Genomic DNA, 57,671 nt, shown 5'->3' with positions numbered 1-57,671 from the left:
GTACGGCTTCTCACCGGCTTCGCCTGAACCGATCAGCGGCGGACGGTACGGCATTTCCAGCACATCCGGCATATGGCAGGTGGCCGAGGTGTCCACGATGGCGATCTCGATGCCGTTGCGATGGATATCCAGCACGGAAGTGACCATATAGCCCGCATTCAGCGCGATGGCTTCTCCGGGTTCGAGGTAGACTTCCAAGCCGTATTTGGATTGCATTCGAGTGATACAAGCCTCGAGTCTCGGAATATCGTAGTCGTCTCTCGTGATGTGGTGGCCGCCGCCGAAATTGATCCATTCCATTTGCGGCAGCCACGTCCCGAATTTCTCCTCAACCGCATTCAGCGTGGTTTCCAAATCGTCGGAGTTCTGCTGGCACAGGGTATGGAAGTGCAGTCCCGTAACGCCGTCCAGCAGTTCCGGCTGGAAATCCTCCTGCTTCACGCCGAATCTTGACCCCGGAGAACAGGGATCGTAGATTTCATGTCCCACTTGCGTCGAGCATTCCGGATTGATGCGAATGCCAACTTTTCTGCCGGCTGCAAGAGCTTTATCCTTATACTTTGTCAGCTGGGAGAAGGAGTTGAAAATGATATGGTCGCAAATGGAAACTATTTCGTCGATCTCATCTTCACGGTAAGCGGGGGCAAAGACATGATTCTCTTTGCCCATTTCCTCATGGCCCAGCCGTGCCTCGAATAATCCGCTGGCGGTCGTACCGCTTAAGTATTTTCCGATAAGCGGGTACATCTCGGTCATGGAAAAAGCCTTTTGCGCAAGCACGATCTTGGCTCCCGTACGCTGCATGACACCGTTCAAAGTGTTCAGGTTTTTCTCAATGAGCTCTTCACTGACTACAAAACAGGGTGTAGGTAACTCCTCGAACCGCATCTTAACGAACAAGCTCCGGCTCTCTTGCTTCTTCAGGCAAGGCGTCAACCAGCACCGGGTTAAAGTCTTCTACCCATGGCAGTCCCCATTTGTTCAGTTCTTCCATGAATGGATCCGGATCGAACTCTTCGACGTTGTATACGCCCGGTTTGTTCCATTTGCCGGTGAGGACCATCGCAGCGCCGATCATGGCAGGAACGCCAGTTGTATAAGAAATCGCTTGGGAGCCGACTTCTTTGTAGCACTCTTGGTGGTCGCAAACATTGTAGACATAGTAAGTTTTATCTTGGCCGTCTTTTTTTCCTTTGAAAATACAGCCGATGTTGGTTTTACCCACGGTACGAGGTCCGAGGGAAGCCGGGTCCGGAAGCACGGCCTTCAGGAATTGCAGCGGAATGATTTGTTTTCCTTCGAATTCGATCGGTTCGATGGAGGTCATTCCTACGTTTTCAAGCGCCTTGAGGTGCATCAGGTAGCTTTGGCCGAACGTCATGAAGAAGCGGATGCGCTTCAGTCCAGGGATGTTTTGCGCAAGGGATTCCAGCTCCTCATGGTACAGCAGGTACATATCCTTTTGGCCGACTTCAGCGAAGTTATACTCGCGTTTGATTTCCATCGGTTTCGTTTCGATCCATTCCCCGTTTTCCCAGTAGCGGCCGTTAGCGGACACTTCACGGATGTTGATCTCCGGGTTGAAGTTGGTGGCGAAAGGATAGCCGTGATCTCCGCCGTTGCAATCCAGAATGTCGATGTATTCAATTTCGTCAAAATAGTGCTTGAGCGCGTAAGCCGAGAATACGCCGGTAACACCTGGGTCGAATCCGCTGCCGAGCAGAGCTGTAATACCTGCTTGTTCGAAGCGCTCGCGGTATTCCCATTGCCATTTATATTCAAATTTCGCCGTATCTTCCGGCTCATAGTTAGCCGTATCCATGTAGTGTGTTTTGGTTGCCAGGCAAGCATCCATGATCGTCAGATCTTGGTAAGGAAGGGCCAGGTTCATTACGATATCCGGCTTCACTTCGTTAATCAGAGCGATCAGCTCATCCACGTTGTTGGCATCGACCTGTGCGGTCGTAATTTTGGTTTTTCCACCGTCAAGTTTTGCTTTCAGTTCATCGCATTTGGACTTGGTACGGCTGGCAATGCAGATTTCTTCGAAGACATCGCTGTTTTGAACGCATTTATGAACTGCTACAGATGCTACGCCACCGGCGCCGATGATTAGTGCTTTTCCCATTTTTCAATCAATCTCCTCATCCAATTCAATTTTTTCTGTAAAAACGGCAACAAAAAAGCAAGCGAAACACGCACCATGCGCATCACACTTGCTTGATATAGTCAAATAATAAGAAATTCCAATAAGCATGACCGGACAAACCCCTAGTGTGCTTATCAGTCAGCCATAAAACGCAACGTTTCATGGAAGGGCTCTTAATATTCAAATATACTTTGTTAGGATCAGAGTCTATATAGCAAATAATTACTTTTACCACTCTTATTGACCGTTTCACAAGTTGTGTGCGTCAGCACTGGTTATAAAGTTACCAACTTATAAAATTTGAGCTTTTAACTCAATCAATAAGGCAACGAAAGTTGCCAGTCGGCATTTGACCCGGCTGTCCGTATGGCCTTAACTTCCCGAGGGGAAGTGGTCAAAGTTTATCTGCTTGGAAAGATCCTAATATATCCGAATATTTCGCTTTCCAAAATTTACGCTTCTCCATAATAGCAGGATAGGCAATATTGAGCAAGAGGAAATTTAAAACAAATGAGATCGTTTTACACTGGACAAGCTCTGAACGATGTGTATGAGCGTTGAGAATGAGCAAATCAGAAGAAATTCTTACTCCTAATAAGTGTTAATATTGTGGTGACACAAACGTATCGAAGGGGATGAAAACATGGCGAAAAAACATGAGGAGGAGCGTAACCCTGACCAAGGATTTCTGTCACTGCTCGCTTCACCGGCAAGAAACGCACTGCAGCATCACGGGATCACTTCTCTGGAAGAACTCTCCAAATATACGGAAAAAGAGATTTTAAAAATTCACGGAATGGGGCCGAAATCTTTACCCATCCTTAGAAGCGCCTTAGAAGAAAATGGACTGTCATTCAAAAGATGAGAAAGTCCCTGGATCGGAGGCAGCGATGTGGAACCTGCTTATCTGCTGAAATATGAATATTTAAAACGCGTCCCGGTAACGGCAGGGAATTTTCAATCCCACGATCACTATGAAATCTTTTATTTCCATGAGGGCAAAGGGCAGTATTTGATCGGCGACAAAATTCATGTTCTCAAACCAGGTACACTCATCGTGATGCATGGTTTGACTCTGCATATGCCTAAGAGCTTTGAAGGACATCCCTATGTGCGGACGCTTCTGAATTTTGATCCCGGTTACTTTCGAGCTGCATCCGAGCATGTATTCTCGATCAATCCCCTGCAGCCTTTCGAAAGACTTCGAAACTACAAAGTTCAGCTCAGCATGGAGGAGCAGGGTGAATTCGAAGAAATGCTGCGTAAATTGAACCGCTTATATTCCGCACCGGATGCCGTCTCCCATGAGCGGTTTCGGGTCTTGTGTCTGGATGCGCTTTTTTTCATTTGCCAAGTGCTGATGAAGCCGGTGACAGAAGAAGCCGGTTTCCCGTCCGAAAAAGAGCAGCACGTTCAGAACGCGTTGTCCTATATCGAAAAACATTATATGACCGATATTCGTCTCGACCAATTGCAAGAGAACCTGCATATCAACAAGTATTATTTGGTGCGCATTTTTCAAGAAGTGACGGGGATGACGATATTTCATTACATTTACAAAAGACGGATCAATCAGGCCAAAATCCTGTTTCTGCTCGACCCGGAGAAATCGGTGACGGATATTTGTTATGAAACGGGCTTTAAAAATCATTCCCATTTCAGCAAGGTATTCAAGCAATGGGAGGGTAAAACACCGACGCAGTACAGACGCCTGGTAAAAAGTCAATTTTAGAACATTTAGGATATCAACCTGGTCAACCGGGAAGTACCTTCAGCTTCTCGCCGCCTGCTACACTAATCCATATCGACAGTTAAGCTTAGTCGCTGCGAATTTAAGGAGAGGTGATGCAAGAGTGCTGGTACTAACCGGTTTTGCCGATGAAATTTCCGATCGTTTGGAGGAACAGCTCGACGTGCTCGTGTCCGAAGGCATTTCCTATTTGGAGCTCCGGAGCGTGTATGGTAAAAATGTACTGGAATTGACCGATGAAGAATTGGTCCGATTGAAATCTGCATTAAGCAAAACAAGTATTCGCGTGTCCTCCATTGGCTCGCCAATCGGTAAATACCCGATTCAAGGCCCCTTTGCCCCCGAACTTGAGAAATTGAAGCGCGCATCGGATATCGCCAAACAATTGGATGCCCGCTATATCCGCGTATTTTCTTATTACATCCCCGACAATGAAGAGCCGGAGAACTACCGCGGCGAAGTGCTCTCCCGTATGAAGATGCTGACCAGAATAGCTGAGGAGGAACATATTACGCTGCTGATGGAAAATGATAGCGGCGTTTACGGAGATACCGATGAGCGCTGCTTGAGCATTCTGCAGCATTGTGACTCTCCTTGTCTGAGACTTGCCTTTGATCCCGGCAATTTTGTCATGAACCGGGTGATGCCGATGAGTGAGGCGTACCCGCAGCTGTCAACTTACCTCGAATATGTACATATCAAGGATGCGGACCAACAGTCGCGCATGTTTGTCCCGGCAGGCGAAGGAGACGGCGAGTTTTCAGCGTTTGTTAAAGCACTGAAAGAGAGAAGCTTTTCCGGATTTTTATCCATCGAGCCTCATCTGCACCGTGCATTCCCGGAACAAGAAGGACCCGAGCGATTTAGAATAGCGGCACAAGCCTTAAAAAGGCTGCTGTTACATGAAGGCTTGGCTTGGTCGTAATCGTATCGAATACTCAAAGGAGAGGGGCTATAAGCATGAGCGTGCAGAAAGTGAAGCTCGGATTGGTCGGTTTAGGAAACATCGGAAGAACGCATATCCATAATATAAATTCGATGGAGCAAATTGAGCTTGTAGGCGTGTGTGATACAGTTCAAGAGCGGGCGGACAGGTTTGCTGCCGAATGCAGCACAAAGGCCTATTACAGCCATCTGGAGCTGTTTGAGCAATCCGGGCTCGAGGCGGTCATTATAGCGGTGCCGCATTACAGCCACCCGGCCATTGCAAGTGATGCGTTTGAACGCGGAATCCATGTGCTCTGCGAGAAGCCATTGGCCGTTCATATCAATGACGCCAAGCTCACCATCGATGCTTATGCCGAGGCCAAGGAGAAGTTTCCGGATCTGGTGTTCGGCATGATGTTCCAGGAACGGACGCTTCCCTATTATAAAAAAATCAAGGAAGTGGTTGGCAGCGGTGAACTGGGGCAGCTGACGAGAGCCACTTGGATCAATACCGCTTGGTTCCGATCACAGTCCTATTACGACAGCGGTGATTGGCGTGCGACCTGGGCGGGGGAGGGAGGCGGCATCCTGACCAATCAATGCCCGCACAATCTCGATTTCTATCAATGGGTCTTCGGGATCCCGGCAAGAATCAGCGGACATGCCCATATCGGCAAGTATCACCATATTGAAGTGGAAGACGAAGTCACCGCTTATTTCGAGCATGATAACGGCATGATCGGGCATTTTATCGTGACGACTGCCGAGTCACCGGGCGTGAACCGTCTGGAGATCGTTGGGGAGAACGGAAGACTTCTGTACGAAAACAATAAGCTTCGGATCTACCGCAATCATATTTCCATGCTGAAGCATCTGCGCGAAACGCAGGACGGGTTCGGGAACGTGGAGTATGAAGAAGAGGAAATCGAAGTGGATACAAGCGTGGAAGCAGGGCATAAGGTGGTCACAGAAAAGTTCATTCGAAAAATAGGCACAGGGAAAGGCGAGCTGATTGCAGAAGGAACAGAGGGGATCCGGTCGGTCACCATCGCCAACGGAATCATGCTTTCATCGTTCACCAAGCAAATGGTAGCCGTGCCATTTGACGCGGATCAATACGAGGAGCTGCTTCGAGAGCTGATTTCGACTTCCAAGTTTCAAAAGTCCGTGTCCAAAGAGTTGGATACGGATATGACGCAGTCATTTTCCAAATAAGCGAACTTTTTGCAGGACGAGACTAGTGCGCGTTAAAACCAGCAGCAGTCGGCGCAGCGGCTTGATGGTACTTCCTCGACAACGATATGTTCATGTCCGGCAGCGCTGGGCATGAACATATATTGCTGTAAAGGACCGACAGCATAAAGTTATTGTACTGTTTTCTTCTTGAAAATTTCATGCAGTCCAAGCATCGCCGCCCCCAAGGCAGACCCGTACTCTTTCCAGTGGAATACGACGATCGGTGTGTCCCCATAGGGGGAGTGATCAGCTTCGTGAATCGCATGCACGAGACGGTTGAAAAATGCCGCATTGTCAGTAATCCAGCCGCCCAGAATCATTTTTTGCGGGTTGAGCATTTCCAGCATTTTTCCGCAATAATCGGCAATATCACGGATAATGAGCTCTCCTTGGTCACTGAAGGGCGGGACGCCGGCGAGAACCAGGTCCATAAAGGCATGAACCGTTGCTTCCGGCGACATGGATCCGAACTCCTCCGGATGGTTCGCGCGAAGTCTTTCCGCAAGGATGGGCGTGCAATACGGAGAGAGGTGAGTGGTTCGTCCTGCCGCTCCGCTGGAGCCGTGATAAATCTCCCCGTTCAGGACAAGTCCAGCTCCTGTGCCTTGGCCGATCAGCAGAAAAATAATGGTATGCTCATTTTTGGCGGCTCCGCTGAATCGTTCGGCAAAGCCGGCAGCGTCCAAATCGTTAGTCAGCAGTACTGGAATCGAGAGTTCTTGCTCCAACGCTTGACGCATAGGGAACTGTTCCAGCTGCAAATATTTAGAAGAGATGACGATGCTTTGCGTCTCATCGAGTCTCCCCGGCAGAGAAATGCCGATGCGTCTGATGAGCTCATGGGGAATCCGCTGCTTATGGATGAATTGCTGCAGCTGTTTCACCAGTGAAGTTCGAATTTGGTCCTGGCCGCGCACCGATTCCAGGCTTTGGCTTGCTACCAGCTGACCGTTTAAGTCGAGCAGCACGCAATGCGCCGGCGAGCTTGAAATATCCACGCCAATGACATATCCGCCGTCAGCGCGAATATTCAGCAGTGTCATTTTTCGACCGACGCCTTTACCGGCCATACCGGTCTCGTGCACAAGCTGTTCGCGGATGAGCTCCTCGATCAGCACGGAAACGGTCGTTGGGCTCAGCTTGGTTTTTCGCGATAATTCGACACGGGATATCGGTCCATGCTCAAAAATCATATGCAGCAGTGTCGATACGTTGATCTCCCGCAGCATCTGCTGATTTCCTACTTTATTCGTCATCGCATTCTCCTACTTTCGGAAGTTATGATTGGCCGAGTCCCCGTCAGGACAGGAGTGCTGACCCTGGCGGCTAGGCTGAAAGAGGGCATAGGAACGGGAGTGTAGCCTATTCTTGTGTCAATGCGATTATAGAAAAATGTCCATTATGCTGTCAACGAGTCCCAGTCAAGGCGGGGCGGTGGAAGGAATGGTAAATAAAATAAAAAAACACATTGACAGGGCTGTAAAGGCGTCCCTATAATGATCACAAACGTGCCCCAAGGAGGCGTATTTTTTTCGTTAATTAATTCGTCCGGTGGAAAAATTAATCGAAGTGGAGGAGGATGCCGAGTTCAATCTTTGAGAATCCCGCTAGGCGTGCAGCAGTCATTTATTCCGAGGAGGGGTATTACTATGACATCCCGGTTGGACCGCACAGTTCTCAAAAAGGCCAAAAAATACAAAATCCTGTACCTGATGATTCTCCCCGGTATTGTCTACTTGCTCATCAATAACTATATTCCCATGTTTGGCATCATCATCGCTTTTAAGGAAATCGACTTCTCCAAAGGGGTCTTCGGCGGGGATTGGATAGGTTTTCGAAACTTCGAGTATCTCTTCAAGACGTCCGAAGCCTACATCATCACCCGGAACACCATCCTCTACAACGTTGTATTCATCATACTCAATCTTGTCTTCGCCGTTGCGCTGGCCATATTGCTGGCCGAAGTGAAACAGCGGTTTTTAAAGCGATTTTACCAAAGTGCCATTTTGCTGCCCTATCTTATCTCAACGGTCATTGTCGGTTACCTGGTTTTTTCGTTATTAAGCATGGAAACAGGCTTCATGAACAAATCGGTCCTTCCTTTTCTCGGACTGGATCCCGTCATGTGGTATACGGAACCGAAATACTGGCCTGTCATCCTCACCATCGTCAAGCTGTGGCACAGCGTCGGCTATTTGTGCATCATTTACTTTGCCGCCATCGTCGGCATCGACCAAGAGTATTATGAGGCCGCCACCTTGGATGGGGCAGGGAAGTTCAAGCAAATTTTTCACATCACCCTGCCGTCCCTTACCCCCGTCATCACCATCATGACTTTAATGCAGATCGGGCGGATTTTCTATGCGGACTTCGGTCTGTTCTACCAAGTGACGCTTGACTCCGGGCCGCTGCTGCCAACAACCAATGTGCTGGATACATACGTATATCGGGCGCTGCTCAAGAGCGGGGACATCGGAATGGCTTCCGCCGCAGGCTTCTACCAATCCGTGATTGGCTTCGCGCTGATCCTCATTTCCAACTTTGTTGTGAAGAAGATAAACCCCGACAACTCATTGTTCTAATAAGGAGGCGAAGTCCTTGAGAAGAACACGGATTGAACAAGTCGTTATCCATTTTATTTTCTGGTTGATTGTTGCGTTTTGCCTGGTGCCGTTTCTGCTGCTGATTACGGCCTCGTTCACCGATGAGGATGCGATCATCCGGGAAGGCTACTCGTTTTTTCCCAGTGAATGGAGCCTGGATAGTTATGTATTCATTTTTCAAAAATCGGGGGAGATTTTGAATTCTTACGGCATCTCCGTCGTTGTGACTATTTTAGGTACACTGGCCAGTCTGGTCCTGATGACTTTGCTCGCTTATCCGCTGTCAAAGAAGGATTTACCGCTACGCAATTTCTTTTCATTTATCGTCTTCTTCACGATGCTCTTCAACGGAGGACTTGTACCGACTTATTTAATCTACTCGAATGTTTTTCATATTACCAATACCTTGCTTGCGCTGATCGTCCCGGGTCTTCTGGTCAGTGCCTTCTATGTTATTTTGCTGCGGACGTTTTTTACCGTATCGGTTCCGGAAGCGGTACTCGAGTCGGCGAACATGGATGGAGCAGGGGAATTTCGGATATTCGTGCAAATGGCGCTGCCGCTGTCTCTTCCCGTGCTGGCAACGGTCGGACTATTTCAGGTGATTAATTATTGGAACGACTGGTTTAACGGACTCATTTACATTTCAGACTCCAGGCTGTACAGCATTCAGGTGCTTCTGAATACCATTTTGCTGAACGTACAATATTTGCTGGATAATGTAGACTATTCTTCAAGGGTGGACGGCAGTTCCATCCCGACCCAGGGCGTCCGCCTGGCTATTGCCGTCATCGGCGCGCTGCCGATTGTGTTAACGTATCCGTTCTTTCAGAGATTTTTCGTTAAAGGGCTGACCGTCGGGGCGGTTAAAGGATGATTTCCCTGCAGCATGTTAAGGAGGTGATGAAGAGCTGCCAGAGGTTGCAGGACGTGGTTACAAAAAATAGAAACCAAATCAGGGAGGCTAATCCATGAAAATCAGCATTGGCGGTTTTTCTTTTTTCAATATGATCCGGGAAGGGAAGATGGATACGTTCGGGTACCTGGAATCTTCCAAGTACAGATACCATCTCGATACCATTGATTTGTGGAACGGGACCTTTGAAGGGGTTAAGGACGACATTTTTTCACTGCCTGATGAAGCTTATATTCAACGTCTGGCCGAAGCGATACGTGAAAAAGAAATGACGATTATCAACATCGCGGTGGACGGGGCGCATTTATGGGATGCAGATCCTGACAAGCGCAGCAGGCTTTATGAAAACGCTGTCGCCTACCTATCCATTGCTGAGAAGCTTGGAGCGCGAACCATCCGCATCGATGCGGGAGATCAAAGCTCGGCGCCCGGGACGGAAGAGCAGTTCGAATATGTTGTGAACAAGTTCGAAGCGTTGAGCCGGAGAGCGGCTGACCTTGGTCTCATCGTCGGGCCTGAAAATCATATGGGAACTTCCAAAGATCCAAAATACTTAAAAAAAGTGGCCGAAGCGGTCAATCACCCGAACTTTGGCATACTGCTCCATATGGGCCGGTGGGATACGGATGAAGACATTGGCGACACGTTGGTCGCGCCGTGGGTCTATCATACGCATTTTGACGGCAAGACGGTAGGATCACCAAAGGGCGAACACATGGTGAAGACACTGCTGGATGCCGGCTATGACGGATACTGGGGCATCGAGTACAACGCGCCGGACAATCAATACGCAGAGATGGAATGGGCAATCGCTTCCGTGAAGCGGATGTTGAGCCGTTTAAATTAAAAAAAGAAGGGATGATCGAAATGGGAAGAACCGTTCGCATTGGCATGATTGGGGCAGGGTTGATCGGCAAAGCTCACCTGAGAAATTACGCGAATATGGAGGATGTTCAGATCGTGTCCATCTGCGACATCAATGAACAGGAAGCCCTCAAGGTCGCGCATGAGTTTCATATTCCCCACGTCTATACCGATTTCAGAGAAATGCTGAAGCGCGATGACATTGAAGCCGTTGATGTCTGCCTGCATAACAATTTGCATGCCCCCGTGACGATTGCCGCTTTCGAGGCAGGCAAGGACGTATACTGCGAGAAACCGATCGCCGGGACTTACCGGGACGGGCTGACCATGCTTGAAGCGGCAGAAGATTACGGCAAGAAACTGCATATTCAGCTTGGCACCTTGTATCGAAAAGAGACCAAGGCGGCAAAAGCGCTGATCGACGGGGGCATGCTCGGCAAGCTGTATCATGCCAGGGCTACCGGCCATCGCCGGAGAGGACGCCCTTATATTGACGGATACGGCACCCCGGCTTTTCTAAACAAACAAATCGCCGCCGGCGGGGCGCTGATCGACATGGGGGTTTATCATATCGCGCAAATGCTGTACCTGCTTGGCACACCGAAGGTGGAGCGGATTTCGGGTAAAGGCTACCGGGAGATGGATGTGGATGCCGGACGTGCCGGGCAGGCGGTCTTTGACGTGGAAGAGCTGGGGCTGGGATTCATTAAATTTGAAGGCGGCGCGACGCTTGATATTATCGAAGCGTGGAGCATTCACCTTGGAAGCATCGAAGGCTGCTCAGTGGTTGGGGATAAAGGGGGCATCAAGCTGCCGGCCTATTCGGATCAGCAAATTATGGCCCCGTTCAGTTTTCATACGACGATTTGCGATATGGATATCAACGGCAGCGTCAACCTGGATGAGATGGACGGCCGCTGGAATCATTTGAAGCCGAATTATGACGCATACCAGTCCTCGCAGCATCACTGGGTCGCCGCGCTGCAGGGAAGAGTGGAGCTGCTTCCCACGGCCCACATCGCCTCGCAGACGATGCTGATCAGCGAAGGCATTTACTTATCCGACCGGCTTGGGCGGGAAGTAAGCAGCGACGAGATCATCGAACAATCCCTGTCGAAAGCGATCCAGCTCTAATGCTGCCTTTAAGGAAGAGGGAGGTCCAACCGGCGGCCGGCCATACCTCCGGATCGTTGTCTGCACTGAAACGTTTCAACTTTTTCTTGTATGGCACGATTGCGATTTTGACTTCATTCTTTCCTTTATATTTTCAAAACATCGGACTCAGTAAAGTGGAAATTGGCATGATTATGGCCGGTGGGCCCTTCATTTCCATCTTCGCCAATCCATTCTGGGGTTATTGGAGCGACCGGCTGCAGAATGTGAAACGTATTCTCATTTTTCTTCTGACCGGGAATTTGTTAGCGACGATCGTGGTGTTTCAGCTCCGTGAATATGCCGTCATTTTCGCTTTCATGCTGATCTTCTTTTTCTTTAACAGTCCCACGTTCTCGCAGAGCAACAGTCTGATTCTGAATGCCATCGAGAACACGAACTACAAGTTTGGCGCATTTCGCTTATGGGGCTCCCTGGGATGGGCGATTATCGCCGCGTTGGCCGGACCGGTTCTCAGCTGGATGGGACTGGTGAATCTTTGGATGTTGTACGGGATCATGATGCTGATCTCACTGGCATTTACCATTGGACTCCCTCAGGGCAGAGTGACTTCCAAGCCGAAGACCGAGAGACAAAGCTATTGGAAAGTGATGCTGTCGAGCAGGCTGTTCTTTGTGTTCGTTATCCTTGGCATCCTCATTTCGGTTCCCAACTCGATCAACCAAACGTTCGTCACACTGTACATTTCCAACCTGGGAGGCTCCAACGAATTGATTGGCTGGTCGGTGTTCCTGTCGGCGATCTTTGAAATTCCGGTGTTTCTGCTGTTTGACCGATTCCTGAAAAAGTCGGCAAGGATGATGCTGGGAGGGCTGGTCATCGTAAGTATCCTGTTCGTGATCCGCTGGTTATTGATGTCGGCTGCCGGCGGACCGCTCCAGGTCATCTTTATCCAAGTGCTGCATTGTATTACGTTCGGTGGCTACTATTATATCGGAACCAGTCTGACCGCATTATTAATACCAGCCGAGTACAGAGCGACCGGGCAGGCCATTTATGCCCTGACGTGGGGTGGAATTTCCGGCATCATCGCGGGTCTGTTCGGCGGTTGGATGTTCGATTATTTGGGTCCCCAAACGATGTATTCGATTTGCGCAATCATATCTGTAGCAGGGGTGGCAGGTTTTACGTTCATGTGGATGAAATACCGCAAGCAGTCCGAGTTGGCGGCATCATGAAGATCGGGATCGGACGAATGCCGCTGTGACGCGGCATTCGTCACCCTATCTGCTGCATTTCAGCTCCAAGCGTGGAGATTCCATATTGAAGATCCTGGGAGGTCAAAAGCCTATGTGGAAAAAGTCGGTTCATTCCTTGTTGTTCTTTGTGCTGGCTGTTACCGTCGTTCTGAGCGGATGTTCAAGCTCCTCTTCGAACGGTGAGAAGAAGCCGTCGTCATCAACGCATAAAGCATCTGGTGACGGTAAGCTTGCCCCTTATGAAATTACAATCGCTTTCTGGGGACCGGATCAGCGTGATCTTGGTCTTGTGGAGCAGGAAATCAGCAAGATTACGAAAGAAAAAATCAATGCAACCGTCAAACTGAAACGCATTGAAGCGGCTGCGTGGACACAGCAAAAAGTGCTGATGTTCTCCGGCAATGAGAAACTCGACCTGGTGTTCACAGGGGAAGACCAATATATTTCGGAAGTCGCGCAAAAAAAACTGCTGCCCATCGATGACCTGCTTCAGTCCCATGGCCAGGATATCCTAGCCGCCTTCGATCCGGACGTATTGGCTGCGGCAAAAATTGACGGCAAAATATACGGCGTTCCAACGATCCGGGACTTTGCCGCTTATCCGACTATTCTGATGCGAACGGATTGGTTGAAAGAAAGCAATATGGACGTCAGCCAGGTGAAAACAATCGAGGATTTAGAGCCGATTTTTGAAAGCGTTAAAAAGAAGCATCCGGAAGCCAACATGCTGGGTAAAGCGTCAGGGGGAGGTTCCATTGCCTATCCACTGCTGCAGACGACGATTGATCCGCTTGGCGACATGATCGGTGTACTTACCGATCCGAATCAGCTGAAGGTCGTTAATTTGTATGAGAGCGAGGAATATGCGAAGTTCATCGGGGTGATACGTCAATGGTTCCTGGCAGGATACATCCCCAAGGACATTGCAACGACCTCGCAAACCGGCCGGGATTATATCAAGGCAAACATCGGGTTCGCGACACCGAATAAAGGCAAGCCGGGGATCACGACGCAGACGGGAGCATGGGCCGGCAAGGAGCTGACGGAAGTCGCACTCGCGCCGCCCAAAATGAATACGCTGACGATTATGAACGCAATGCTTGCCATTGCGGCCAAGTCCAAAAATCCCGAGCGCGCGATGATGTTTCTGAATTTGCTCTACTCGGACAAACAAATCATCAATTTGCTGGATTGGGGGATTGAAGGAAAGCACTATCAAGTGAAGGAAGACGGGACGATTGACTTTCCTAGTGGTGTGGATGCGACGAACAGCGGCTACAACATGAGACAAGGTTGGATGTTCGGGAATCAGCTGCTGGCTTATCCGTGGTCGACGGACAGTCCGGATATATGGAAGCAAATGGAGGCGTTTAACCAAAGTGCGGAGAAGTCTGCAGCGCTCGGATTCACCTATAACTCGGAGCCGGTCAAAACCGAATTGGCCGCGATCCAGAATGTCGTTCAGCAATATTCAAAAGCGCTGGAGACAGGAACTCTGGATCCGGATGTTTACCTACCGAAATTTAACGCAGCATTAAAATCGGCCGGAATCGATAAAGTGATCGCCGAAAAACAAAGGCAGCTGGATGTGTGGGCTGCAAACAATAAGTGAAGGACCTCTCAGTACGAAGAAAAAATATTCATTACGATCTAACCTCGAAATCATCGTGCAATCTGCGCAGGCGGTAAGCGTTCATGGCGGATTCGCGCAGCTCCTCAAGAATGGTGTAATTCGCCCATGCCCCTGCGATCGCGCCGATCCCTGGCAGCATCTGCAGCATTTTCCGGAAATCGATCGCATCGCGATACTCGATCTGAAAAGTCTCCCAATCCATCGTCCTGGAATATTCGGTATCAGACAGCCATTGTTCCTTTTCTATATGCCAATTTTTGATGGAATCGAGCAGCCTGGCACGGTTATCCGGCCCCGAAAATGTCATTTGAAACACCTTGAGAATAAACACCCGCTCGGAGAAATGTTTCGTGTCATAACCGTAAACATGCGCCAGCTCGAACAAAAATTTCATCTTGATTGCGATGAGAGCCGGAAAGTCTACCATGCCAAGGATGATGCCGCCGGCTCCCGTTCCAGCACCTTCAGCAACCGCAATTTTTTGGTACAGGGCAAACAGGTCTTTGGCTTCTTGATCGGCAGCTTCCAGATCCATCGTACTTTGCACCGGGCGTCTAGGGGTGTATTCCGCGCCGAACAGTGCCGTGCGCACGATCGACCGGATGGTGGTCGTGATGACGTTTTGCACCTTTGGGGGAATCAAATGGTTGATCCGGCCGCCGACGGATTTCGATGCTTTTTCCATCCATCCCGGCGGCTTGAACATCTTTTGTTCCCATTCGGCAACTTCCCTCTGGACTTTATGTTCGTAATTCATGATCCATCGCTCCTCCAATGTGCTTGCTTTATTCTATTGTAACGAATAACGCCGTGATTTGAACCAGACTGCAGCAGGTTTCTGACCTCGACTAAAGTCCAGCACCGCAAAGAGGTTAGTCATGACCTGACCCTGACATTCACGATTCCGCAATTCTGAAGAAATCTTCCCGCGCATGGCGTTATAGGATGAAGGTATGAATGGCGTTAGCCAGAGGAGGAGATCACCATAAACATGATTGAAGATTGGATTCGTGAATTAAAAAGGGAAGCCGAATCGACACGCTTGCTTCTTGAAAGGCTGCCTGAGGACAAACTTTCTTGGCGGCCGCACCCGAGATCGATGTCTCTGGGACAGCTCGCCCTGCATGCTGCGGGAGTACCCGGGGGGCTGGCTCTATTGCTGGACGAAGCTGTCAGCGAGGCTCCGGTTGTTCCTCTGCCGGAGCCGACCACCCGGCAAGAATTGCTTGAGGCACTGGAATGGAGCGTGTCTCTTGCCGGGAGCAAACTTCGGGAATGGGGAGAATATGGGCTAAGGAATTCCTGGAAGCTCGTCAGCAAAGGAGAGACCATCTTGGAAGCACCCCGAATCGATATGGCCCGTACGCTGATGTTCAATCACGTGTACCATCATCGGGGACAGTTGACAGTTTATATGCGACTGCTCGGGATATCCGTTCCTGGGATGTACGGACCCAGCGCGGACGATCAATAACAAAAGTTTAGAGACGTCCTATGGCAGAGCAAGGCGATGGAACCCGATGGAACGGCTTGGATGACGATATCTACCCTCGGAGTGGGATGCTGTAAAACAAAAAAAGAACCTGGATAAAATCCCAGGTTCTTTCTTATTGCGCAAAAAAAGACGTGATGATATAATCAGATCACGACTGTTCATGTTATAAAGTCATAAATGTCTTATCTTACATTTTAAGTGTAACATGCCGGTTAAACTCTTGTCAAATGTTTTTTTCTCAATCAAATGGTTAGGGAGATGGTCGAATGAGTTCAATGGTTCTTGGGTTTCATGAAATCGAAAAATCGCAGCTTTATCTCGTTGGCGGAAAAGGGTTGAATTTAGGAGAATTATCTAAAATTGACGGAATCCAGGTCCCCGAAGGATTCTGTATTACAACCGCGGGGTATCAAAAAGCCATCGGACAAAACGAAACGTATCATGCATTACTCCAACAACTAACCATGCTAAACGCAGATGATCGGGACCAAATTGGTGAGATCAGCGGGAAGATCCGGCAGACCATTACTGAAGCAGAAATTCCTTCCGATGTTGTGGAGGCAGTGACTCACTATCTCTCCCGGTTCGGCGAGGAACATGCTTATGCTGTGCGTTCTAGTGCAACCGCCGAAGATTTGCCGCACGCTTCTTTTGCAGGGCAGCAGGATACTTATTTAAATATCATCGGTGTTGATGCCATTCTGCAGCATATCAGCAAATGCTGGGCCTCCTTATTTACGGATCGCGCGGTCATCTATCGTATACAAAATGGATTTGATCACCGTCACATTTATTTATCCGTGATCATTCAAAAGATGGTATTCCCGCAGGCTTCGGGAATATTGTTCACCGCTGATCCAATGAGCGGAAACCGGAAGCAGCTGTCCATCGATGCCAGTTTTGGACTTGGGGAAGCACTGGTCTCCGGCTTGGTATCCGCTGATAATTATAAAGTACAAGGAGGGGAAATCGTCGATAAGAGGATAGCAGCCAAAACATTGGCGATCTATGGACGAAAAGAAGGCGGAACCGAAACACGCCAAATCGGTCCGGCACAGCAAAAGGCTCAAACCCTTACTGACGAACACATTGTGCAGCTGGAACGGATCGGAAGACAGGTTGAAGCTTATTTCGGCCAGCCGCAGGACATCGAATGGTGTTTGGCTGATGATGCATTTTATATTGTTCAGAGCCGGCCGATTACAACGCTTTACCCGATCCCTGAAGCAAATGATCAGGATAATCACGTCTATCTGTCTGTTGGCCATCAACAAATGATGACAGATCCGATCAAACCGTTGGGACTGTCTTTTTATCTGTTAATTACTCCTGCACCTATGCGTACAGCGGGCGGAAGGCTGTTCATTGATATTGCGCCTAGGCTGACTACCACTGCCGGCCGGGAAGCTGTATTAAAAAACTTGGAATCCGATCCGCTTTTCATAGGCGCAATCGAGAACGTAATCGAGCGAGACTTTATCAAATTGGTACCGAATGATCAAACCGCACCCATTCCCGCTAAAAGTAATACAGATAAGCCGGCAGCCTTTGAGAACGATCCATCTATCGTTACTGACTTGATCCAGCGGAATCAAGCCTCGATAACAGCTTTAAAACAAAAGATCCAAATGAAATCCGGGGCAGAATTGTTCGATTTCATCCTCGAAGACATCCAGGAATTAAAGAGGATTTTATTTGATCCGCAAAGTACGGCAGTGTTTATGTCTGCTATAAATGCTACATTCTGGATCAATGAACATATGAACAAATGGTTGGGCGAAAAAAACGCAGCCGATACGCTTTCTCAATCCGTGCCCAACAATATTACTTCGGAAATGGGCTTGGCGCTGCTGGATGTCGCTGATGTGATTCGCCCTTATCCGGAAGTCATTGATTATTTGCAGCATACAACAGAAGATCACTTTCTGGACGAACTGGTGAAGTTTGATGGAGGAAGGGAAGCCCGGGAAGCGATCTATGATTATCTGAGCAAATACGGCATGCGGTGTACTGGAGAAATCGATATCAGCCGTACCCGTTGGAGCGAAAAACCGCTTACGCTGGTCCCGATGATCCTGAGCAACATCAAAAACTTTGAGCCTCATGAGAGCCGCCGGAAATTCGAGCAGGGTCGCCAGGAAGCTTTGGCCAAAGAACAAGAATTGTTAAATCGGCTGAGACAGCTGCCGGATGGCGATCAAAAAGCCGACGAAACGAAACGGATGATCGATCTCGTCCGAAATTTCATCGGGTATCGGGAATACCCTAAATATGGCTGGGTGAGCCGCTACTTTGTTTATAAGCAGGCTTTACTGAAAGAAGCCAAACGACTCGTGCAAGCCGGTGTCATTCATGATATCGAAGATATATACTACCTAACTTTTGAAGAGATTCACGAAGCCGTTCGCACCAATATGCTGGATGATCGGATCATCAGCAAACGCAAAGACGAGTATAAAGTATATGAAAAACTGACCCCACCGCGTGTCATCACGTCTGATGGCGAAATGTTTAGAGGTTCGTACAAACGGGGAGATCTCCCGGCCGATGCGATTTTAGGTCTGCCTGTTTCTTCTGGAGTGATAGAAGGAAGAGCTCGTGTCATTTTAAGCATGGAAGATGCTGCTTTGGAAGAAGGAGATATCTTGGTTACCGCATTTACGGATCCAAGCTGGACCCCATTGTTTGTATCCATCAAAGGTTTAATCACGGAAGTAGGCGGCCTGATGACCCATGGAGCCGTGATCGCGCGTGAATATGGCCTGCCGGCTGTAGTCGGAGTGGATCATGCGACCAAGCTCATCAAAGACGGGCAGCGAATTCGTGTGAATGGAACAGAAGGGTACATTGAAATATTGGAATAGCTGGCGTCGTCAAGTTATTCTGTTGTAGTTAACGGCTTGTTTTTTAAGGAACGAATCCAAGGCATTGCACGTAACATGACCCAGCTCATGAATGGGTTATGAATGGAGAAGCGCTTCAGCATCGCCTTGGCAGCTTCCACCTCACGAAATGCATACTGGCTCATCTCCGCTTGATAAGATGCAATGGCTTCCTCTAAAGGTTCGCCTTGGGATACTGCTGCTTTAAGTTTTTCAGCGAGAAGAGCTGCATCTCGTAGAGCTGTGTTGCCTCCATGAGATCCAGTGGGTGGCATAACATGTACTGCATCGCCCATTAAAGTGATTCGCGACACCGGCCAGGAAGACGGCTTCCTGGCCGCTTTTAATTTTACAAGCATGGTGTAATCGGCATCGGCTTGATTCACGAACCGCCGCAGCACGGGATGAAAGTCCAGGGCAGTCTCTAGTGCAAAGCGATGCAGTATTTCGGAATCAAGTTTCTCTTGAGATACCGGAAACAATTCTTTGGGCAAGAGAAGAGCCCACATGACATAATCGTCAGAAATGGGAGGTAATTGCTCTGCTCCAAATCGAGAAAAAGCCGCTTGCGGAGCTTCGCGAAAGTTCATCGTCGTAAAGAAAAAGCCTTTACCCGCTTTTCCAATGGCGTATACGCCGCTCGTTTTCAGTGGAGCAGGAACGATGGACTGCCCATTATGCAGAAGAGGCGTGCGACCATAAATTCCCCAGCTGTTCGCATCCTCCGGGTCACAGTCGGGCAACAGCTGCTTGCGTAATGCCGAGTTTACACCATCGGCACCGATGACGAGTGAAGCTTGTGTATAACTTCCGTCAGAAAAGTGAAGGGTGGCGCCATCCGCTGCTGTATCGGCCCGAACCGCCTTTTTTCCATAATGAATCCGATCCTGCAGCCCTTCGAGCATAATCGTACGCAGGGTTTGGCGATCGGTTTGACGCGGCGTTCGTAAATCGGTACCACTCCGATCCCCTTTGAATGTGAGCTTGAAGACCTCTCCAAGGTCTTGATTTGTAACTCGAAAGTAAGAATCTTCGTCAGTGGGCGATGTGGTCGCCAAAAACAACTCGAATAAACGCGGCGGAAGGCACTTTTGAAGTCCTGCCATCCCATACTCGTCTAACGTGACCCGATATCCTTGGCGGCGTGCAAACGGTTCCGGATCACTTTCGTACACTTGCACATCGAACCCGGCGCGAAGTAAAGAATGGGCCAAACATAATCCGCTTAACCCGGCTCCAGCAATGGCCACTGAAATTTGGGACATATTTATCAGCCTCTTTTCATTTGCTCATCGGCAATATTATTGATACAATGAAAGCAGCAAAACATTTTATCTCATGAGATAAGATAAATATAAAAGAGGATGATTTATATGTCAACAAGCAAAAACATCAATATTCTTACTGATGAATTACGAAATAACAGTACGGCCACGATCCTGTTTCACCAAGCCATTGCTGCAAAGTTAGGAATCAATTCCACGGATCACAAATGCTTGGATGTCATTATGAAGAACCAACCGCTAACAGCCGGTCAGCTTGCTGCATTGACTGGATTGACAACGGGAGCGGTCACGGGCGTGTTGGACAGGCTGGAAAAGGTAGGCTATATTTTTCGTGAACAAGATCCGGAAGACAAGAGAAGGGTCAACATTTACATGAACCAAGAAAATGCAGAAAAGAACATTGTCCCGCTCTTCAGTTTATTTGCAGCGGAAATGAATCAACTGCTATCTAATTATGATGATAAGGAACTTGAGTTCATCATTGATTTTATTAGACAGTGCAATCAGGTGTTAATGAAATTTACTGAAAAACACTAATTCGATGCCAGACTGAAAAGAGGGGGCTTTACCGACTCAGTTTCAGTTTATGGAAGGTACAAGCCCATTCTTTCCTGGATCACCTCCAAGACTTCTTTCGGCATCTCCCTGACCTTGATATCTCCACCCAGAAAAAGCAGCCAATTGGTTAGTTCGGTTATTTCTTCGGCTTTATCGACATGAATATATGTCCTTAAAATGGCTGTCGTTTGGTAAGGATTCGTATAGGAAAGGGATACTTTTATGGGATGGTATTTTCTGAACTGCGCAATCGCTTTTGGACCCAGTTCAATGACCAGGTTGATGATTTCATCCTGCTTACGCAGTTGTTCTTGGATCTTTTTCTTACTTATTCTTTTTTTCAAAGGGTACGGCTCTACATTGGTAAGGTCATCAACAGGAATAATCCTTCTCTTTTCTTCCTTCAAATCAAATCCCTCGATCAGCCAGACGCTTTTCTCACGATAGAGGTGCAGGAGATAAATGGGATAGGACTTGATTTCCATCTCTTCTTGGATGGTGATCCATAAATATTCGTCCTTGAGAAGGACTTGGATGAGCTTTTCCAGCATCGGATGGGGAAGGTCCGAGAGGTCGAGCAGGTCGGGATTATTGGGGTTGGTTCCTTCAAACAGCAAAATTTGATTCAACAGGACAAGGTCATCCTGCTGGTTTTTTGAAATCAGGCCAAGCAATTTCTCGGCCAGCGATTGGCGGCTCTTCAAATAGGGGAGCTGCTGATTTCTTGTGGCCATAAAGCCAATGAACAAGGCTTTAATTTCGTTATCGGTAAAGCGGACCGTGGGCAGGATCGAGTTGTTCATGACGAAATACCCGCCATCCCTGCCGACTTCTGCAACAAGCGGCATCCCCATCGCTTCGATTTCCCGAATATCCCGGATCGCCGTCGATCGGGAGATGTTAAATTCCCGCATAATTTCGGAAATCGTAAAGTGGGCACGATTGTTGATATACCGCATGATGGTATTAATCCGTTCAACTTTTTTCATAGGAGTCTCCTAAACAGTATCACTTTTTGACATGATTCAAGGTTATTATAAACCTATCAAGTGAAAACACAAATCATTTGAACAAAATTTTAAAAAAGGAAGGTAATCAAATATGGCACAATTTACGTTGGAAGAAAAGGACAGCTTTATCGTTTTGGGGATTGGAACGGAACTGAAGAGCGATTACACAGACTACGCCGGCATCAACAAAGAAAAAGCAGAATTCTGGTCGGCTGTCGAAGAAGACGGAAGGCTGGATACGTTAAAATCCATCGCCGCTAATGATTTCATTTTTGCCGTGAACGAAGCGGTGAACAACAAGATGATGTACTATGCCGGCGTCATGACGGATGCTTCGCTGCCGGAGGCAACGAGAATGATCCAATTCCCTCAGGGTGAATACCTCGTTGTTAAAGGGGAAGCGCCGACATCCAATGATCTGAGCAATCAGCTTGCTGGCTTTGCGTTTGGTCAAGTGCTGCCGGAAGCGAAAGATTATGCTTATGTTGGAGGACCGAATGCAACCGTTGAGATGGGGCAGCGTGACGGCGTCGTATTTGGCGAAATGTGGATTCCTGTTGTGAAGAAGTAAGCAAATTGATGAAGTAATCGGGGCGGATTTTGCCCGAAGTGAGATTCTAAGGTATAACGCCTTACCAAACTTTTAGGAGGGATAGAAATGTCGTATATCGTTGATTTTAAAGATGTGTCCACCGTTGGTGTTGAGTCTTCACCAGTAGCAGAAGCGCTTGCTGGGCTTCGGGCGAATGAGGCCCGTTACTTCATGAACAAGTATAAGCACAAATTTACAGTCGTACCCGCCAGCGAAAGCCAGGAGACTCTGGATTATGTGAACCGGATTTTGAAAGAAGAACGAGAGATCGAGTTTGCAGCCAAGCCTTTGGAAACATCGCAATTCCAAGTCGAAAATATTCAATTCACCTATGTCTTTTATGAAGATGGTCTGGGGCTCAATGTGATGTATACGGTGGATGACCCGAAGAAGCGGGCCGTTGGTTTTAAGCTTTCGGACGGAATGGAGGAACCGAAGGAGCTGGAAAAGTTTAAGTTTGCCCGGCAGAAGTCTAAATTAGCTGGAACGATCCGGGGCTCGTTTTTTGTCATCAAGAAAGAGTATTAAACTACTTATGAAAAAGCCGCAAAGATGCGGCTTTTTTGCATTTTATTTTACATAAACATCGGTTGAAACAGATACTAGATATTGGTTAGGCGGAGGCATTTCAAATAATATGGTATGAGCGAAATTCTTGAACAAACCCTTCCAGCCAATCCTCCGAAAAGTCCAGGGCGCCAGAATCATTATGGATGAATGCCACATCAAGACCCATAATCCAAAAGCGGCGAGCGATCATAAATAATTCAATCGCGGATTCATCCTGTTCTGAAAAGTCTCTAACCGATCGATAACCTGAGATGAACGAATCCCAAAGCACTTCTTTTCGATCCTCTAATTGACGTTTTCTGCCCCGTACTTGTGCCAAATCATAAGCGCGCCAACCTTGTGCGGACCATTCAAAGTCATAATGAGTGAAATGGTCCCCATCCTGGAACGCATTGTTATTGCCGTGCATATCTCCATGGCAGATTCCCCAATCCAAGCCCTGGTCAGCTGCTGTATGAATCCGGTCCATTAAAGCGCCTGCAAATTCGCGTAGAAAAGACACGGAACGATGGGTCTCTCCAAGGTAGTCCACGATCCGATGCAGGGATTGATTGATAAGGAAGGGAGTATCCAGATGAAATCTGGGCTGATTCATGGTTATCCGATCCATCGCTGCATGCAATTCGGCTGCAGATTTTCCAAATGAAAAACATGATTTTTCGTCGTGAAGCAGATTTTCAGTGCCACTCAAATAGCGGAAAATGACGGCAATTCGCTTACCTTCTGGTGCATCCAAAATGGTATACAAATGGCCGTCCCTTTGGATCATGGGTTCGGATACTTGTGTAGCCACTGAGGTCAACTCGCGTTGTAATTGGGTTAATAAAGATAACTCATAAGCCACATCAAGTTCTTCAATCGCTTGACGATAAACTCGCAGTATGTATAAACCTTTAGAAGTTCGAATTCTATAAGTATCATTTAGTCCACGCAGCCAATACAAACATTCATTCCATTCTCCTATGTCATAGTGTTTGCTAAGGCAGTATTCCAGATACTTTGGATCTAAAACAGAATGTAGTGCAGTGGGTTGAGTATACATGGATGGACTCCTTTGAATGAGTTCAGTGTAAGTTGTTGTTACGTTCCTGGATGATCGCTAGAAGTGCCCGTATTTTCGTAACAGAAGAACGACTACTCCAATCAATATAAATATGATCCCGCCAAACATTTCAGTGGAACCATTTGAGCGTACTTGTTGGACTTCGGTATCATTCTCGGGAGCACGTCGTAAAAATTTAAGAAGTTTGGAATTCGGATTTTTATAATCGTACAGGCCTAATACAATCATGAATATACCGAGTACAATCATCCCCATTTGATTTTTCTCCTTTTCACGAAAAGTTCCTCCAATCCATAAGTAAAGTTCATATAATAAAACAATCATATAGATTGAACTAAAGTTTAGCTTTGAACATCCTGTTATAACGGTCCCATACGTCTCTATAACAATTAAATTCTTTAGTTCATTCTATCTAACATGTTAAGAAGTTCTTGGTTTTAGGCCAATATCCTTTTTCTTCAACGGACCAGACCGTGGCTGATTAAGCGTTATTGGAAAAGAACGGTTGACTAGAATCCATAATGACGGGAACCGCCCATCTGAAATATGGTATACTGTGAACGTTAAGGGGGTGCTTTACTGATGGAGAATCGATCAAGATTGTCTGTGACTTCTTTCACTCATGCAAAGCCAGTATTGGAGAAGCGTTACTTTGCATGGGGCGGAATTTTAACTAACGCTGAATAAGCTTTTCTAATATTTTGGCTTTGCACCTTATTTTCAAAATAAGGAGTGAAGCGAATTGAAATATACGAATGCTAAAAAAATACTACCTGACAAGCTAATTATAGAAATTCAAAAGTATGTCCAGGGAGAGACGATCTACATTCCGAAGCAGCAGAAGGAATATCAGCATTGGGGGAGCTTGAGCGGCGGAAGGCAATGGCTGGATCAGCGAAATGCTGAGATAAGACAGGCATATAAGAATAATAGCAGTATCGAGCAGCTAGCTGAGGACTATTTTCTCTCCATTGAAACGATTAAGAAAATTGTATATTCGGGAAATAAATAACGAACGGCACTGATGAAGATAATCTTCATCAGTTTTTTTAAGAGTTCAGAAAGTATAAGTTTCGGAGCTTCTGTTTCCTGATCTCGCAAGAAAAACTTCCTTTAGACGCGGTCTGTCTTCTTTGAAGGTACGTCGATAGACGTTTTTCTTATGTCAAAAACGATTCTAAGTCATTGTTTACATAGGAATCGCTTAATGCGCTCTTTTAGAATTTGAATAGGCGGAGGAACAATCCGCTGGTGCGGAAGATCGATATAACAACTTATGAAATCGATCCCAACGGGGAATGCTGGACCACATCATCCTTCGAAGGATTCTATAAGAAAGCGGGGAAACGTAACGATGAACGAACAAAAAAGCAGAAGCAGGCATCTGGTCGATCCGGAGATTATAAGTGTACTTGATTTATTTCCAACAAGCGATCTGACTGGTGCAACCCTTATGGAATCACGGGAAAATCAAGCAAAAATGATTCCGCAAATGGATGTAACGCAGCTGTTTCCTGTCACATGGGAAGAAAGAGCGGTGCCGAGTTATTTTGGCGGACCCGATATACGCATAGAAATCATTAAACCTCGTGAGCTCAAGTACGACAAAATGCCGTTATATTATTCGATTCACGGTGGCGGAATGGTTATGGGCAGTACGGTCGGCGATCGCTCAGCGAATGCAGCCTTGGCGGCGCAGCATGGTTTTTGCTGCGTATCTGTGGATTACCGACTCGCGCCGGAACATATTCAGCCAAGTCAGTTGCATGACTGTTATTCAGGACTGAAATGGTGCATTGAACATGCCGAAGAATTAGGGATCGATATTCAGAAAGTCGCGGTTGGTGGGAGCAGCGCAGGTGCCGGGCTTGCGGCAGGGCTAGCCCTATACATTCGCGATCAAAAAGAATTCGACATTCATCATCTAAGGCTGCGCAGCCCGATGCTCGATGACCGTACAAGTATTTCGTCGGATCATCCCTATGCCGGCGAGTTTGTGTGGACAAATCGCAGCAATTATTTTGGATGGAAATCGGTACTAGGGCACGAACCCGGTCAAGAGGGGACCAGCGAGTATTACGTGCCTGCACGTGCGAAATCGTTGGCTGGTTTACCGCCCACGTATATCAGCATTGGCAGCATTGATTTGTTCATAGATGAAGCGATATTATTTGCCAAACAGCTGGCCTTTGACGGTGTCTTGGTGGAGCTGCATGTATATCCTGGATATCATCATTTGGCTCCAGCATTTCCGAATGCGCATTATTCGCAAGAAGGCGCCAAATCTAGTGAATACGCCTTGCTGAAAGCACTGGAGCTAGTTTGATTTTATTTTCCTGCGTATGAGCTTAAATAAAAGCAGCAGTTCAAAACTTCGAACTGCTGCTTTTTTTGTTGCTTAACATCGGATGCTCAAATCTAACTGCAGATACCATACAAACTTCAACCTTCGTTATCAAGACATGGTGTATTGCGTATATACCTAGTCAACATTCTCGCTATATCTTCGGGAGGAATGGAACGATCCGCCGTAAACCAATGTTGAATCATTCCAAATTGTGCATTTCCCAAATAAGCAATTGCATAATCCGTAAATAGGTTTTCAGAATGATCGTCTTGATTCCGCTTCAAATTTTCATACAAACGTGTACCCACTAAATACTGGAGCCGTTCTTTTAACTCTGCTGGAGCATCCGAATGGAATAGCGCTTTAAAAAAGCTGGCATGCTTATGCATGTAATGGAAGGCCTTGGTAATTGGAGGATAAGCTCCCTCATAATCAGGATAGCGCATCAACTCCTGAAGATTGAGAGGTTCGAATACGCTCAATAATTCTTGAATAAATACAGTTTCCTCAATGAGATGAAAAATATCTTTATAATGTAAATAAAAAGTGCCTCGATTAATTCCTGCTGTTTCACACAGGTTTTTAACCGTCAGCCCTTTAATGCCTTTATTTTCCAAAATAGACAACAATGCGTTCTCCATTAGTGTGCGACTGCGGACGACTCTCAAATCCGTACTATTTTGGCTCATTTGTTTACCCCCATGATGAATGTTGGTGTTTATCAACAATTTTGACGTTGTATCTATTAATCAACACTTGGCCTTTTATGTTCATTGAACTCCCCGTCATGCCTGATTATAATTGCTTCTATAGCCTTAATCAACACGTGTTCATTACCATCGGGCTGTATCAATTTTAAGGAGGAAAACCATGGAATATAGATATCTTGGAAAGACGGGTACAAAAGTCAGCGCGTTTGCATTAGGCGGATCAAGTTTTGGATCAAGGACAAGTGAAGAAGATAGCATAAAAATGATTGAAGAAGCATTGGACTTTGGCATCAATCTGATTGATACATCTAACAGATACGGAAATGGGGAATCGGAACGCATTATCGGAAAAGCGATTAAAGCCAGGCGGCAAAATGTCATATTAGCTTCTAAATTTGGTGCGGAGGCTACTCATGAATTAAATCATAGTGGTGCATCTCGCCGCTCAATACGAGCTGCTGTTGAACAAAGTCTGTTACGTTTGCAGACCGACTATATAGACCTTTATCAACTCCATCTTCCTTTTGAATTTGTTGCTTATGAGGAGATTCTATTAACGTTGAACGATTTGGTGAAAGAAGGGAAAATTCATCATATTGGTACTTCAAATCACCTGGGTTGGCAAATGGTTCAGGCACAAGCTATTAGCGATCGATATCATATTCAGCGATTTGTAAGTGAACAAACACCATATTCTATGATCAATCGGCAAATGGAATTTGAACTTGCTGAAGTCGCTAAACAATATGATCTTTCTCTTTTCGTGTACAGTCCCTTATCTGGTGGCTTACTGACAGGAAAGTACAAAGCAGGTCAGGCCGCGCTAAGCGATTCTCGAGCTGCGATATTAAAAGGGTATGCAGATGCGTTAAATCCTGAGCTAGCTGAAAATGAATATAAGTTTAAGATCATTGAAAAGCTGCAACAACTTGCGAATGAAGCGGGGATTCTACTAGCGGATATGGCAGTAGCTTTTACCCAAAATCATCCATCCGTCACGTCAACTCTCTGGGGACCGCGCACTTCAGAACAATTAAAAGCCTATATTGCCGGTGCAGAATTGAGGCTTGGCACGGATGTGTTGGATGCGATCGATGCGATTGTTCCACCAGGCAAACGGATCGATGACAAAGAGCAAACGTGGAGTCCTGAGTGGATGAGTGCCGAACGGCGCAGACGACACGTTAGTTGAAAAATCATTGGAGAGGAACCTTGCGAAATCAAACAACGGCAACCGATCACACGATCGGCTGCCGTTGTTTATCGTAGTATTGGGGAGTGCGCGTTTTGGATCATCATGAATATCAATGATTTATTTTCCCTCTTAACGGCTTATAGAAGGCACGAATGTCTTGTGCCAAGAGCTCGGGTTCTTCCAATGCGGTAAAATGTCCGCCACGGGGCAGCGTAGTCCAGCGGGTTACATTTAGGTTGCGTACAGCCCATTCTCTGGGCGGCAGCAATATGTCTGCTGGGAACAACGCGATGCCTGTCGGCACCTCAATGTAGCCCAATGGCGGCAAGGAATGAGAATTCTCATAATAGATGTTCGCTGCCGACATGGCCGTGTTTGTCACCCAATAAATCATCATATGCGTGATCAATTCATCCTCACTGAATTTTTGCTCAAGATTACCGTTACAATCGCTCCATGCCCGGAATTTTTCAATGATCCAGCCTGCCAAGCCGACCGGTGAATCGGATAGTCCATACGCCAGTGTTTGGGGGCGGGTCGATTGAAGGGACATATAGCCACCTTCTTCAGCAATCCATGCCGATGCGTTTTTCTTATAACGCAGTTCTTCTTCCGACAGCTTTGCCTGATCTGTTGCCGTCATCAGATCTCTAATAATGCCGATATCGGTCAAGTGGATTCCGAATAACAGTTCCGGATGGTTGGCTGCCAGGTACCTTGTAACACCGGAGCCGATATCTCCGCCGGCGGCAGCAAATTTACTGTAGCCTAAGTGGTGCGTCATCAGCTGAGCCCACATTTCCGAGACACGAAAATTGTTGACACCGGAAAGTGCAGGGCGGCTTGAGAACCCAAAACCAGGTAATGACGGGACAATCACATCAAATGAGTCTTCAGGGTTTCCGCCGTAGCTGGCTGGATCCGTAAGCAGAGGAATGATTTTTTCATAACGAAGGTAACTGTCGGGCCAACCGTGGGTAAGAATGATGGGCAGAGGGTTAGATCCTTTACCACGCTCATGTACAAAGTGCACATCGATCCCGTCAATATGGCAGCAATACTGGGAAAAGCGGTTCAACTCGGATTCCTTGGCTCGCCAATCATAATGGTCCTTCCAGTACGACACGAGAGACTTTAAGTAACTTAATTCCGTGCCTCGTTCCCATCCATCGTTATCTACTTGTTCCGGCCAGCGAATATGATCCAGTCTGTATTTTAGATCGTCCAAAATTTCGTCTGCGACATGAATGTGAAAACGCTCAATCGTCATCGTGCTTTCCCTCCTTTTGTCGTTGCATCGCCATTATATCCTTTGTGCTGGTATGGTACACTGGCATAAACGAAGCATCTAACTATAAAATTTGATAGGTGATGGCTATGCCGCAAATAGATCGACACAAACATCGTATCGTGAATATTGAGTTTGCCGCCGTGGAGGATCTCAGCATGCTTCCTTATCCTGAGCGTTATACGCTCATTCTCTTCACATCAGGAAGGATGAGCGGGACGTTAAACGAACGGCCGATATCGATTTCCGCTCCTGGTATCCTTTGCTTGGCCGAGGATGATGAGATGGAAGTGACAGAAAAACAAAACGTTGCTGCACAATCCTTTCGTTTTCATCCCGAATTTCTTAACACGATCACTCTCTCTGAAACACGGGACTATTTCCCGACGAGTCCGAGAATACAAGCAGGCCGTTCCCTTTTTCAAAGGGAGGATTCATATACAGCTGTACCCCGTATCACCGAGAAAGCATTCCCGCGATTATTTGAATGGTTTTTCATACTTGGCATGGAAGTGCAGGCGCAAAGCGATGCCCGCTGGGTGTGCAGAATAAAGAAATACCTCATCCAGATTTTAGGTTTGCTCGAGGATTTAAACCGGAATGGCGAACATTCCCCTGTCGATTTGGTGCTAGAGTATATTCACACGAACTATTCCAGAAAGGTTTCTTTGGAAGATCTGACGAGCTGCGCTCATTTAAACCGAGTGACGCTGAATAAGCTGTTTCAGGAAAGATGCGGTCATACAGCCATGGGTTACTTGCTGTCATACCGTTTAAAAGTTGCAAGTGAACTTTTAACGCACACCGGGATGAAGCTTGATGAAATTGCTCACGCTGCCGGATTTGAGTATGACACTCACTTGATCAAGCAATTTACGGCTAAAAAAGGCATCTCACCTACAAAATACAGGACCATCTCCCGCAAGTTCTCAACGGTTCAATAAAAGACGGAGAGCCCTTGAGCCTCCATTGACAGTGATCCGCTTAACGATTAAGGTAGTGGAGGATATGAAGTAGAAAGTCATTTATTGTGGAGGATATTTATGAATCAACGCTTTCGAATTACGAGATCGATGCAGCCGGACTCCGGTGATCAAGACATTTCATTGGAAGAATGCAAAGCTTATTTTTCAACCAAGGCTGATTTTACTTACCAAACGGTGCTGACTGTACAAGGGGAAGAAAGTACCATGTCGATCGAAGGGGATTTCTTTATGTGGCGGCATGGAGACACCCTCATTCCTTTTAGGCACTATATGGGGGAGTTGTATGTAGCTGTCTCACATCAAGACGTCGTACCCCTTATGATCGAAATTGCTGGAGATTTGCGGGCGGACATCGTGGAAGGGTAATGGGCATAGGAGGGAGACTATGGAAGTTTTTGAAGAATACTTAACACGGATCGATAACCTCGAGCACCGTGCCCGATTGGAAGAAATACTGGGCTGGATCACGAAAACATTCCCGAATTTAACGCCAAAGATTGCATGGAATCAGCCTATGTTTACCGATCACGGCACATTTATCATCGGCTTCAGCGTTGCCAAGCATCATCTTGCTGTTGCTCCTGAAAGGGCGGGAATTGTTCGTTTTTCCGATGAAATGGTACAATCTGGCTATGATCACACCAAGGAGTTGGTGCGGATCCGCTGGGATCGTCCTGTTGATTACTCCTTACTTGAAAAAATGATCAAATATAACATTATGGATAAAACAGACTGCACAACGTTTTGGCGGGCATAGCTTATTCATAAAGTGCAAATCACTAGATTTCGAGAATACACATTAGTTAAAAAAGCCGCAGCTGCGCGGCTTTTTTTGTATTTTATATCCAATTGCAAAAACCTGTCCTACTTAACCTTGATGTTCTTCTTAAAATAGGCACGCGCATCTTCCCGGGTTTCCTTGGGCAAGGTGCGCTCCAGTTCCTCGTTCATCCACTGCAGGGTCCGGCTTCGCAAAGAATCCCGCATTTTCTCCTCCGCATCCAGCATGACCATGTTGATCAGGCAATCCGAAGGCGTACAGGAAGCGCACGCATCGTTGTTCTCCTTGCTCCGGTAGAAATAATTTTTATCTTTAATGTTCTGGCATTGAAAAATGGGCTGATCTCCTTCGACGGCCGTGACGACGTCCCAGAAAGTTATCGCATCCGGGGATTTGGCCAGCTTGTAGCCGCCCTTGACCCCTGGTACCGAATCCACAATACCCGCTTTGGACAGCTTCCCGAAAATTTTGGACAGATACGTCTCCGACAAACCTTGGTAGGCGGAAAGTTCTTTGATCCCGATCGGACTGTCCACCGGGAGATCAATCAAATATACGAGGCAATGCAAAGCATATTCGACCCCGATACTATACTGCATGCAAGCCACCTGCCTCCCGACAAATTCACTAACCATAATGTTAAAAGCAAACATTTTTGATGTCAAACGTAACGCGATTGACAAACGGAATGATTGCAAGTTATAATGTCGACAGAACTAATCGACGATTAATGTTATCGACAATTATAGATGAGTAGGAGAAGATGCATCATGAATAAAATGCTGGTTCTAAATGCCCATCCGGACGTACAATCCACCACCTCGGTGACTTTAAACGTGCTCGAGTCTTTTTTACAGCGTTACAGAGAGCTCGTCCCGGATGGTGAGGTCGAACAACTCAATCTTTATCGAGACGAGATACCTCTGCTGGATCACGTTGCTCTAGCGGCCCGCAGCAAGTCCGCTGCAGGACAATTGCTCACACCGGAGGAGCAGGCAGTTACGGACCGGACGAACGAACTGCTGCGGCAGTTCAAAGATGCGAAGAACATCGTCATTGCGATGCCGATGCATAATTTCAATATCCCGTCCAAACTTAAAGACTACATGGACGCCATTCTCATTCCGCGGGAAACGTACACGTTTACCCATTCGGGATCCGTAGGCTTGCTCAAAGACGGACGGAGCGTACTCGTTATTCAGGGAAGCGGATCGATATACACCAATAACGACTGGTACACAGAAGTGGAGTATTCCCATCAATATCTGCGATCGATGTTTACCTTTATGGGATTTGACAGCTACGAGATCATTCGCGCGCAGGGAAACGCTGTTTTACCGAAAGAGAACGTATTGGAGCGGGCTAAGCAGGAGGCCCTTCAGGCGGCCGAACGTTTCGCACATCGCATGTCTGGCAGCGTGACGAGATAAGGGCTCGTATTAAAGATCGTGCTGGGGGATACGATAAAGATCAAAGCGGATCTGAAACGCCCCGCCATCTTTAGGCCAGGAAGGAAAACCGTCATGGAATGCGTCATTTTCACTGGGATACAAGCTTCCGGAAAATCAACATTTTACAAGGAAAGGTTCTTTGCAACTCATATGAGGATTAATCTTGATATGTTGAGAACAAGACACCGGGAGAATGTTTTTCTGGAAGCATCCGTCCGAACGATGCAATCCTTTGTGGTAGACAATACGAATCCCACCGTGGAGGATCGGAAAAAATATATCGATTTCGTGAAAAAACATCAATATAAGGTTATAGGGTATTATTTCGAACCTGACTATGAATTATCCCAAGAGCGTAATAACAAGAGGGAAGGGAAAGAAAAGGTTCCTGAGATCGGTATGATAAGCACTTTGAAGAAGCTGCAACGGCCGTCTTATAGTGAGGGTTTTGATGAGCTGTATATCGTCAAGTCGCTAAACGATGGGTTTGAGATTCAAAAATTACCTTTATGAAGGATAACGCAATCTACCGTGCGCCGTTAGGCGGCACGGTTTTTTTGCTAATCCTTTCCGGTCAACAATCGTCTTCCCAGCTGCAGCCTCGCTTCAAGCTCAATCCGGTTTTTGCAATCCTCGCAGTAATGCATTCCATTTCTGTTTCGTTTCGCGCGGTCGTAAGCTGAAGTGCCCTCGAAGGCGATAAATGCCCTTTTGCACCCATGACAGATCAGTTGCACGCGAAATCCTTTAGATTGCTCCTGCACAGAATTCCCCCTTCTGTAATTGATAAAAAGTCCAGCTCCCTTGACTTGATAACCACGGCACGGTATAACTGAAAAATGAAATAACACACTGTGCTATTTATTATAATACAGTGTATTAAAATAAAATCAAGGGGCGTTTTACCGTGCCAAAAATTGTGGACCATGACCAAAAAAGAAAACTTATCGCCGAATCGGCATGGAAAATTATTGAAACAAAGGGGATCGAGCATGCGTCAATCCGCGCCGTCGCCGCTGCGGCAGGAGTGTCGCCTGGAGCTTTACGGCATTATTTTTCAACGCAGGACGAGCTGCTGCTATTTATCGTGGATTATTATTTAACGAGAGGAGCCGACAGAGCAAAAGGAATCGAGATAAGCCGTATTCCGATGAAAGCCGCACTGGAAGTGGTTTTAGAACTCCTTCCCATGGATTCGGACAAACGAACGGCAGCCGGCGTCTGGTGGGTATTCGCCATCCGTTCCCTCACGAGTTCGGCGTTACAAGATAAAAAGGATGAGCTCACGGACGGGCTTCTTGACCTGAGCAGAACCGTCCTTGATCTTCTGGCTAAGGCAGAGCTTCTTCCCTCATCCATCGACATGGAACTCGAAACCTTGAGATTGGCCGCGGTGATTGAAGGCTTGACGGTCCTCGCATTGCTTCGGCCGGGGATCTACGCGCCGGAGACCATTGAACGGATCATCGCCCGCCACCTTCAGGAGCTGTGCGAGCACGCGGTGAATGAGTAAACAAGAAGAGGAACGGTTTCACCAAACTCAACTTAGCAATTGAAAAGAAATGGCAATCGTTGATATACGTTAATATTAGTTTGAGCTTATTGCGTCATTCTAAAGCGATCTGCATCATTATTTCTCGGATGAAGGAGATGTGCGAGATGAAGGTTAATAAAATAGATCATGTAAGTATAAACGTAAGTGATCTCGCGGCCGCCAAAGCGTTTTTTCTCGATATAGGCTTTGAGGTGAGAGCGGAATGGGAGATGGAAGGCGAGCTGTTGGATCGGGTCCTAGGGCTCCGCGATGCAAAAACAGCCTGCGTAGCACTGGGGGCACCAGGGAGCCAGGCATGGATCGAGCTGGTCAAATATTATCATCCGTCAGACGAAACCGAAATTCAGCAGTCATATCCATTTACGCTCGGTATCCGGCATATGGCCATTGAGGTTGAAGACATTGAAGCCATCGTATCCACATTGAAACAGAAGGGCACGGAAACCTTCAGTGAGATCCAGCAATATGAACAAAGTTACAAGTTATGCTATGTTCGTGGGCCGGAGGGAATCATTTTGGAGTTGGCAGAGAAGGTCAAATGACGGGAGATCACGTCTCTGTCGTACGGAAGGGATTGCAGGCGCAGAGAACCAGGGTTACTCGAATTTCGAAGGAGGCACGTTGTAATATTTTTTGAAGGCTTTTGAAAAGGTAAACGGATCAGGATACCCGAGAAAGCCTGCGATCTGTTGGATCGTGTATTTTTTGGCGTAGAGATAGTCTCGTGCCCGGTTCATTTTGATTTGGAAAATGTACTGTCCCGGCGTAATGCCTACGCTTTTCTTGAAAAAGGAGATAAAATACTTCTCGGATACGCCGACTAGCGCAGCTAGCTCATTCATCCGAACGGAACGGTGCAGGTTTGCATCCACGTATTGAAATACGTCCTGCAGCACACTTAGGCTTCCTTCGGTTTTACCCGGTTTCTTTCCTTTGAGGAATGTGCCGGTGTAGGTGCCATGCCCGTGAAGCTCAAGGATCTTTGCAATGACCGCTAGGAGGCATGCTTTCAAGTAAAGCTGATTCCCCGGTGTGGCGCTGACCTGTTTCAACCGGCGATAGGCCTGTGTGAACAATACCGCTTCCTCGTGGATTAGGCCGCTGGGCACGATTCCAGGGAGTTCGAACTCACCTAGTATTCGCTGTTGTTGGCCGATACCGAAATTGAAATGAATGTAAATGAATCGGCAGCCGTCCTCGGTCGTCGTAGCGATATAAGGCATATCGGGATAAAAAAACACCGCATCTCCCGCCCCCGCCGTATGTTCGGACCCGCCGATCGTTACCCTCACGGAGCCCGATTGAATGAACCATAGATCGTAATCGGGATGAGACTTGTGTTCGATCCAATTCTTATCGTGAGTTTGTTCTAAATAAGAGCTTATGCCGATCGTGACATACTCCGAGAGTTCGTTGAGAATACTCATGTTGGCATTCATCGGGTTGCATAGCCTCCTCTACCGAATGACATCTAAGATTTTAAACTTAGTATAACAAAGGGTTTGCGAGTTGTTAATGATATTACTTTTTGACATGTACTTGAAACGATCTCACATTCCATTTTCTGGTCATCCTCCTATAATGGATTTATATCATACGAGGAGGGTTATTTGTGAACGGTGTGAACATGCAGCAGCCGAAGGTCGTCGTCATTGGAGCAGGCAGCCTGTTTTTCGGTCGTCAGTCCATTTGGCAGATGGTCCATTCACCATACTTGAATCAGGGAACGCTTGCTTTGGTGGATACGGACGAGGAACGATTATCGAAAATGGTCAAACTGGCGGAGATGGTGGCCCGGGAGAACAACGTATCTTTGAAAGTGGAGGGATCAACGGACCGAAGACAGGTGCTTCCGGGGGCTGACTTTGTCGTACTCAGCTTTGCGGAGCAATCGGTTAAGTACCGGGGCATCGACTGCCAAGTGTCATTAAAATACGGCATTCGCATGTGCTCCGGGGATACGATCGGTCCAGGCGGTATATTTCGGGCGATGCGGGAGCTGCCGGTCATTATGGAATGTGCTAGAGATGTTGAAGAGCTGTGCCCCGACGCCTGGGTGATCAACTATATTAACCCGTCTACCGTAAACGGGATCGCTTTACACCGGTATGCGCCGAAGCTAAAATCGTTCGCGCTGTGCGACAGCCACCATATGCCGCATAAAAAAGCCTATTACGCCGTACGGGCGGGAATTATCGGGGACAGAAGCGGGTTCAACGAGGAGATCGACAGGAAGTTCGACTTCCGCGTCGCCGGCGTCAACCATTTCACGTGGCTTTTGAAAGCGGAGTTCGAAGGCAAGGATGTCATGCCCTTGATCGCGGAGGCGATGCGCAAAGCGGCTGGCGAGGAGAACAACGGGGGAGACCGCGGGGCAAAGGCGCTTCATAACGACGCCATTACATATGAGCTGTACGATATTTTCGGATATATCCCTACGTGTACGGCCCATACCAAGGAATACGTCCGTTATTGGCAAGGTCACGGCAAGACGCCGGACGCCATTCCGCCGTTATCGATATGGGAGACGGAGGACCGGTATCAGCGGCACGACGAGATGTGGCGGCAGGTCGACGACTTCCTCACTGGGAATGTTCCGATTGCCGATTATATGAGTACCTTCGGCCCGGATCACGCGACGGACATTATCGAAAATATGGTAGGCAACTTGGGGAAACGTTTCTTCATCAATACGCTGAATCGCGGCGCGGTCACAAATATGAGCGACGACTCGTTCCTGGAGCTGCTGTGCGACGTGAGCATGGACGGGGCGAAGCCCGTTCACGTAGGCGAGATGCCGCGGGGAATCCGGGGCATGCAGGAGCTTGTGCTGGATACGCATGAGCTTACGGCAGAGGCCGTCGTGGAGCAGAGCTACGAGAAGTTGAGGAAAGCGATGCTGACGGATCCACTCGTGAACTCGATCAGCGACGCAGACCAGATCATCAAAGAACTGCTGACACTGGAGCGGGAGATGATCCCTGATGCCTGGTATTAAGCTTGACAATCCAAACCCAAACCAGGTTCGGCGTCATGAGCGTCAGTATATGTAGGAGAAAGCCGGGCGCAGTAGGCTGAGAAAGTTCCATGATTGAACCTTGGTACCCATACAACAACAAGCAAGCGAGCTGGCGCATTATGCGCAGCTCGTTTGTTGTTTTTGGATAATCAAGCCTCCGATCGTTCTGGATTTATCGTTTCGGTCTGGGGTATATCACCATCACGCCAATTATACACATGAATCTTTAATAACACCTTATTATATAGAAGATATGTATTCAGATAAAATATGATTGAGGGGTATATAAAGAAGAAGGGATGGTGGTAAATGATGAATTTTACGAAGCTCACTGCGTATCTGGATACTTTTTATAATGAAAAAAACATTCCTGGTTTAGGTGTCGCTATGTATCACAAACACCAGCCTGTTTATGAACATTATACCGGATTTTCAGATGTAGAGAATCAGGTTCCATTTAGAAGGGACAGCATTTTCAAATTGTATTCTGCAACAAAGGTCGTGACCTGTACAGCACTGCTGCAGCTGCTAGAGCGAGGAAAATATAAGCTCACGGATCCTTTGTATGAGTACATCCCAGAGTTTAAGCACATGCTTGTTCGTCATTCGCTGCCAGATGGAACAGTCGACCTGCTTCCTTCACAAAATCCAATTACCATCGAGCATTTGTTTACAATGACAGCAGGAATCGAAACGATTCATACGGATGCAGTTCATAAGGCTGTAGCCGAGAGCAGCAGTGAGGGCCGGACACTTGCTGTTATCAAGACAGTGGCGCAGGAGCCGTTAGCCTTTGAACCGGGATCGAATTTTAAATATACCGCGTGCCACGATGTGCTGGGTGCATTGCTCGAGGTCATAACAGGGCGAAGCTTTGGACAATATGTACAGGAGAATATTTTCGATCCGCTAGGGATGAAAGATACCTCATTCCAGCTAAAGGATGAGAGCCGCTTCTGCAAGCTGTACAATCGATTTAATGGTATGACGCACACGGCAGAAAGCGTTGGAGAAACCTTTAAGCTTAAGCCAGGTCCAGCTTATGAAAGCGGCGGCGGCGGATTATATTCGACAGTGTCAGACTATATTATATTTGCAGAGGCATTATGCAACTACGGATTGGCACCGAATGGCGTGCGCATCCTTAAACCGGACACTGTGGATGCTATGCGAAGCAACCGCCTGTCGCCTACTGCGCAGCAGGATTTTGCCAAATTCGGCGGGGGCAGTAAACTGGGCTATAGCTATGGCTTAGGCGTAAGAACCTTAGTGAATCCTGAGGATAACAATGCACTTAGCCAACAGGGGGAATTTGGCTGGGATGGCGCTAGAGGCTGTTACGTTGTCATAGACCCTGAATCGGAAGTCACGCTGTTCTATGCGCAGCAGGAACATGGTTCGGAGTGGTATCGCTGGCACGGTACGATACGGAACTATGCCTATGCGAGCATTTGGGATGCAGGGATGCCGCCAACCAAATTACAAAGCCGGTGTTTAGAGGATTTATGAGGCGAAAAAAGCCGCATGGTTGCGGCTTTTTGTATTTTCTTAAACGACCCTTGCTGTTCCAAAAGCATAATGATGCCATAAAATATCTTCCACCGTGTCCGCCTGCTCCTCCTCGCATTCAATCAAGAGGATCACTTCCGAATTTTTGCCCCGTAACAGACGCCGCTGCTTTTTAATGACTTTGTAGTAGAACAAGTCGATGCAAACCCCAAGGATAAAACCAGCTGACGTGCCAATCAGGCCGCAGTAGATCGGCCCCCAAGCCAGCTTAAAACCGACACTGGCACCAATGACGGCGAACGCCGTTCCAAGCGCAGCTCCTGTGCTGACCAATGAAATGCCGTCTGCGTTGTGAATGCTGTCAAACAATCGCCGCTCTGTTTTGCGGTTCGTTAAAGGTACAGCGAAAATGTTCTCTTTATGGATTCCGTTTTTCTCCAGAACCGTGATCGCTAATTCCAAATTGGTGGAATGCTCAAACGTTGAAAATATTTGTACCATCCGGTTTATTTCACTACCTTTCCCTTTTTTACTTGAAACGAAGGGCCTTGGTAATGCTTGATCAGGAAGCTCTTCTGCTCGTTGTTAAACAGCTTGTTGTTTTCCACGGTGTTTGCATACGAATCGTACGCTGCGAATCCCCACATGGAGGGCATAAACAGCAGCCATTGTTTATCAAGCACGGCCGTTGACTCCGTTAATTGACCAAGGAACAGGTAATGGACGGAAAGAAGCAGCTTGGAGAAATATAAAAATGCGATCGTCCAAGCAAGTGCGAAAAACGCGGTGACGATGCGGTGAATGTGCAGCTGTCCAAGCCCTGGCATAAATAAGGACCAGATGACCGACATGACGGGTTGCCGTTTATCCAAATAATTAATCTCCATCGCTCCGATGGTAAAAGAGTTAAATGGCGCATTTTCTTTTTCAGCGAGTAAATAAACTTTGTTCATATCGACCGATGTCCGGTAACTGTCCCAAATGCCAAACAGATAAACCGGAATATACATGAGCATCCACCTTGAATCCAGTACCTCTTTCGCTGACTCAATATTCCCGCAAAACGAATGCACTATCGCCAGATTAATCTTTGCGTTGTAATTGACAATCACTTCCCAGATAAACAAGGTGAGCCCACGCAAATATTTGCTTAACAGGAGGTGCCCAAAACCCGGAAATGCCGCAGACCACCAAGCAATGACATACGGATTGCGGATATGAAACTGGGTGGTGCCGGCTATGGAAATATGGGCTTTGTAGCGGCGGAATTTGTTTTCGACATTCCTGTAATTATCCACGAACTTTCCTCCATAAATACACTTAACGATTGGCTGTTTGCCTTCTCACGAGTTTCAGATTACACACCAGAATTAAGAATATAAAGGGATACAATACAGCTGAATACCACAGCTTCCAACCGTTGTAATAAAAAAAGTCAGTCTGCAAGGTCAGCCATTCAAAGCTGATCGAAAATGCGGACCACGCTAAAATATATATGATTTTGGACCAGTTTCTCTTATGGAAAGGGAAAAAATTCAAGAACAGAAAGCTGACGGACGGGAAATACATGATAATTGCCAACATAGATAACCACTGGAATCCAGGGGATAGATAGCCATAGAGATCATAATGCAGGTCAAACACCACATCCGTGGTAAGACCGAATGCGTAGGCAAAAAAAGAAGTCGCATAAACCTCAATCCTGCTTAAATTTTTGGGAACAGTAAAAGACAAAATGTTCAGAAATAAAAAAAATACAAATATATAGACCATGCTTATTGACCACTTCCCATTTTGATCCGGCGCAGTTCTGTGCCTGATTAGCATTATGGGATGATTCAGATGATTATAAACCCCCTTCACTGAAGACAGTAAAAAGCCCTCGGCGATGGTGGCAAGGACTTATCGGATTTTTGTTGAACATTACTAGTCTCCCAAAAAAATCATACTTTTGGCCGGGGCGTGTTTCTACCCAAGCATTACCATAGGGACAGCATACATTAATAGAGTCAACTTATGATGATTAAGGAGGAGATATGATGGGGAACAACAATATTCATGGCTGTCCCGCTCCACAGAATATTACATTGGTGCAGCGCTTGCAGGCGCTTGTGGGACGAACGGTTACGGTGTTCCAGCCCGGGTTTCCGAGATTAACCAAAACAACAGGCAAGCTCTCCAATGTGACCAAGTCCTCGTTTACAGTTGGCAAGACTGTAGTCGCAATCCAAACCTCCTTCTATATCGTTACGAACGAAAAGGTTATACGGACGAAACCCTTTGACTTGACAGCCACCGCAGAAGATATCGGCGAATTGAACGGGATTTTAATCCGCGTGGGCCGGGGGTTTGTCGAGTTTGTCCAGACCCCGGGCCGAAGAGTACCTACCATTTTTCCATTGAATATATTTACTGAAGTGATTTGCGAAAGCGATGAGGAGTAAGAGCCGCACCAAAGCGAAAAACCTTCAATCCGTGGTGGCATGGATTGAAGGTTTTTTGAGTTTAGATGCTTCTATTAAATTGTAAGATGCAATGCAGTTTTTTACCCTTCTTCCGTCGAGTAGGTCTTCAGGTTCCGAAGAACCGGGAAAAGCCAATACATCCAGATTACGGCAACAGCTAGGGTGCCAACGCCGCCGATGATGGTTGCCGGCACGGCACCGACCAACCCGGCCATCGTGCCGGATTCGAATTCGCCGAGCTGATTGGAAGTGCCGATGAAGAGCGAGTTAACGGCATTGACCCGGCCCTGCATCTCTTGGGGCGTGTTCACCTGTACAAGCGTCGAACGGATCACGACGCTGACGACGTCGGCTGCGCCGGTGAGAAACAACGCGAAGAGCGAAAGCCAGATGCTGCGGGAGATGCCAAACAGGATGGTCGCCAAGGCGAACATCACGAGCGAGGCAAACAGCGTTTTGCCAATGGCTTTCTCAATCGAAATTCGCGTGAGAATCAGCGAAACAACGATCGCGCCGACTGCTGGCGCGGCGCGAAGCAGACCGAGACCGGTCGGACCGGTCTTCAGGATTTCGTCGGCAAAGATGGGCAGCAATGCCGTCGCACCGCCGAGCAGAACGGCGAACAGATCGAGCGAGATGGTGCCCAGGATGATTTTACGGGCGAATACGAACCGCAGACCGCTGAAAAAGGTGTCGATCCCGACGGCATCCAGCTTTTTAACGAAATGAACGGTCTTCACGAAGAAAATCAATACGACGGATATAAGGAGTGCGACCAGCGTTGTGATGTAGGCCGTAGAGATGCCCCAGATCACGAGTACGCCTCCGAGCGACGGGCCGACGATCATCGCCGTTTGCATTCCCGAGGCGGACCAGGCGGCTGCCTGCGGCAGCTGCTCGCGGTCGACGATATCCGGCACGAGGGCGGCAGAAGCCGGGCCCTCGAAGGTACGGCAAGCTCCAAGTATGGCAGCGGCGATCAACAAATGGACAGAGGTGATCCAGCCCTCAATGCTGCTGATGACGAGAAAGACGACGACAGCGCACTCCATGAGTTGGCAAATATAGACGATGGTACGGCGATCATAGCGGTCCGCCGTCTGCCCGGCCGGCAGCGTCAGCAGCAGCATAGGCAGGAACTGGGCCAGGCCGACAAAGCCGAGCTGAAAGGCGCTGTCCGTCAGTGCGTACATCTGCCAACCAATGACGACGGACAGAATTTGAAACGCGCTGGCCGAGAAAATCCGCGCAATCCATAAGTGCAAAAATGAGCGGTTATGGAGCACGGACGAAGTGTTCACATTCAATGCAAGTCATCCTTTCTTGTTGTGGAAAAAATGCCGAACGTATAGTTTCGGTTAGGCGAAACTATGTATTTGCTTACATAGTGCTCATTCATTTTATATGAAATGAAAAAAAGAAGGAAGGGAGGGGGAGAAAAACATTCTCAGAACCGCCAAGGTTGTCATATACTTGGAGATGTGAGGTATACGTTACTTGAATGATTCAAAGTTTAGGGGTAAAAGTAAACCGGATCTTAAGTAACGGCGAAATATAATGTGAAGATAATAAGCAAGCCCCTCACGATAATGATCGAGAGGGGCTTGCTTATTATTCGTGCTATTTCCGAAAGTTACCTTTTCCCCAGGGACTATTGCAATGGAGCAGAAATCATAGCTTTCAGGCTGTCTTCCGGGAGTTTGTCCATGCCCCAGAAAACGGCAGTATAATAAATATCGTTTTGCTTCCATAAGTAATAAGGAAGTTTAATGTTATCGTCGGATGATAAGTAGACATGATTCTTGTCTTCATAAGCCGAAACTTCGACGCCGTCCATATCCAGTGTCCGGGTGAGTGAGAGTTGGGACGCGTCGAAAAGCGGCTCTTTGCTCTGATATAGCGAGACACCGGTTGAGGAATCGGAAGGTCCGTGATAAGTTGTCCATAGTGCGTCCGCCGCTTGTCTGAAACCATACATGGTATTCTGGTCGCCGGCTCTAAGCAGTACCGAACCGCTCAGTTTATGTTCGGGCAATTCCTGAGGGATTTTCACCTTAAAGCCGAGAATGTTCTTCGCCGCAAGCAAATCTTTCTCATCATACAGGGGAAATGAGTTTCCAGCTCCGTCGTAGCGGACATGCTGTACTTCCTTCGGCATGACAAAAGATTGCACCATTTTGGTGAGATCTTCCTGCGACATATACTCGCTATAATAATTGATTGCGTACCATACGTGGTCATCCTGCCAGTAGAAGCTTCTGCCGGTTTCCGGCCTTTTCTTGTCGCGTCTCATTTCCGTGAATAACGTGCCTTTGACATTGCCGACCGTCACAGCTTCCTGTCGGTATTCAAGCGGCTTGTTCGGATTTGGGGGAATCTGAGAATAAGGAGCTCCCTGCAATTCACCTTCCTCCAACAAATTTCCCTTGCCCTTGGAAGCCTTGACCTCTATGGTTTGTTCATTTTTTTGGCCAAAGTTAGATACAAAAGTAACGGATACTCCGTCGATAATAGGATCGGTATCATGAATGTTGGTGACGTTCTTAAAATATAATATATCCTCCAATTGATAACCTTCAGGAAGATAGTCAGGCACTTTATAGTTATACTTCGGAAAATCAAGTGCCCGATCGATACTATGAAACCATCTGAATCTGTCGTTGTATGTAGGATATAGGTTCAAACCCGTGTTTACGGATGGTTCCTCCATATCCAGCCTAGTATCCTTCCCGGCATCCGACGCATTGGTGAGCAAGATGGCTCCCAAGACGATAACCAAAAGAATCGCAGCGGCGGATAGCTTGTACGAACCTTCCTTAAACTTGGCAATCATCATCATTCTCCGTTTCGCTTCATATTTGCTGTCCCCAAAATGCGACAGGTTGATGCCAGGAGGAGGTTGTTGGGAAAATGAACGCGACAGCATGAGTAACGTCTTGCCATAAGGCAAAGCTTCACGCTCTCCCAATGTTTCAAGAACTCTTGCGTCGCAGGCCACCTCCTGATCGGCTTTCATTTTTCGAACGGAAAGCCACACCAAAGGGTTGTACCAATGCATTCCTACGGAAAGAGCCCACAGAGAGTTGAACCACAGGTCTTTGCGCTTGTAGTGAATCAGCTCATGCATCAGGATATGCGTTAGCTGATTTGAATCAGCGATCGTGCTGACATCTTTCGGCAAATAAATCCTTGGCTTCCATAAGCCATAAAGACAAGGACTGCGAAGATGGCTTGTTTCATAGGCGTATATTCGTTTTTTTATGTTCAGCTTTCGTGTACACGCTTCAAGAACGTTGAGTACTTTAGTGTTCTCAATCTGTAAGGAGTTTCCAACTCTTCTTCTGAAAATGAGCGCGCTCAGCAGGTAATATCCTCCTAAGCATAGAAGCCCTACAAGCCATACCAGCGAGCCGATCGATAGCCAAGTCAGTCCATTCGTAATGCCTGTGGAATGGTCTTGAGAAGAACGTGTTACGAAGGAAGACCCAAGTTCCTCTGCCGGATTTGGAGTGAGTTCAGGAAGCTGGTTTTTTACATCAGTTTCATTGTATTGAATTTCCGTGCTTGATCCGTTCTCACTTTGATGAGTAGGTTGTATACTTTTCTGATCCGAATTTCGTTCCATCGGGAACATTTGCGGCAGCACATTAAACAGGCTCACCGGACTCTGCGGAGCAAGGGGAACCAGAAGCTTAATTAACACAAGAAACCACAATATATAAACAACTCTAGGTTTAAGATGCTTTTGGAACAGCTTCCGGATTATAAGCAGCAACAGTAGGATTAATGTCGATGCCACTGACGCTGTGAACAGAAGAGAGAAGGCCGTTTCCAGATACTTCATGACTTCTTCTTGTTCTCCAAGATTTGTTGAAGCTCCTCAATATCTTTCTCCGAAAGTGTCTCTTCTTCGAGAAATTTTGCGCACAGCATCCCTACAGCTCCTTTATAAACTCTATTCAGGAATGAGCGATTCTCGGCTTTCAAGTATTCATCATGCGAAACCAGCGGATAGTAGAGGTAATTCCGGCCGGACTTTTCAAATCGAATGGCCCTTTTCTTGTGAAGCCTATTCAGGAAGGTTTTAACTGTCTGGTCTGACCATTGCATTTGCTGGGTTAATTCGGAAATGATCTCGCTGGCGGACATAGGCTCCTTTTGCCAGAGAAGCTTCATCACTTCGCTTTCGGCTTCGGTAATGTGCGGGGATTCGTGCATAGTAGTCACCTTTCTTGTTTTTTTGTTTACAGCTGTAAACGATATTTAAAGTTTACAAGTGTAAACGTAACATGTCAAGTTAAATCGAGCCACCTGAAGGCAACAGAATAATCATACTTTTAAAGCCCGCATCCTTTGACAACGGAATACATTTGACGATCCATCTTTGTAAATGTTATTTTGTAATAATACCCATTTTATGGGTCACAAATGAAGGGGTGCTTGGCATGAAGTTACCTTTACACGAGCGATTCATTAAACAAGCGATTGAACATGTAAGCAAAGATCAACGTTTTATGGGCCTGCTCGCGGGCGGATCCATGATGTATGGAGAAATGGATGAGTATAGTGATCTGGATTTAATAATCGTCTACGACGATGCTTTTCAAAAAGAGATCATGGAACAACGCATCCCATTTGCCGAAAGGCTTGGTCATTTACTGTCTGCATTCACAGGCGAGCATGTTGGGGAACCCCGATTGCTTATTTGTTTATATGGACCAGCCCCTCTCCATGTCGATTTAAAATTTGTTCATTTGGGAGAGCTCGAATCCCGGGTCGAGAACCCACTGATTCTTTGGGAGAGAGGTAGTGGAATTTCAACAATACTCCATAATACAAGTGCATCGTTCCCCTCCCCTCAGCCTCAATGGATCGAAGATCGCTTCTGGGTATGGGTTCATTACTGTGCTGCAAAATTAGGGAGAGGCGAATTATTCGAAGTGATTGATACGATAACTTTTATGCGGAATACAGTGTTAGGACCATTGGTACTCATCCACAACGGTCATTCCCCGAGAGGAGTCCGAAAGCTCGAGAAATATGCCCTCAAGGAAATGGAGGAATTACAAGGAACGGTCCCTATCCATAGCTTTGAGAGCTGCTATCATGCGTTAAAAAATACGATCCAGATGTATCAGCGACTACGCCAAGGTTCGGATATTGTGCCAAGGAACGAAGCAGAACGTGTTTCCATCGAGTTTCTTGATGGTATCTATTCAGAAAATTCCAATGGAAGCTCGTTCAACGAACGGAAACTATAGCGCAGCATAAACACAACAGCAGCCGATCCAACGGATCGGCTGCTGTTGTTACTGTCACAAGGGTTTGTTCGATGAGGCGTCATGATTTTAATGAACTATTCATTTATACTCATCGCCAACAAGCGTTTGAGATTGTCATCAATAAATTGATTATCGGCAGAGTTGATTCCACGGCCGGCAAAATGGCCCCAGCTCGATTCGATCGGTTTAAAAACCGCATGAGGTATAAGCTTAGCCTCATATTCATTATCGTCCGCGGGACAGAAGAGATCCGTACTTCCCGGCATAATGCAGGCATGCGCCTTAATGCTTCCCAGCGCCTTATCGAAATCTCCGTTATAGGAGGGGTTTGCACTAATATCTGCATGTTGGCCGGTCCATAACATGGCCAGTACGTTGTGCGGATCCATCTTCATAAAGCTATCTTCCCAGACGCCAGCCATAAAATCTGCCAACGAGCTGAATCCCATCTCACGATACATTTCCTCTCTGTAAAAGGCCTGAGATACGCCCCATCCCGCATAGACATCGCCAACGGCGCGCATGTCAGCAGAAGTCAACCCGTCAAGTTTGCTGGAATCGAACCGGACTGAAGCCATGAGCGCGGCTTTCATTCCGCCCAGGACTACATACGTTTGGGGCCAAGTCTTTGCTACTCCGGCGAAAGGAGCGATTCGTTCCACCATGTCGGGATAGCTTGCCCCCCATTGGTAGGCTTGAATGCCTCCCATGGACCAACCGACAACGAGAGCAATCTTCTCAATGCCGAATTTTTCGGTCACCAGCCGATGCTGGAATGTAACGTTGTCATAGATCGTTACCTGCGGAAAATTCGCCCGGTCGAATGGAGGAGGCGTGTTGCTGGGAGAGGAGGATAATCCGTTGCCCAGCAGATTGGGAACGATGATGAAATATTCTCGCGGATCCAGCGCCATGCCGTCTCCGATCAACCATTCATTTTGAACATGCTGGTCGCCAAATGCCGTTGGATAGACGATGACATTATCTTTATTTTCATTCAATTTTCCATAAGTCTTATAAGCAAGAAAAGCGCTCGGTAACGTCACTCCCGATTGCAAGGTTACGTCACCCAAATCAAAAATTTCATAATCCATCATATCGTTTGCTCCTTTCAAGTTGAAACCAATAGATTGTATTTCTTGTTGTCAGTATAGTTCTGTGTTACTCTCAATAAAAGTGAATAGAATTCAAAGCAGTGTTCAATATTTTTGAAAATGAAAGGGGAGCGTGTGATGGAATTGCGCCAGCTGAATACGTTCCGTACGGTTGCATCCACATTGAATTTCAGTCGGGCTGCGGAAGTGCTAAACTATGTCCCGTCCAACGTCACGATGCAAATAAAAGCATTGGAAGATGAGCTTGGAGTTCGTCTCTTTGACCGCTTGGGCAAGCAGCTTGTTCTCACGACGGCGGGGAAACGCTTTTTAACTCACATTCAAGATGTTCTGGACAAGCTGGACGAAGCTCGCAGCGCCGTTCATGACAATGAAGATTTAACCGGCACCCTGACGATCAGTGCCAATGAGGTCGTGTGCGCCTATCGGCTCCCAGCTGTCTTTCAACGATTTCGCTCGCAGCATCCGGGGGTTCGTCTGATCTTCCGCTCCGTTCCTAATCTAGAGCTCAAGCAAGCACTATTTGAGGGAACTGCCGATGTCGTCTTTATGCTGGATGAGCCCATTCGCTCGAGCGGACTTGCCGTGGAGCCGTTGGTGGAAGAGAGGTTCCGCCTCTTTGCTGCTCCCGACCATCCTCTCGCCAAAAGAAACCTGCTGCAGCTGGAAGATTTTCACGGAGAAGTGTTCCTGACGAATGAAAAGGGCTGTCCTTACCGAACCATGTTCGACCGGTCATTTGAGAAAGAGGGAATAGATAGTATTACGTATTTAGAGTTTCAAAGTGCTGAAGCGATTAAACAATGTGCCGTTTCGGGAATCGGTATTGCCTTCCTTCCTGAAATCGTAACAGAAGCTGAAGTTGATCGGGGCGACCTTGTTGCTCTTCCATGGGAAATTCCGGATCTGCACGTGTATACCCAGATGTCTTGGCATAAAGACAAGTGGCTTTCACCAATCATAGAGTCTTTTATAGCAACGGCAGGAGAAGTGCTTGCAAATTCCCCTATTCATGCCGTGTAGTTCGCAGAACCATTTATTAAACAAAAAAACAAGTTCTCGTCTTTATCGAAAGACAAGAACTTGTTTGGTTAAGATGAATCGTGGGGCAACGTATCTTATGAATAGAAGGGCTTGGATAGAGGCATAAAGGTTCTTTCCTTACAACCGCTTGTAGTCCTGGACAATAGTGTCCACCACTTGCTTTCCCCAATCCGCAGCTTCCGAGCCCTTTTCATTCCAATCATAGGTGATGAGCCCTTTCCATAGGGCCCAGCCGCGAGCGCGATGAATGGTGTCCTCATCAAAATCCATCCGCTTCAGGAACAGGTCGCGGCTGGCTTCATCAAAAAAGTTCCAGGCCATCACAAGGTCGCTCGAAGGATCGCCTACGCCCATCGTTCCAAAATCAATTACGCCGCACAGTCGTCCATCCCTCACGAGCAAATTGCCTACGGCAACATCACCATGCAGCCACAGCGGCTCTGATTGGTATCTTGTCGCAAGGGCAAGCTCCCATATTTCCGTTAGCAGCTTGTGATCGTATTGCCCGGATAGCTTTTCGATGATCGTTCTTGTCTCATCATCATATACCGCAAGATTTCCCCCTCGATGAAAGTTCTGGACCCCTGCCGGGACGCCGCGGCTTGCGTCGATCGCCTCCAACTCTTGTAAAAAACTGGCGAGATCTTCGGCAAATTGGTTGTGATCGGATATGTTGCTGTGCGTGACCGTGTCACCGTCAATCCAAAGGTTCACGGACCAGGGAAGAGGATATTCGTCCGTGGGCGCTCCTTTGGCAACCGGAACCGGAATGGGGACGGAAAGAAGCGGCTTGAAAACGGGAAGCCAGGTCAGTTCTTTTTCAACAGCCGAGGCGTAGCGTTCATGACTTGGTAAACGGACGGTCATTTCACTGCCCAGCCGGTAGGTACGGTTATCGTGGCCGCTTTTTTCTACAGGCTTTATCTCTAAATTCGCCCATTCCGGAAATTGGCTATCGATTAATCGGCGTACCAGCTCACAGGTAATCTCCATCTTCTCACCGCTTTCTAAAAAATGGTAATCAAATTATAACCTTTCACCTGCATCTCCTCAAGGGTTGGAGAGACCGAGAAATAAGAACGTAAAAAAACCGGGACATGTATAGCCCGGCTATCGCTATTTTTGATCATGTCTTTATGAAATCAGACCAATCACCTTGGGGCAGAGCAATGTTATAATCAGCTCAAACCTTTAAAAGTTGAAGAAAATAAGATTTTAAATCGACGACCCGCAGTGACTCCGGTTTATGGTCTGTACCGGCAATTATTAGAGGAACGAGCGACTCCGCTTGACTTATGCCCCCGTGCCCTGCGCCCCCTATATGGGTGGGTGAACTGCCGTACTTCAATTCATATCCCGGCTTTGCGGTTACGACCATGTATTCCCCATGATGTGAATGTAAGGCAGCGGACAATCGCCGGAGAACATCGGGGTAATGTCCATATTCCACCGTATGCTTTTGGGTATTGATTTGTAAATCAAGCACTTCGGGATCTTCGGCCAATGTCCATGATTGATGATAGGGATCAACCAGGTCTCCTTGTGACCGATAGGCGAATTTCTTGGATGATCCAGATCGAACAACGCGAATCCAATCATCATCTTTCCAAGCCAATATATCGATTCTTTCGTCAGCCTTCAATACCTCTGATATTTGCTCAAAAGAATATTGTGAGGTTAGCTTATACAAATAAGCCATTCTATCATTGATGGCAAGAATAAGCTCGGTCTGGTCCGTGACGGCGCCTCCCTGCCGTAAAATGCGGTATTCGTTCAAGATTTGCCCTAAATCAATGACCGGTTGGCGATTTTTCGGGTGGACATGAGCCATTCCGTTATCCCCCATGATGATGATTACGGCTTTTTCCAAAGCCTCTTCCGGTGAACCAAATGCCTGCAGCAAGGTCTTCAATTGGTGATCGGTGCGGATCACGCCATCCAAATCCGACGGCCCTTTTTTATGTATTTTTTGGTCCAGATCGGGGAAATAGACATACAGAAAATCAGGCAATTGCTCGTTTTGAATAAGATGCGTCACCATTCCGAGCGAATATTCATTGTTAAAGCCGAACTTACCGATGGGGCTCACCGGCAAGCTTTTCACGCTTTTCAGCGGATTTGAAAATGCTCCATAGGCAAACAAATCCGGACCTTTAACCGTGATATTTTTAGGTAATGCTGTCGGCATATGAATCCAAAAAGGAAAATTCAGCTGGTGATCCGCGCTTCCCCGATAGATCAAACCATTAACGGACCCCGATTGTAACCCCATACGGTCCAATTCTTCAAAAATGGTCGGTATTTGCGGATTCAGGTGGTCGCCGTTCATACGGATTAAGGCATCATTCAAATATTGGTTGATTCCGTTCCTGTAGATTTCCCAAAATCCGCTGCCATAATTAATGACTTTTTTGTCTTGTGCTGAGTACCAGACCAGTCCCGGTACACGATGTTCATCCGGATACGTTCCCGTCAGCAGAGTGCAGTCAATCGACACGGACATGGTGGGAAATGAGGTGACGACATTCTTATAGTATTGACCGTGTTCCATCAAGAACTGAAAAGTTGGAAGTTTGTTTTGCTCGATTCCCTTATCAATCGCCTGGCTCATTAACGTATCGACACAAATGAAGATAATGTGCTGCAACCTGTTCACCTGCCAATTTTTTCTGCAAGCCTATTCTTAAGCCACATTATTTGCTTTCAGTATTCAAAATATTCGGCAAGCGGAATGTCATGTAGGATGACATTTGTATCGAAGGGGGAGTAGAAGTGAGCGATCGTGCGGATTTGGCGCTGCCATTGGATAAGCTTTTTGAACAGTTTCATATCAAAGTGGTCTCTCCATTAGGCGGGAGACTCAACCAGCACTGGCTGGTAAATTTCAAGAACGACCTCCTTGTATTACGGCGTTGGTACAAAGAAACTCATTTGGATGAGATCGATTATGAGGTGAAATTGCTTAAAAGCATAGCTGAGCTTGGATGGCCTGTGGCTTCCGTTATTGAAGGGCCGTTCGAGATGGATGGGTATATCTGGGGTTTGTTCCCTTATCTTTACGGTGAACCGCCATCTGTCGACAACCGGGCGGCCGAACAGCGTGCAAGGGGGCGGCTTATGGGTCAGTTTCATTCAGACCTTGGCAAACTCAGTGGAATCGGTCAGCGCAAGGATTGGCGGCGGTGCGAAGAGATTCTATTTGACTCTGAGCTGGATCGATTGCTGTCACGAAATGAAAAGCAGCGCCCTGAGGAAATACGGATTCTGTGGTGGCATTTGGAACGTGCCCGCAGGCGGGTGGAGGAGCTGAAACTTCATTCCAGACCCGGGATCGTGATCCACGGGGATTTTACACCCTGGAACCTGCGATTCCAGGATGGGAAGCTCTCCGGCATACTCGATTTTGAGCTTGCGCACTGGGACCATCGAGTAGGCGACTTTGCTCTTTCTTGGCGGGGAAAGTACGACGAGGTGATTTATGGGTATGATGAAGTATCACCTCTTGAGCTGGAGGAGTGGGAACTGATTACGCCCATATGGTGGGCGGGGTTGATTGAGAATGCATGCAGGTACCTGAAGGAAGGAACTTGGGACGACGGCTGGATTGTCCGGAAATTGTTAGAGCGTTCACCGTTGATGGGACAGGACGCCGTCCCGTTCCGTTAAATGCGGCTGTTAGACTTCAGGATGATAAACTTTAATTGGTTTGGTTCGTTTGAAAAAGCACTTCGAACATCGCTTTCCCTTTCTTCTCCAGCCAAGTGTCAAAATCCATAAGACCAGGGTGTAGGCTGCGCAATGTTGGAAAATCGACTTCGTAGCCGTCTCCGTTTAACCATTCATAGATCCGCGCCAAGGTTTCGTTGTGCTGACGTATCGTTTCTATAGGAATTTGGACATAGCTTATCGGGCGGCCTGTCGCACGAGTGATGGCTGCGGCAATGCTAGGTGGAGTCCGTGCGTCACCGGCGATTTCGATCGTCTTACCCAGAAATTTGCCGGGATGTTTGAAGGCCAGTTTGACGAATGCACCGATGTCATCCACAGCTATGCAATGTACAGGCACGTCCGGGTTGGTGGCTTCAGCCAATGTCCCATGCTGAATACCATAAAACGGACTGGCGTAACTTTCCATAAATCCCGACGGACGCAAGATCGTTGCAGGAAGGCCAAGCGTCGTAATGTATTGTTCAATTTCCCACTTGGCAAAATAACGAAAGCGGGACTGTACGTCAGCACCGCTATTCGATGAATAAACGAAATGCTGAACCCCGGCATCTTTCGCCGCATCGGCTGCATTTTTACCCCAACGAATTTCTTCGGCTGTTCTTTCATCGCTTGGCTCCCACGTAGGTGGTTGAACACTGAAGACCCCGTGCACTCCTTGCATGGCAGCATCCAGCGATGCGCGATCTTCCAAATCCCCCCGGAACAATTGAGCACCAGCTTGAGCAAGGGTTTGGGCTGCCTTACTCGAAGGATCACGGGTAAAAGCACGCACCTGCCAGCCATCAGCAAGCAGATGTGACGCTGCCGCACCCCCTTGCTGGCCTGTGGCTCCTAGAACCAAAATCGTCTTCTGAAGTGTAGTCATATGCCTCCTCCTTCGAGGTAATGGAGTAACTAATTGAAAGTGTAAATCATATATGATTTCTTTGTAAGGAGACACTTTGTTGAGTTATACTTACGAATAGTAAGTAATTGGTGAGGAAGTGATTGCTTGAACCCAAGTGATGAACAAAAATGCCTATCCGCGGTTAACGAAGCGTTACAAGTGATAGGCAGCAAATGGGCTTTCCTGGTAATCTCTCAATTGTATTATGGTCCTCAGCGCTTTAATCAGCTGCGACGAAATTTGAGCACCATCAGCATCAAATCTTTAACCGATATTTTGCGGCATTTAGAACATTATAAAATCGTAAATCGTCGGGTTTACCCGACAAATCCTATTAGCGTCGAGTACTCTTTAACGGAAAAAGGGAGAGAGTATAGGGAAGTACTTTTTCAAATGCGCCAATGGGGAGAAAAATGGGGCTCCACCCCAAATGAATAAAAAGGTTGTCAACCATCGATGCTTTAATGATTAACTCTCAGGACAGAGTATCTGTGTCCATCAGGGTCAATAAACCCAAAGAAGCGGCCAAAGTCTTCATTGCGGATGGGTGTAACCGGAACGCCTTTTTCACAAAGAAAGCGATAGAGCCTATCAATTTGATGAGTCTCGAGTCCGATCATAGGAACAGCTTTTCCTTCCGTGATTATTTTTCCATGGGATGAGCTGTTATCAGATCGGGTAAGAATTAATCCTGGACCGCGCTCCAAACGTAATATTCCGATATCGTCATTTTTATATTGAACATCAAATCCGAGAACGGACTGATACCATTCAAGCGAATACTCCAGATCTGATACCGGGATATCATTGAAACGGATTTGATTCAGGTAGCTGGCCATACGAATCAACCCCTCTGCCCCGAAGCACTGACAGCTTTTTCAGGGTGCCGTTGCTGTCCCGCTTTCAGTAAGAATATCAGCAGGAATGCATAGATGACGGACAAGATCAGAACAAATTCCAGCGCGATGGTAAAGGCGTGTGCATAACGGGCATGCGAGTCTGGCAAAGCTGAAATATCCAAAGCACGATAGAAGAAGATTCCGACGAAACATACGCCAAGCGCGGTGCTGAGCTGGGTTGCAGTCGTCAAAACACCGGAAGCCGCCCCGATATTCACCTGACGGACCTTGGACAGAATAGTTCCGATGAGCGGCGCCGCGCAGGCGCCTTGCCCAATGCCAATGATAAACAAGCTCGGCCAAAGCGCCATCCAAGCCAGATGGCCGCCGTGATGATGGACAATTTCCAAAGTGTAACCGATGCCGCCTGTCGTAATTATAGCTCCGACTAACAGAACAGCCGGTCCGAACCTGCTCACGAGCTTAGGTGATGCCAGTGAAGCGAGGAAGAAGCCGATTCCCAGGGGCAAATAGGTTAACCCCGACGTTAAAGCAGAATAGCCGAGGCCCTGCTGGAGCATAACCGCCAACGTGAAGAACAATGCCGAAGCGATCGCATAAAAGACGAGTATGAGCGATATGCCGAGGCTAAAGGAACGATCCCGGAAAAGTGAAGGAGAGAGCAGTGGCGATTTTCCATTTTCAAGCAATTTGCGCTCATATATAATAAACAGTGTCAAACCTGCCGGGAAGCAGGCAAGCAAGATGAACGACCATGCGGGCCATCCAGCCTCACGGCCTTGAACAAGTGGAAACGCCAGCGCCAGCAGGCTTGCCGTTAAAATGATTGCGCCGCCCAGATCAAGCCGTTTGGCTGAAGGGTTGCGCGACTCTTGAAGCAGCGGGATTCCGGCCAGTAATGCAGCCACACCAATGGGGACGTTCGCGAGAAACACGGAACGCCATCCCAAGCCGAACAGATTTTGGCTGATAAGGTAACCCCCGAGCAGCTGCCCGGATACGGTGGCGATGCCGATGGTCGCACCATACAAACCGATGGCTTTCGCTTTTTCATGCTCGGGAAAACTCACTTGGATCATAGCGAGCACTTGCGGCATCATGGCCGCCGCCGTTATGCCCTGAAGCACGCGAAACAGGATCAGGTACAGCGAGGAGGGAGCCGCACCGCTTAGCGCCGAAGCGACTACGAATCCTAACATCCCTATGAGAAACAGACGTTTTCGCCCAAACATATCGCCGAGCCGGCTCCCGGTAATGAGCAGAACGGCATAAGCCAGCGTATAGCCCGCAAGAATAAACTGAATGTCCGAGGCGCTTGCCCGTAAATCGGCTTGGATGGACGGAATCGCAACGTTAACGATAAAAGAATCAAGCAAAGCCATAAATGTCGCTGCCAACACCACCGCCAAAGCCCACCATCTGCGAGAATCGACGCGCTCTCCACTAGTCATTGTCATTTCAATCACCTTTCCCCATCAAGTTATATCTCTATCCTAGATGAAAAAGGTCTTTTCGTAAGAATACCGTTTATACGATTATAAAAAATAATACCTAGCAAGAATGAACGTGAAAAATGATTTCATATTGCAGATAGAGCGGAGGGAAGAGCATGGAAGAAGATTTGAAACGCCGCAAAGAGTTAGGCGCATTCTTGAAATCGCGCCGAACGCGCATATCCCCGGCCGACCTTGGTATCCAATGCGCACCGCATCGGAGGGCCAAGGGTCTTCGCCGTGAAGAAGTGGCGGACATCGCCGGGGTCAGCAACATATGGTATACGTGGCTGGAACAGGGACGGGACGTCCGGCCTTCTGCACAGGTTCTTGATAGTTTGGGCAAAGCGCTCCAATTGAACCGGTATGAGCTGCTGCATTTGTATACGCTTGCGGAACACCGTCCACCCGCCAAGGATTGGATGTCCGACATTCACATGGATCCGTCCCTGCAGCGTATGCTGGATAAACTAGAGCCTTTTCCCGCTTACATAAGAGGACCCCGATGGGACACGCTTGCTTGGAATCATGCGGCTTGCGAGCTGTTTGGCGACTTTAACCAAATGAACGTTCTGGAAAGAAACAGTTTGTGGCGAATGTTTGCCCGTCCCGATTACCCCGATTTGCTTCCGGACTGGCCGTATGTAGCCCAGAGCCTCTTGGCCCAATTTCGGACCAGCTACGGACAGCATATTGGCGATCCTTCGTTCGAAGAGTTGGTTGATCTGCTCAAGAAGACGAGCGAAATGTTCAATCAATGGTGGGAGCATCATGAAGTGCTCGGGATCCCGCTGGGACTTAAAAGGTTCAATCACCCAAGGCTCGGTGAGCTCGCTTTCGAGCACCAGTCGCTTACGGTTGCCGATTACCCCGACTTGAAAATGACTGTATATATCCCGGTTCAAGTGGATACTTCTCGGGTTGAGAAAGGACCAAGGGAAAGCTAAATATCATGCCTATGGATCCGTGGTGATTTTCAATTTTATTAAAATTAAAATTTAAAATATTTTTTATAGGCACAAAAAAATCAATAATTTTAACTTAGATATTAAAATTATTGATTTTTTGGTTTTACAAATTGAATATGTTGTTTTATAATTCAAAAAAAGAAAGGAGTAGAGTATGAAGTATCCCATCATCACACAGTGTCCTGTATGCGACCATCCGCTGCACGCAGTCAAGCTGGAATGTGGACATTGCAGGACGACGATTGAGAACACGTTTGAATTATCAAAGCTGGCTCTACTCTCACCTGAACAGCTCCATTTTGTAATCACCTTTCTTGTGAACAGGGGCAACATCAAGGAAGTAGAGAAAGAGCTCGGCATATCTTACCCGACGGTTCGCGGCAAGCTCAATGATATCATCACGGCCCTCGGTTACGATACGCGTAAGAAGCAGGAAGTCGATGAGAAGAAGGTCATTTCTATGCTGGAGAATGGCGAAATTACCGCGGACGAAGCGGTCAGAATGTTGAAGGATGAATAAGGAGGAAGAAACGATGAGAGAAGAAATCAGCAAAGTGCTCTCCATGATGCAGGAAGGCAAAATTGATTCTGAAAAGGCAACGGAGTTGATTAATGCACTGCAGGAGAAGCAAATGGCACATCCATCGCAAGCCGTGCAGGTACTTGGGAAACCAGACTATTCGAAGAAATTGTCATCGGGTTCCGGCCGTTATTTAGACAAAACGTTGAAAATTCGAGTAACAACTGAAGAAAACGATAATGTCAGCATTAATTTACCGATTAAACTGGTGAAGGCGGTTCTCGGAGCGGGGCACAGCATCGCATCTAATATTCCGCAATCCGCGGAATATGTGAAGAATATCGATATCGATCTGCTGATCGATGCAATCGAAAACGAGCTTGACGGGCAAATCGTTGATGTCCGTATGGGTGACGGGAATACCGTCGCCGTAGTGATTGAGTAATTGGCCATGATAACTGTTAAGGTTAAGAGCAAAGGGTATGCTTTTGTGATTCCGGTCCCTTATGCCGTATTGCGCATGGGAAGCGGTATTCTGACTTCCGGTTTAGTTCAGCGCAAA

General features: G+C 47.4%; 59 protein-coding genes (2 of these 59 cut by a window edge). 36 read left to right on the top strand and 23 right to left on the bottom strand.

What is annotated here, in order from left to right:
• A protein-coding gene (gene nspC, locus BCV73_RS14615) for a carboxynorspermidine decarboxylase (protein ID WP_089550258.1) crosses the window boundary here: on the bottom strand, positions 1-888 show its 5' portion. 240 nt of this gene lie to the left of the window's left edge; the window shows 888 of its 1,128 coding nt (coding positions 1-888); its start codon is at positions 886-888; its stop codon lies beyond the left edge, outside the window.
• A 1-nt stretch (position 889) separates the two neighbouring features.
• Complete coding sequence (locus BCV73_RS14610; RefSeq protein WP_076164580.1) at positions 890-2,128, bottom strand: saccharopine dehydrogenase family protein; 1,239 nt, start codon at positions 2,126-2,128, stop codon at positions 890-892.
• A gap of 664 nt (positions 2,129-2,792) precedes the next feature.
• Here BCV73_RS14610 and BCV73_RS14605 point away from each other — a divergent pair.
• The 4 genes from BCV73_RS14605 to BCV73_RS14590 all read left to right on the top strand — a co-directional run bounded on the left by BCV73_RS14605 (position 2,793) and on the right by BCV73_RS14590 (position 6,041).
• A complete protein-coding gene (locus BCV73_RS14605) occupies positions 2,793-3,014 on the top strand; it encodes a DNA-directed RNA polymerase subunit alpha C-terminal domain-containing protein (protein ID WP_089547677.1) in 222 nt (73 codons plus the stop codon).
• Positions 3,015-3,041: 27 nt separating this feature from the next.
• Positions 3,042-3,881 carry a helix-turn-helix transcriptional regulator gene (locus tag BCV73_RS14600; RefSeq protein WP_089547676.1) on the top strand — a complete coding sequence of 280 codons (840 nt, stop codon included), beginning with the start codon at positions 3,042-3,044 and terminating at the stop codon, positions 3,879-3,881.
• A gap of 121 nt (positions 3,882-4,002) precedes the next feature.
• Positions 4,003-4,824: a sugar phosphate isomerase/epimerase family protein gene (locus BCV73_RS14595; protein WP_089547675.1), complete on the top strand. Its 822-nt coding sequence runs from the start codon at positions 4,003-4,005 to the stop codon at positions 4,822-4,824.
• A 35-nt stretch (positions 4,825-4,859) separates the two neighbouring features.
• Positions 4,860-6,041, top strand: coding sequence for a Gfo/Idh/MocA family protein (locus BCV73_RS14590; RefSeq protein ID WP_089547674.1), 1,182 nt, complete (start codon positions 4,860-4,862; stop codon positions 6,039-6,041).
• Positions 6,042-6,190: 149 nt separating this feature from the next.
• Here BCV73_RS14590 and BCV73_RS14585 read toward each other — a convergent pair whose 3' ends face one another.
• Positions 6,191-7,318: an ROK family transcriptional regulator gene (locus tag BCV73_RS14585; RefSeq protein WP_089547673.1), complete on the bottom strand. Its 1,128-nt coding sequence runs from the start codon at positions 7,316-7,318 to the stop codon at positions 6,191-6,193.
• A 393-nt stretch (positions 7,319-7,711) separates the two neighbouring features.
• On the opposite strand from BCV73_RS14585, the gene BCV73_RS14580 reads away from it, so the two are divergent.
• From BCV73_RS14580 to BCV73_RS14555, 6 genes are all read left to right on the top strand, one after another.
• Entirely contained in the window at positions 7,712-8,644 is a 933-nt protein-coding gene (locus tag BCV73_RS14580) for an ABC transporter permease (RefSeq protein ID WP_256992865.1), read from the top strand.
• Between the two features lie 16 nt (positions 8,645-8,660).
• Positions 8,661-9,542, top strand: coding sequence for a carbohydrate ABC transporter permease (locus BCV73_RS14575; protein ID WP_089547672.1), 882 nt, complete (start codon positions 8,661-8,663; stop codon positions 9,540-9,542).
• Between the two features lie 94 nt (positions 9,543-9,636).
• Positions 9,637-10,428 carry a sugar phosphate isomerase/epimerase family protein gene (locus BCV73_RS14570; protein ID WP_089547671.1) on the top strand — a complete coding sequence of 264 codons (792 nt, stop codon included), beginning with the start codon at positions 9,637-9,639 and terminating at the stop codon, positions 10,426-10,428.
• A gap of 11 nt (positions 10,429-10,439) precedes the next feature.
• A complete protein-coding gene (locus BCV73_RS14565) occupies positions 10,440-11,579 on the top strand; it encodes a Gfo/Idh/MocA family protein (protein WP_343219898.1) in 1,140 nt (379 codons plus the stop codon).
• Between the two features lie 56 nt (positions 11,580-11,635).
• Positions 11,636-12,796, top strand: a complete 1,161-nt coding sequence (locus tag BCV73_RS14560; protein WP_256992864.1) for an MFS transporter — start codon at positions 11,636-11,638, stop codon at positions 12,794-12,796.
• 112 nt (positions 12,797-12,908) lie between these two features.
• Positions 12,909-14,429, top strand: coding sequence for an ABC transporter substrate-binding protein (locus tag BCV73_RS14555; RefSeq protein WP_089547668.1), 1,521 nt, complete (start codon positions 12,909-12,911; stop codon positions 14,427-14,429).
• 31 nt (positions 14,430-14,460) lie between these two features.
• Here the strand turns inward: BCV73_RS14555 and BCV73_RS14550 are convergent, their stop codons facing one another.
• A complete protein-coding gene (locus BCV73_RS14550; protein WP_089547667.1) occupies positions 14,461-15,207 on the bottom strand; it encodes an EcsC family protein in 747 nt (248 codons plus the stop codon).
• A 234-nt stretch (positions 15,208-15,441) separates the two neighbouring features.
• Here BCV73_RS14550 and BCV73_RS14545 point away from each other — a divergent pair, with 234 nt between their 5' ends.
• Both BCV73_RS14545 and ppsA read left to right on the top strand, forming a co-directional pair.
• On the top strand, positions 15,442-15,924 hold the full coding sequence (locus BCV73_RS14545) for a DinB family protein (protein ID WP_256992863.1): 483 nt from the start codon (positions 15,442-15,444) through the stop codon (positions 15,922-15,924).
• Positions 15,925-16,211: 287 nt separating this feature from the next.
• Positions 16,212-18,809, top strand: coding sequence for a phosphoenolpyruvate synthase (gene ppsA, locus BCV73_RS14540; RefSeq protein WP_089547665.1), 2,598 nt, complete (start codon positions 16,212-16,214; stop codon positions 18,807-18,809).
• Positions 18,810-18,823: 14 nt separating this feature from the next.
• On the opposite strand, the gene BCV73_RS14535 is transcribed toward ppsA, so the two are convergent.
• The gene (locus tag BCV73_RS14535; RefSeq protein ID WP_089547664.1) at positions 18,824-20,092 is read right to left on the bottom strand and encodes an FAD-dependent oxidoreductase; all 1,269 of its coding nucleotides are present in this window, start codon (positions 20,090-20,092) and stop codon (positions 18,824-18,826) included.
• A gap of 108 nt (positions 20,093-20,200) precedes the next feature.
• Between BCV73_RS14535 and BCV73_RS14530 the strand changes: the two genes are divergently transcribed.
• A complete protein-coding gene (locus BCV73_RS14530; protein ID WP_256992862.1) occupies positions 20,201-20,650 on the top strand; it encodes a MarR family winged helix-turn-helix transcriptional regulator in 450 nt (149 codons plus the stop codon).
• 47 nt (positions 20,651-20,697) lie between these two features.
• On the opposite strand, the gene BCV73_RS14525 is transcribed toward BCV73_RS14530, so the two are convergent.
• Positions 20,698-21,660, bottom strand: a complete 963-nt coding sequence (locus BCV73_RS14525) for a helix-turn-helix transcriptional regulator (protein WP_076164614.1) — start codon at positions 21,658-21,660, stop codon at positions 20,698-20,700.
• 112 nt (positions 21,661-21,772) lie between these two features.
• On the opposite strand from BCV73_RS14525, the gene BCV73_RS14520 reads away from it, so the two are divergent.
• Together BCV73_RS14520 and BCV73_RS14515 are read left to right on the top strand one after the other, a co-directional pair.
• Positions 21,773-22,252, top strand: coding sequence for a GyrI-like domain-containing protein (locus BCV73_RS14520; RefSeq protein ID WP_076164616.1), 480 nt, complete (start codon positions 21,773-21,775; stop codon positions 22,250-22,252).
• Positions 22,253-22,339: 87 nt separating this feature from the next.
• Entirely contained in the window at positions 22,340-22,801 is a 462-nt protein-coding gene (locus tag BCV73_RS14515) for a phage tail protein (protein ID WP_076164618.1), read from the top strand.
• 100 nt (positions 22,802-22,901) lie between these two features.
• Here the strand turns inward: BCV73_RS14515 and BCV73_RS14510 are convergent, their stop codons facing one another.
• Positions 22,902-23,885: a phosphotransferase gene (locus BCV73_RS14510; RefSeq protein ID WP_089547662.1), complete on the bottom strand. Its 984-nt coding sequence runs from the start codon at positions 23,883-23,885 to the stop codon at positions 22,902-22,904.
• A gap of 763 nt (positions 23,886-24,648) precedes the next feature.
• Here BCV73_RS14510 and BCV73_RS14500 point away from each other — a divergent pair.
• Positions 24,649-24,918: a CD3324 family protein gene (locus tag BCV73_RS14500; protein ID WP_076164624.1), complete on the top strand. Its 270-nt coding sequence runs from the start codon at positions 24,649-24,651 to the stop codon at positions 24,916-24,918.
• A gap of 342 nt (positions 24,919-25,260) precedes the next feature.
• On the top strand, positions 25,261-26,232 hold the full coding sequence (locus BCV73_RS14495) for an alpha/beta hydrolase fold domain-containing protein (protein WP_076164626.1): 972 nt from the start codon (positions 25,261-25,263) through the stop codon (positions 26,230-26,232).
• A 116-nt stretch (positions 26,233-26,348) separates the two neighbouring features.
• On the opposite strand, the gene BCV73_RS14490 is transcribed toward BCV73_RS14495, so the two are convergent.
• Positions 26,349-26,942: a TetR/AcrR family transcriptional regulator gene (locus BCV73_RS14490; RefSeq protein WP_089547660.1), complete on the bottom strand. Its 594-nt coding sequence runs from the start codon at positions 26,940-26,942 to the stop codon at positions 26,349-26,351.
• Positions 26,943-27,123: 181 nt separating this feature from the next.
• Between BCV73_RS14490 and BCV73_RS14485 the strand changes: the two genes are divergently transcribed.
• Positions 27,124-28,155, top strand: a complete 1,032-nt coding sequence (locus BCV73_RS14485; RefSeq protein WP_089547659.1) for an aldo/keto reductase — start codon at positions 27,124-27,126, stop codon at positions 28,153-28,155.
• Between the two features lie 112 nt (positions 28,156-28,267).
• Here BCV73_RS14485 and BCV73_RS14480 read toward each other — a convergent pair whose 3' ends face one another.
• Positions 28,268-29,428 (bottom strand): epoxide hydrolase family protein, encoded by a 1,161-nt coding sequence (locus BCV73_RS14480; RefSeq protein WP_089547658.1) that lies wholly within the window; start codon positions 29,426-29,428, stop codon positions 28,268-28,270.
• 107 nt (positions 29,429-29,535) lie between these two features.
• Between BCV73_RS14480 and BCV73_RS14475 the strand changes: the two genes are divergently transcribed.
• The 3 genes from BCV73_RS14475 (at position 29,536) to BCV73_RS14465 (ending at position 31,189) form a co-directional block, all read left to right on the top strand.
• The gene (locus tag BCV73_RS14475; RefSeq protein ID WP_089547657.1) at positions 29,536-30,390 is read left to right on the top strand and encodes a helix-turn-helix domain-containing protein; all 855 of its coding nucleotides are present in this window, start codon (positions 29,536-29,538) and stop codon (positions 30,388-30,390) included.
• A gap of 99 nt (positions 30,391-30,489) precedes the next feature.
• Positions 30,490-30,798 carry a hypothetical protein gene (locus BCV73_RS14470; protein WP_089547656.1) on the top strand — a complete coding sequence of 103 codons (309 nt, stop codon included), beginning with the start codon at positions 30,490-30,492 and terminating at the stop codon, positions 30,796-30,798.
• 19 nt (positions 30,799-30,817) lie between these two features.
• The gene (locus tag BCV73_RS14465; protein WP_089547655.1) at positions 30,818-31,189 is read left to right on the top strand and encodes an iron chaperone; all 372 of its coding nucleotides are present in this window, start codon (positions 30,818-30,820) and stop codon (positions 31,187-31,189) included.
• A gap of 107 nt (positions 31,190-31,296) precedes the next feature.
• On the opposite strand, the gene BCV73_RS14460 is transcribed toward BCV73_RS14465, so the two are convergent.
• Entirely contained in the window at positions 31,297-31,812 is a 516-nt protein-coding gene (locus BCV73_RS14460; protein ID WP_076164643.1) for an RrF2 family transcriptional regulator, read from the bottom strand.
• Positions 31,813-31,983: 171 nt separating this feature from the next.
• Between BCV73_RS14460 and BCV73_RS14455 the strand changes: the two genes are divergently transcribed.
• The 4 genes from BCV73_RS14455 (at position 31,984) to BCV73_RS14435 (ending at position 34,761) form a co-directional block, all read left to right on the top strand.
• Positions 31,984-32,643, top strand: coding sequence for an FMN-dependent NADH-azoreductase (locus BCV73_RS14455; RefSeq protein ID WP_089547654.1), 660 nt, complete (start codon positions 31,984-31,986; stop codon positions 32,641-32,643).
• 93 nt (positions 32,644-32,736) lie between these two features.
• On the top strand, positions 32,737-33,177 hold the full coding sequence (locus tag BCV73_RS14450) for an AAA family ATPase (protein WP_089547653.1): 441 nt from the start codon (positions 32,737-32,739) through the stop codon (positions 33,175-33,177).
• Between the two features lie 394 nt (positions 33,178-33,571).
• On the top strand, positions 33,572-34,177 hold the full coding sequence (locus tag BCV73_RS14440; RefSeq protein ID WP_089547652.1) for a TetR/AcrR family transcriptional regulator: 606 nt from the start codon (positions 33,572-33,574) through the stop codon (positions 34,175-34,177).
• Between the two features lie 146 nt (positions 34,178-34,323).
• Complete coding sequence (locus tag BCV73_RS14435; RefSeq protein WP_089547651.1) at positions 34,324-34,761, top strand: VOC family protein; 438 nt, start codon at positions 34,324-34,326, stop codon at positions 34,759-34,761.
• A 54-nt stretch (positions 34,762-34,815) separates the two neighbouring features.
• Here BCV73_RS14435 and BCV73_RS14430 read toward each other — a convergent pair whose 3' ends face one another.
• A complete protein-coding gene (locus tag BCV73_RS14430; RefSeq protein ID WP_256992861.1) occupies positions 34,816-35,646 on the bottom strand; it encodes an AraC family transcriptional regulator in 831 nt (276 codons plus the stop codon).
• A 185-nt stretch (positions 35,647-35,831) separates the two neighbouring features.
• On the opposite strand from BCV73_RS14430, the gene BCV73_RS14425 reads away from it, so the two are divergent.
• Positions 35,832-37,217: a family 4 glycosyl hydrolase gene (locus BCV73_RS14425; RefSeq protein ID WP_089547649.1), complete on the top strand. Its 1,386-nt coding sequence runs from the start codon at positions 35,832-35,834 to the stop codon at positions 37,215-37,217.
• 333 nt (positions 37,218-37,550) lie between these two features.
• Entirely contained in the window at positions 37,551-38,747 is a 1,197-nt protein-coding gene (locus BCV73_RS14420; protein ID WP_218828141.1) for a serine hydrolase domain-containing protein, read from the top strand.
• Between the two features lie 39 nt (positions 38,748-38,786).
• On the opposite strand, the gene BCV73_RS14415 is transcribed toward BCV73_RS14420, so the two are convergent.
• The 3 genes from BCV73_RS14415 to BCV73_RS36215 are packed head-to-tail and all read right to left on the bottom strand — an operon-like array spanning position 38,787 to position 40,520.
• Entirely contained in the window at positions 38,787-39,248 is a 462-nt protein-coding gene (locus BCV73_RS14415; RefSeq protein WP_089547647.1) for a hypothetical protein, read from the bottom strand.
• Positions 39,249-39,253: 5 nt separating this feature from the next.
• Positions 39,254-40,045, bottom strand: coding sequence for a hypothetical protein (locus BCV73_RS14410; RefSeq protein ID WP_089547646.1), 792 nt, complete (start codon positions 40,043-40,045; stop codon positions 39,254-39,256).
• Positions 40,046-40,067: 22 nt separating this feature from the next.
• Entirely contained in the window at positions 40,068-40,520 is a 453-nt protein-coding gene (locus tag BCV73_RS36215; protein ID WP_089547645.1) for a CBO0543 family protein, read from the bottom strand.
• A gap of 266 nt (positions 40,521-40,786) precedes the next feature.
• Between BCV73_RS36215 and BCV73_RS14400 the strand changes: the two genes are divergently transcribed.
• Complete coding sequence (locus BCV73_RS14400; RefSeq protein WP_089547644.1) at positions 40,787-41,191, top strand: hypothetical protein; 405 nt, start codon at positions 40,787-40,789, stop codon at positions 41,189-41,191.
• Between the two features lie 101 nt (positions 41,192-41,292).
• Here BCV73_RS14400 and BCV73_RS14395 read toward each other — a convergent pair whose 3' ends face one another.
• From BCV73_RS14395 to BCV73_RS14385, 3 genes are all read right to left on the bottom strand, one after another.
• Entirely contained in the window at positions 41,293-42,513 is a 1,221-nt protein-coding gene (locus BCV73_RS14395; RefSeq protein ID WP_089550256.1) for an MFS transporter, read from the bottom strand.
• Positions 42,514-42,863: 350 nt separating this feature from the next.
• Complete coding sequence (locus BCV73_RS14390) at positions 42,864-45,056, bottom strand: M56 family metallopeptidase (protein ID WP_089547643.1); 2,193 nt, start codon at positions 45,054-45,056, stop codon at positions 42,864-42,866.
• A complete protein-coding gene (locus BCV73_RS14385) occupies positions 45,053-45,430 on the bottom strand; it encodes a BlaI/MecI/CopY family transcriptional regulator (RefSeq protein WP_089547642.1) in 378 nt (125 codons plus the stop codon). The genes BCV73_RS14390 and BCV73_RS14385 overlap by 4 nt, the downstream gene beginning before the upstream one ends.
• 227 nt (positions 45,431-45,657) lie before the next feature.
• Here BCV73_RS14385 and BCV73_RS14380 point away from each other — a divergent pair, with 227 nt between their 5' ends.
• Positions 45,658-46,473: a nucleotidyltransferase family protein gene (locus BCV73_RS14380; protein WP_089547641.1), complete on the top strand. Its 816-nt coding sequence runs from the start codon at positions 45,658-45,660 to the stop codon at positions 46,471-46,473.
• Between the two features lie 95 nt (positions 46,474-46,568).
• Here the strand turns inward: BCV73_RS14380 and BCV73_RS14375 are convergent, their stop codons facing one another.
• Positions 46,569-47,588, bottom strand: a complete 1,020-nt coding sequence (locus BCV73_RS14375; RefSeq protein ID WP_089550255.1) for an alpha/beta fold hydrolase — start codon at positions 47,586-47,588, stop codon at positions 46,569-46,571.
• A gap of 138 nt (positions 47,589-47,726) precedes the next feature.
• Here BCV73_RS14375 and BCV73_RS14370 point away from each other — a divergent pair, with 138 nt between their 5' ends.
• The gene (locus tag BCV73_RS14370) at positions 47,727-48,632 is read left to right on the top strand and encodes a LysR family transcriptional regulator (protein ID WP_089547640.1); all 906 of its coding nucleotides are present in this window, start codon (positions 47,727-47,729) and stop codon (positions 48,630-48,632) included.
• Between the two features lie 138 nt (positions 48,633-48,770).
• On the opposite strand, the gene BCV73_RS14365 is transcribed toward BCV73_RS14370, so the two are convergent.
• Together BCV73_RS14365 and BCV73_RS14360 are read right to left on the bottom strand one after the other, a co-directional pair.
• A complete protein-coding gene (locus tag BCV73_RS14365) occupies positions 48,771-49,646 on the bottom strand; it encodes an aminoglycoside phosphotransferase family protein (protein WP_089547639.1) in 876 nt (291 codons plus the stop codon).
• Positions 49,647-49,836: 190 nt separating this feature from the next.
• Positions 49,837-51,309, bottom strand: a complete 1,473-nt coding sequence (locus BCV73_RS14360) for an alkaline phosphatase family protein (protein ID WP_256992860.1) — start codon at positions 51,307-51,309, stop codon at positions 49,837-49,839.
• Positions 51,310-51,425: 116 nt separating this feature from the next.
• Between BCV73_RS14360 and BCV73_RS14355 the strand changes: the two genes are divergently transcribed.
• The gene (locus BCV73_RS14355; RefSeq protein WP_179232001.1) at positions 51,426-52,319 is read left to right on the top strand and encodes a phosphotransferase enzyme family protein; all 894 of its coding nucleotides are present in this window, start codon (positions 51,426-51,428) and stop codon (positions 52,317-52,319) included.
• Positions 52,320-52,350: 31 nt separating this feature from the next.
• Here the strand turns inward: BCV73_RS14355 and BCV73_RS14350 are convergent, their stop codons facing one another.
• Positions 52,351-53,247, bottom strand: coding sequence for an NmrA/HSCARG family protein (locus tag BCV73_RS14350; protein ID WP_089547637.1), 897 nt, complete (start codon positions 53,245-53,247; stop codon positions 52,351-52,353).
• A gap of 126 nt (positions 53,248-53,373) precedes the next feature.
• On the opposite strand from BCV73_RS14350, the gene BCV73_RS14345 reads away from it, so the two are divergent.
• Complete coding sequence (locus tag BCV73_RS14345; RefSeq protein WP_089547636.1) at positions 53,374-53,706, top strand: winged helix-turn-helix transcriptional regulator; 333 nt, start codon at positions 53,374-53,376, stop codon at positions 53,704-53,706.
• A gap of 23 nt (positions 53,707-53,729) precedes the next feature.
• On the opposite strand, the gene BCV73_RS14340 is transcribed toward BCV73_RS14345, so the two are convergent.
• Positions 53,730-54,107, bottom strand: a complete 378-nt coding sequence (locus BCV73_RS14340; protein WP_089547635.1) for a VOC family protein — start codon at positions 54,105-54,107, stop codon at positions 53,730-53,732.
• Positions 54,108-54,112: 5 nt separating this feature from the next.
• Positions 54,113-55,585, bottom strand: coding sequence for an MFS transporter (locus BCV73_RS14335; RefSeq protein ID WP_089547634.1), 1,473 nt, complete (start codon positions 55,583-55,585; stop codon positions 54,113-54,115).
• A 152-nt stretch (positions 55,586-55,737) separates the two neighbouring features.
• On the opposite strand from BCV73_RS14335, the gene BCV73_RS14330 reads away from it, so the two are divergent.
• From BCV73_RS14330 to BCV73_RS14315, 4 genes are all read left to right on the top strand, one after another.
• A complete protein-coding gene (locus BCV73_RS14330) occupies positions 55,738-56,568 on the top strand; it encodes a helix-turn-helix transcriptional regulator (RefSeq protein WP_089547633.1) in 831 nt (276 codons plus the stop codon).
• 175 nt (positions 56,569-56,743) lie between these two features.
• Positions 56,744-57,109, top strand: a complete 366-nt coding sequence (locus BCV73_RS14325; RefSeq protein ID WP_089547632.1) for a DUF2089 domain-containing protein — start codon at positions 56,744-56,746, stop codon at positions 57,107-57,109.
• A gap of 13 nt (positions 57,110-57,122) precedes the next feature.
• Positions 57,123-57,554 (top strand): SHOCT-like domain-containing protein, encoded by a 432-nt coding sequence (locus tag BCV73_RS14320; protein ID WP_089547631.1) that lies wholly within the window; start codon positions 57,123-57,125, stop codon positions 57,552-57,554.
• A 6-nt stretch (positions 57,555-57,560) separates the two neighbouring features.
• On the top strand, positions 57,561-57,671 hold the start of the coding sequence (locus tag BCV73_RS14315) for a hypothetical protein (RefSeq protein ID WP_089547630.1). It continues 234 nt past the right edge of the window; 111 of the gene's 345 nt are visible here — the first part of the coding sequence; the start codon lies at positions 57,561-57,563; its stop codon lies off the right edge, out of view.

The sequence above is a fragment of the Paenibacillus sp. SSG-1 genome (assembly GCF_002224835.1).
GTDB lineage: Bacteria > Bacillota > Bacilli > Paenibacillales > Paenibacillaceae > Paenibacillus_AQ > Paenibacillus_AQ favisporus.
The sequence above is the reverse complement of the archived record's forward strand: the minus strand, read 5'-3'. Positions and strand labels throughout refer to the sequence as shown.

Excerpts from the sequence above, each read along its gene's own strand:
- BCV73_RS14610 (WP_076164580.1), bottom strand. The coding sequence starts at position 2,128 with ATGGGAAAAGCACTAATCATCGGCGCCGGTGGCGTAGCATCTGTAGCA.
- BCV73_RS14605 (WP_089547677.1), top strand. The coding sequence starts at position 2,793 with ATGGCGAAAAAACATGAGGAGGAGCGTAACCCTGACCAAGGATTTCTG.
- BCV73_RS14590 (WP_089547674.1), top strand. The coding sequence starts at position 4,860 with ATGAGCGTGCAGAAAGTGAAGCTCGGATTGGTCGGTTTAGGAAACATC.
- BCV73_RS14585 (WP_089547673.1), bottom strand. The coding sequence starts at position 7,318 with ATGACGAATAAAGTAGGAAATCAGCAGATGCTGCGGGAGATCAACGTA.
- BCV73_RS14580 (WP_256992865.1), top strand. The coding sequence starts at position 7,712 with ATGACATCCCGGTTGGACCGCACAGTTCTCAAAAAGGCCAAAAAATAC.
- BCV73_RS14570 (WP_089547671.1), top strand. The coding sequence starts at position 9,637 with ATGAAAATCAGCATTGGCGGTTTTTCTTTTTTCAATATGATCCGGGAA.
- BCV73_RS14565 (WP_343219898.1), top strand. The coding sequence starts at position 10,440 with ATGATCGAAATGGGAAGAACCGTTCGCATTGGCATGATTGGGGCAGGG.
- BCV73_RS14555 (WP_089547668.1), top strand. The coding sequence starts at position 12,909 with ATGTGGAAAAAGTCGGTTCATTCCTTGTTGTTCTTTGTGCTGGCTGTT.
- BCV73_RS14550 (WP_089547667.1), bottom strand. The coding sequence starts at position 15,207 with ATGAATTACGAACATAAAGTCCAGAGGGAAGTTGCCGAATGGGAACAA.
- BCV73_RS14545 (WP_256992863.1), top strand. The coding sequence starts at position 15,442 with ATGATTGAAGATTGGATTCGTGAATTAAAAAGGGAAGCCGAATCGACA.
- ppsA (WP_089547665.1), top strand. The coding sequence starts at position 16,212 with ATGAGTTCAATGGTTCTTGGGTTTCATGAAATCGAAAAATCGCAGCTT.
- BCV73_RS14535 (WP_089547664.1), bottom strand. The coding sequence starts at position 20,092 with ATGTCCCAAATTTCAGTGGCCATTGCTGGAGCCGGGTTAAGCGGATTA.
- BCV73_RS14530 (WP_256992862.1), top strand. The coding sequence starts at position 20,201 with ATGTCAACAAGCAAAAACATCAATATTCTTACTGATGAATTACGAAAT.
- BCV73_RS14525 (WP_076164614.1), bottom strand. The coding sequence starts at position 21,660 with ATGAAAAAAGTTGAACGGATTAATACCATCATGCGGTATATCAACAAT.
- BCV73_RS14520 (WP_076164616.1), top strand. The coding sequence starts at position 21,773 with ATGGCACAATTTACGTTGGAAGAAAAGGACAGCTTTATCGTTTTGGGG.
- BCV73_RS14515 (WP_076164618.1), top strand. The coding sequence starts at position 22,340 with ATGTCGTATATCGTTGATTTTAAAGATGTGTCCACCGTTGGTGTTGAG.
- BCV73_RS14510 (WP_089547662.1), bottom strand. The coding sequence starts at position 23,885 with ATGTATACTCAACCCACTGCACTACATTCTGTTTTAGATCCAAAGTAT.
- BCV73_RS14495 (WP_076164626.1), top strand. The coding sequence starts at position 25,261 with ATGAACGAACAAAAAAGCAGAAGCAGGCATCTGGTCGATCCGGAGATT.
- BCV73_RS14490 (WP_089547660.1), bottom strand. The coding sequence starts at position 26,942 with ATGAGCCAAAATAGTACGGATTTGAGAGTCGTCCGCAGTCGCACACTA.
- BCV73_RS14485 (WP_089547659.1), top strand. The coding sequence starts at position 27,124 with ATGGAATATAGATATCTTGGAAAGACGGGTACAAAAGTCAGCGCGTTT.
- BCV73_RS14480 (WP_089547658.1), bottom strand. The coding sequence starts at position 29,428 with ATGACGATTGAGCGTTTTCACATTCATGTCGCAGACGAAATTTTGGAC.
- BCV73_RS14475 (WP_089547657.1), top strand. The coding sequence starts at position 29,536 with ATGCCGCAAATAGATCGACACAAACATCGTATCGTGAATATTGAGTTT.
- BCV73_RS14470 (WP_089547656.1), top strand. The coding sequence starts at position 30,490 with ATGAATCAACGCTTTCGAATTACGAGATCGATGCAGCCGGACTCCGGT.
- BCV73_RS14465 (WP_089547655.1), top strand. The coding sequence starts at position 30,818 with ATGGAAGTTTTTGAAGAATACTTAACACGGATCGATAACCTCGAGCAC.
- BCV73_RS14460 (WP_076164643.1), bottom strand. The coding sequence starts at position 31,812 with ATGCAGTATAGTATCGGGGTCGAATATGCTTTGCATTGCCTCGTATAT.
- BCV73_RS14455 (WP_089547654.1), top strand. The coding sequence starts at position 31,984 with ATGAATAAAATGCTGGTTCTAAATGCCCATCCGGACGTACAATCCACC.
- BCV73_RS14450 (WP_089547653.1), top strand. The coding sequence starts at position 32,737 with ATGGAATGCGTCATTTTCACTGGGATACAAGCTTCCGGAAAATCAACA.
- BCV73_RS14435 (WP_089547651.1), top strand. The coding sequence starts at position 34,324 with ATGAAGGTTAATAAAATAGATCATGTAAGTATAAACGTAAGTGATCTC.
- BCV73_RS14430 (WP_256992861.1), bottom strand. The coding sequence starts at position 35,646 with ATGAGTATTCTCAACGAACTCTCGGAGTATGTCACGATCGGCATAAGC.
- BCV73_RS14420 (WP_218828141.1), top strand. The coding sequence starts at position 37,551 with ATGAATTTTACGAAGCTCACTGCGTATCTGGATACTTTTTATAATGAA.
- BCV73_RS14415 (WP_089547647.1), bottom strand. The coding sequence starts at position 39,248 with ATGGTACAAATATTTTCAACGTTTGAGCATTCCACCAATTTGGAATTA.
- BCV73_RS36215 (WP_089547645.1), bottom strand. The coding sequence starts at position 40,520 with ATGGTCTATATATTTGTATTTTTTTTATTTCTGAACATTTTGTCTTTT.
- BCV73_RS14400 (WP_089547644.1), top strand. The coding sequence starts at position 40,787 with ATGGGGAACAACAATATTCATGGCTGTCCCGCTCCACAGAATATTACA.
- BCV73_RS14390 (WP_089547643.1), bottom strand. The coding sequence starts at position 45,056 with ATGAAGTATCTGGAAACGGCCTTCTCTCTTCTGTTCACAGCGTCAGTG.
- BCV73_RS14385 (WP_089547642.1), bottom strand. The coding sequence starts at position 45,430 with ATGCACGAATCCCCGCACATTACCGAAGCCGAAAGCGAAGTGATGAAG.
- BCV73_RS14380 (WP_089547641.1), top strand. The coding sequence starts at position 45,658 with ATGAAGTTACCTTTACACGAGCGATTCATTAAACAAGCGATTGAACAT.
- BCV73_RS14375 (WP_089550255.1), bottom strand. The coding sequence starts at position 47,588 with ATGGATTATGAAATTTTTGATTTGGGTGACGTAACCTTGCAATCGGGA.
- BCV73_RS14370 (WP_089547640.1), top strand. The coding sequence starts at position 47,727 with ATGGAATTGCGCCAGCTGAATACGTTCCGTACGGTTGCATCCACATTG.
- BCV73_RS14365 (WP_089547639.1), bottom strand. The coding sequence starts at position 49,646 with ATGGAGATTACCTGTGAGCTGGTACGCCGATTAATCGATAGCCAATTT.
- BCV73_RS14350 (WP_089547637.1), bottom strand. The coding sequence starts at position 53,247 with ATGACTACACTTCAGAAGACGATTTTGGTTCTAGGAGCCACAGGCCAG.
- BCV73_RS14340 (WP_089547635.1), bottom strand. The coding sequence starts at position 54,107 with ATGGCCAGCTACCTGAATCAAATCCGTTTCAATGATATCCCGGTATCA.
- BCV73_RS14335 (WP_089547634.1), bottom strand. The coding sequence starts at position 55,585 with ATGACAATGACTAGTGGAGAGCGCGTCGATTCTCGCAGATGGTGGGCT.
- BCV73_RS14330 (WP_089547633.1), top strand. The coding sequence starts at position 55,738 with ATGGAAGAAGATTTGAAACGCCGCAAAGAGTTAGGCGCATTCTTGAAA.
- BCV73_RS14325 (WP_089547632.1), top strand. The coding sequence starts at position 56,744 with ATGAAGTATCCCATCATCACACAGTGTCCTGTATGCGACCATCCGCTG.
- BCV73_RS14320 (WP_089547631.1), top strand. The coding sequence starts at position 57,123 with ATGAGAGAAGAAATCAGCAAAGTGCTCTCCATGATGCAGGAAGGCAAA.